The sequence below is a fragment of the Rhodovulum steppense genome (assembly GCF_004339675.1).
Classification (GTDB): Bacteria; Pseudomonadota; Alphaproteobacteria; order Rhodobacterales; family Rhodobacteraceae; genus Rhodovulum; species Rhodovulum steppense.
This window is the reverse complement of the sequence record NZ_SLVM01000004.1, coordinates 113,013-167,646: the sequence shown is the minus strand read 5'-3', so window position 1 is coordinate 167,646 and position 54,634 is coordinate 113,013. Positions and strand designations below refer to the sequence as shown.

The window sequence follows — 54,634 nt, the reverse complement described above, 5'->3', positions numbered from 1 at the left end:
CTGTCATATCCGATCATCGAACTCCCCTTTTCACGGCGAGATCGCCAAGAGCGATGCCACGCCTTCCGTCAAGATCACCGCCACCACGCCGTAGACGGTCAGCCACATTCGTCGTTCCAGCCGCTCGAGCGCCGTCTCGATCCGCACGAGTCGGAATTCGAGCGCCGTCCAGCGCTCCTCCCAGACGCGTTCATTGGCGTCGATCCGCGCATTCGCCACCTCGAAGGGCGCATAGAGAAACCTGGACCCCGACCTCTCGGCCGGGGGCTTCATTTGCCCTCCGGCCGGGCGGGCAGACCCAGAAGGGCACGTTTCTCGTCCTCGGTCAGGAAATCCGCCCCGGCGATCCGCAGCCATTGCGCATCGCGTTCGGCCGCCAGCGCCGGCACCTGATCGAGATCGGGCTTGAGGCTCACTGTCTCGCCTGCAAAGCGCGACAGGAACTCGGCGACGGCACCGGCGACCTTTGCCACCATCGGCAGGATTGTGAGCCGATAGAAGGCGCGGTTAGCCTCCTGGTAGTTCGCGTAGGTCGCATCCCCCGGGATCCCCAGCATCATCGGGGGCACACCGAAGGCCGTCGCGATTTCCCGCGCCGCGGCCTCCTTGGTGCGGTGGAACTCCATGTCCGAGGGTGAAAAACCCATCGGCTTCCAGTCCAGCCCGCCCTCCAGAAGCATCGGCCGCCCTGCATTCGCCGCCCCCTGGTGATGGCTAAGCATCTCGTCCTGAAGCCGCGCGTACTGGTCTTCGCTCAGGGTCGCATTGCCATCCGTCCCACGATAGACGATCGCCCCCGAGGGCCGCGCCGCGTTGTCCAGAAGTGCCTTGGACCAGCGCGAGGCCGAATTGTGCACGTCGATCGCGGTTGCCGCCGCCTGCATCGGCGAAAGTCCATAGTGATCGTCCTGGGGATGGAAGCTCTTGATATGGCAGATCGGCGGCAGGTCGACCATCATGTCGAACCGATGTTTGCGCCCGCCGACGGTGTAATCATAGGCGACCGGCCAGCCATCGCGCCCGGGAACCAGATGCATCCGGTCCGATCGAAGAACATGCAGTTCGAATGGCATCCCCCCTTCGCCACCGACCGCTTCGAGATAGGCATTCCCCGACAGCAGCAACTGGCCGTAAAGCGTCTCGAACAGTTCGGCCCGTCCCTGTGCCGGATTTGGCCGCGCGATCAGTTCGAGCAGCGGGTGGGTCTCGTAGCGCCGCTCGCTATCCTGGCAGACAAGCGGCAGCGCCGCCGCGGCCTCTGCGATCAGCTTGACCGCACGAAACCCCACCGGGTTGCCGACAAAGCCGTTGCGGGTCAGCGAGACGGTATCGCGCGGGCTCCAGGCCACGCGCCCAGACCCCGCCCAGGCGATCACCGGGCCGGTGGCAGACGCTTTCGCCTCCGGCGCCCGCGTTTCGGCACGGCGGAAGATATTCAGTTTCATGGGCAAAGCTCCTCCGGTTTCGCTGTCGCTGCCCGTCAAGGGCCCAAGGAAAAGGCCCGCGTCCCGGGTTTTCCGGGGCCGGGCCTCGCCATTCCGCAAGGGCCGCGCCGCCGCGGCCGTGATTCTCTAGAGACTGCGCACCCTCGGACGCCGCCAATGGGCGGCGGGGGCAATCATCAGCTCGTGGATCGCCCAAACCAGGGCATCCACACGGTCGGGGCTGCCACGCCCCTCATACCCGCGCGAGGTCATGCGACACATCTGGTCCTCCAGTATGGCCAGGCCGGGCAGATGCTTGACCCGCCCCTGTTCGTAAAGGGCAGCCACCGGCTCGGCCCGGGCGGCCTTGCCGCGCGAAGCACGCACTGCCCGGAACGGCACCAGCGGGTCGAGTTGCCGGATCACCGTCTCGACCAGATCGCCACCCTGGTTGACCTCGGCGACCAGCCGGTCGGCGCCGAAGCGTTCCATGGCCTCGATCGCCGCCTGCGCCCAGACCGTCGGCGCCACGCCCGCAAGGCTGGCATCCGCCAGCACCACCGCGCGCCACTCCTGCGGCGGCCCCTTGCTCTGCACCCCCACGACCATGATCCCGCATTCATCCGAACCGCCATGCCCCGTGATCGGCGGATCGACCGCGACCACAACCCGGTCGAGTTCCGGCGCCCTGTCGATCCGGGCCGCCTCGATCGCCGCAAGCGGCCACAGCGCGCCCTCGGCCTCCTCAAGCAACACCCCGTCCAGTTCCTGCCGCCCCAACCGCGTGCCAGCATATCGCGTGCGGACCGCGTCAAGGAACGAGGCCGCAAGATTGGCCCGGTTCGCCTCAGTCGGCGCGTGGGTGACGACAGTCGTCGGTAGCGCCAGGATCGACCGCAAGACGCCGACATTCCGCGGCGTCGTGGTAATGCACTGCCGGGGCGATATCCCCAGCCGCAACCCGAACTGCAGCATGTCCCAGGTTTCTTCGGCCTTCTTCCACTTCGCCAGTTCATCCGCCCAGGCCGCATCGAATTGCGGCCCCCGCAGCCCCTCGGGATCATGCGCCGAAAACACCTGCGCGACCGCCCCGTTCGGCCAGACCAGCCGACGCCGCGTCGCTTCCCAGCGCGGGCGGCGATCAGGCGGCGAACAGGCCATCAGCCCGCTGTCGCCAAAGACCATCACCTCGCGGACCTGATCCACCGTCTCGCCCACCAGCGCCACCCGCCGCGACCGGCCCGGATCCAGCGGCCGCGGCCCCTCGACCTCGGCGCGCACCCATTCGGCGCCCGCCCGTGTCTTGCCCGCGCCCCGGCCGCCCAGCACCACCCAGGCCCGCCAATCGCCCTCGGGCGGCAACTGGTGCGGCAACGCCCAGAACTCGAACAGGAAGGGCAGCGCCATCAGCGTGCCGTCATCAAGGCTGTTCAGAAAGGCCGTCTGTTCGTCGCGTGGCGCGCATGCGATCCAGTCTGCGCCCGACCTCAAGACGTGCCTCATCGAGGTCGAGGGCATAGTCGCAGGCGCCGCCCGCTTCGTCTCGGAGAAGCTTTCCAACTCGTAACCTTTCGTCGAACGCGGTCTGGACCGCCTTGCCGAGATCGGTCAACGCGCCCCGTAATGCGCGGGCGCGCTCTGTCTTGCCGGCCTCGACTTCTTCGATGATCCCATTCAAGGCGCGTATCGTGCGCCTGTAATGCTCTTCGGCTTCCTCAAGCACCGCCCGGGCAGCCGTTTCGCCCACTTGCGGGGCAGTTATCGTTCCCATGCTGTCCTTGCCTGCTTGTCCTGCCGGCCCCCCGTCGCAGGAGAAGACACGAAAAAACGGCCTCGGGGGATACCCCGGGCCGCTAACCCACGTCTTCCAGCTTGCCTGAAGGTATAGATCAGAGCGCGCGCAGAGTCAAGAAGTTTATCTTTAACAAAGGGTTAACAGGAGGCTACTGACGCCCGGCCTCGATCTGGCGCCAGCGCGCCACGTTCTGGTTATGCTCGGCCAGCGTCCGGGCAAAGGCATGCCCCCCCGTTCCATCCGCCACAAAGAACAGGAAATCCGTATCATCCGGGTTCAGCGCCGCCTCGATCGAGGCCCGTCCCGGATTGGCAATCGGCGTTGGCGGCAACCCGTCGATGACATAGGTATTCCAGGGCGTCTCGCGGCGCAGCTCGCTTTGCCGGATGCCCCGGCCCAGCGGTTCCCTGCCTTGGGTCACCCCGTAGATCACCGTGGGATCGGTCTGTAGCCGCATCCCCTGCCGCAGCCGGTTCACGAAGACACTGGCCACCCTGCCCCGTTCGTCGGGTACGCCGGTCTCCTTCTCGACAATCGAGGCCAGGATCAGCGCCTCCTCCGGCGTCGTGATCGGCAAGTCATCGGCCCGCCGCGCCCAGAGATCGTCCAGAATCGCCGCCTGCCGCCGCTGCATTTCAGCGACCAGATCGCTTCGCGCCATGCCCGGCTGCACTTCATAGCTGTCAGGTGCCAGACTACCCTCGGCAGGCAGGTCAGCCACCTCGCCATCGAGGAAATCCGCCGATTTCAGTTCCTCGACGACCTGCCAGCTCGTGACCCCTTCGGCCAGCGTCACCCGGAACCGCAGGTCGGTTGCATTGCGCAATTCGGCATAGTCCTCGGGGATCTCGCCCGCCGCCGGATCGAAGGCAAGCACTTCCACATAGCGCCCCGTGCCGGGATCGACCTCGCGCAGCTGCAATTGTGCGCTGACCACCCCGATCCTGAAATTCAACTCGGTGCCGCAAGTGGACCGCCCGCCGCGCGTTACGATGTCGACGATTTCCTTCATCGAGGAACCGGGCGGAATCAGAAAGCTGCCGGCCTTCAACAGATCGGCTTTCTCCGTGTATTTCGCCCCCAGCCGGAAGATCGCGGCATTCGAGACCGCCCCCTGCCCCTCAAGCTGGCGCGAAAGCCCGGCCATCGTCGCGCCGGACTCGACCCGAAGGCAGATCGCATCGGCCAGAGGCCCGGCGCCCTCGTATTGCCGCTTGCCCCAAAGCAACAGGCCGCCCGCCAACAGAAACAGCGCGATGAACAGCGTCAGCGCGTTCGAGGCGACCGAGCGCCACATCACCGATCACCGCGCCCCATGACCAGCGTCGCATTGGTGCCGCCGAACCCGAACGAGTTTGACAGCGCGACCGCGATCTCGCGCTGGCGCGCCGCCTTGGGCGCCAGGTCGATGCGCACCCCCTCGGGCGGCGTGTCCAGGTTCAGCGTGGGCGGCGCCACCTGATCGCGCAGCGCCAGAACGCAGAAGATCGCTTCCACCGCGCCTGCCGCGCCCAGCAGATGCCCGATGGAGGACTTGGTGGACGACATCGTGGTGGCGGCAGCCGCAGCGCCCAGCAGACGCTCGACCGCGCCCAGCTCGATCGTGTCGGCCATGGTCGAAGTGCCATGCGCGTTGATGTAATCCACGTCCGCAGGCGACAGACCCGCGCGCTTCAGCGCCGCGGCCATCGACCGATAGCCCCCCTCGCCATCCTCGGACGGCGCGGTGATGTGATAGGCGTCGCCCGACATGCCATACCCCAGCACCTCGGCATAGATCTTTGCACCGCGCGCCCTGGCATGCTCGTATTCCTCAAGGATCACGATCCCCGCACCCTCGCCCATCACGAAGCCGTCCCGGTCCGCATCCCAGGGCCGCGAGGCCGATTGCGGATCGTTTCCGCGCTTCGTGGACAGCGCCTTGCAGGCATTGAACCCGGCGATCCCGATCTCGGAGATCGGGCTTTCCGCGCCCCCCGCCACCATCACGTCGGCATCGCCCCACTGGATCAGACGGGCTGCATCGCCGATGGCATGCGCCCCGGTCGAACAGGCCGTGACGACCGCATGGTTCGGCCCCTTGAACCCGAACCGGATCGAGACCTGCCCCGAGACAAGGTTGATCAGCGCAGACGGAATGAAGAAGGGCGATACCCGCCGGGGTCCCTTCTCCTGCAACAGAACCGCCGTATCGGCAATCGCCGACAGCCCGCCGATCCCCGAGCCGATCATCACGCCGGTGCGCTCGCGGTCCTCGTCGGTCTTCGGCTCCCAACCCGAATCCTTCACCGCCTGGGTGGCCGCGGCCATGCCGTACAGGATGAAATCGTCGACCTTGCGCCGCTCCTTGGGATCCATCCAGTCATCGGGGTTGAACGTGCCGTCCGCCCCGTCGCCGAACGGGATCTCGGCGGCATAGGTGGTCGCCACGCGCGATGCGTCGAACCGCGTGATCGGACCCGCGCCAGACTGCCCGGCGATCAGCCGCGACCAGCTTTCCTCGACCCCGCAGGCCAGGGGCGTGACCATCCCCAGCCCCGTGACTACCACTCGACGCATCCGCCTCTCCTCGCTCTCGTCCACGGCCTTTCCGGCGCTCCTGATACCGCGTTTTTTCCACGCTCGGCAAGCCGGGCGCAACAACGGCGCCGAACGGGCACCCGACCTCCCGAAACGAAAGCGGCGCCCCAGGGGGCGCCGCTCCGCAACACGTTCGCTCGAAAGCCTCAGGCGGCTTCCTGGATGAACTTCACCGCATCGCCGAAGGTCTGGATGGTTTCGGCAGCATCATCCGGGATCTCGATGCCGAACTCCTCCTCGAAGGCCATGACCAGTTCGACCGTGTCCAGGGAGTCCGCGCCCAGATCGTCGATGAACGAGGCGCTCTCGATCACCTTGTCCTCTTCGACACCCAGGTGCTCCACGACAATCTTCTTAACGCGATCCGCGATGTCGCTCATGTCTGTTCCTCACATTTGTTCAGGCGATTTGCCCGTCTTTGTTCTGTCGGCCACGAGGGGCCACCACCGATCCCGCAAAGCGGGACTCTCGCAAGCGCGGGGAACGCCCCCCGACGAACTCGCGCCGCCTATAACACATCGCATGTTCTTGGCAAACGCTTTCCCGTCGCAGACCGAAACCCGGGTCCGGGACCGGCTCCCCGCCCTCAGACCATGGCCATCCCGCCATTGACATGCAGCGTGGCGCCCGTGACATATCCGGCCTCGGAACTGGCCAGATAGACCACCGCCGCGGCAATGTCGGCGGGCGTGCCCATGGCGCCCACCGGCACCGCACCCAGGATCCCGGCCTTCTGCTCATCGGTCAGCTTGTCGGTCATCGCCGTCGCGATGAAGCCCGGCGCGACACAGTTCACCGTGATCCCCCGCGCCGCGACCTCCTGGGCCAGCGATTTCGACAGGCCCACCAGCCCGGCCTTGGCCGCACAGTAATTCGCCTGGCCCGGGTTACCCGTGGTCCCCACGACCGAGGTGATGTTGACGATCCGGCCCCAGCGCGCCTTGATCATGCCCCGGACCGCACCGCGGCACAGACGCATCGCCGCGGTCAGGTTCACGTCGATCACTGCCTGCCAGTCCTCGTCCTTCAGCCGCATGAACAGCGTATCGCGCGTGATCCCGGCATTGTTTACCAGAATGTCCAGCGCCCCCATCGCCTCGATGGCCGCCTTGGGCAGCGCCTCGACCGCCTCCGGATCAGACAGGTCGCAGGGCAGGACATGGGCGCGCTCGCCCAGTTCGGCCGCCAACTCGCGCAGCGGCGCCTCGCGCGTCCCCGACAGGCCCACAACCGCGCCCCGCGCATGCAGCGCCCGCGCGATCTCGGCCCCGATGCCACCCGACGCGCCGGTCACCAGCGCGCATTTTCTGCTCAGATCGAACATGTCCCCCTCCTCAGTTCATGCTGTCCACGGCTGCCGTCACCTCGTCGGGCAGTCCGACCTGACGCGTCGCGACGTCGCGCGCGATCCGACGGATCATGCCCGACAGCGCCTTGCCCGCGCCGATCTCCCAGATCTCGGTGACACCTTGTGCCGCCATCCACGCGACCGATTCCCGCCAGCGCACCGCGCCCGTCACCTGCTCGATCAGCAGCGCGCGGATTTCGTCGGGATCGCTCACGCCCTGCGCGCGGACATTCGCCACCACCGGCACCAGCGGCTCCTCGATCGTCACCTCGGCCAGACGCTCGGCCATGACCCGGGCCGCAGGCTCCATCAGCGCGCAGTGGAAGGGCGCGGATACGGGCAGCATCACCGCCCGCTTGGCACCCCGCTCCTGCGCCAGCGCGACCGCCCGCTCGACGCCCGCCTTGTGGCCCGAGATCACGACCTGCGCCGGATCGTTGTCATTCGCGGCCTGCACGACCTGGCCCTCGGCCGCAGCCGCGGCCACCGCCTGCACCGCCTCCAGATCAAGCCCCAGGATCGCCGCCATGGCGCCCTCGCCCACCGCAACCGCCGCCTGCATCGCCTCGCCGCGCAGCCGCAACAGCCGCGCGGTATCGGCCAGGCTGATCGCCCCCGCCGCGCACAGCGCCGAATATTCGCCCAGCGAATGGCCCGCCACGAAAGCCGCCGCATTGACCGTGACGCCCTCGGCACCCAGCGCCGCCATCGTCGCCATCGAGGTCGCCATCAGCGCAGGCTGCGCGTTCCGGGTCAGCGTCAATTCGTCCTGATCGCCCTCCCAGATCAGCGCCGAGAGCTTCTCGCCCAGCGCCTCGTCCACCTCCTCGAACACTTCGCGCGCGAGAGGATAGGCATCGGCCAGCGCCCTGCCCATCCCGATGGTCTGCGCTCCCTGACCCGGAAACACGAATGCGCGCATGTTTTGTCCCCTCGCTCGCCGATTTCGGCGTGGTCTATCGGCTAAGCGGGGGCTTCACAAGTCGGCGGAAAAGTCAGGCGACCTCGCGCCGCGGAGCCGGTCGAGGAAGTCGATGGCACAGCGGTCCTCGATCTCGCTGGCCTCGATATTGGCCACATTGCGCCGCACCCGCGCGGCGTGGCGCGCGGCCGCCACGCTCTGGTTCGATCCCCGCGCGATCTTGGCCGCCAGCTCCGCCTCGGAGCGTGTGTAATAGTGGTTCAACTGCAGATGATCCGCCGAATAGAAGCCGCGCGCGAAACGCCCCTTCAGGCTCGCCCGCTGGCCCCGGTCGTTCCAGGTCACATCCTGCCCATCGATCTCGACGCTATGCACCTTCAGCGCCGTCACCCGGGTCGCATCCACGATCGTCTTGAAATTCGTCACCCCGCGGACCCCGCTCAGAGGATCGGCCGCGCGGCGCGTGTAGTTCGCCACAACCCCACCTTCGGGCGGCGTCGCATGCCCGTTCCGTCCGAAATTGTGCCAGGGCAGCGACACACTGGGAATATCTCCCAGATGCGCCAGCGCGCCCTCCAGGCTCTCCGCGCGCCGGGGCACCAGAAACTCGTCGGCATCGATGCAGGCCATCCAGCGGAACCGCCCGCCGAAATTTCGCAGCGCATGGGCATAGGCCAGAACCTGGTTGTGGATCTCGCGGCCGGTCCCGGCATCCCACAGCTTCTGGTTCCAGGGGATCACCGTCAGACGCGCGCCGAGGACCTCGGCCAGACGTGAAATCGTCGCGTCGGTCGAGCCGTTGTCATAGACGAAGACATGGGCCGCGCCGGCCTCTGCATGAAATCTCGCCCATTCGCCGATATGACGCTCCTCGTTCCGGACGATCAGCACCAGCGCAAGTCCCGATCGCCCCGTGCAGGGGGCGGGCGGCGTCAGGCCCAGCTTGGTGATCGGACGCCCGGAGAACAATCGCAGCATGCACGGCCCCTGATTTTCGGTCGCCGCAAGCCTAGTTCCCTCGTCGCGGACAGACCAGACCGCTCAGGCCGCATGGGTCAAGGGCCGGGCAAGGCCGCGGCGACGCCGCATCCGGCGTCCCGGATTCGCCTTTCGCAGGCTCGATCCCTGAAGATCGCGCGCCATTCGGGCCTGAAGAACCGTCAGAACGGCCTCGCGCCCGCGCGCGACCTCGATCAGGTCGTCGCCCGTCCCCACCCGCACGAACAGCTTGGAGGGCTGCCCCGGCCGTTCGGCGCGCTGTACGAAGACCGAGCCGACCTCGTCGAAGGCCACCTCCCGCCGGATGCGCAACCCGCCGCGCGCATTGCTCAGGGTGCAGCGCAAGGATCGTGCCTCAAGGTCGACCTGCACCTCTTCGAGAAATCCGCGCTCGGCCAGCCAGCACAGCGCCAGCCCCGCCACGGCCAACCCACCGCTCGGTGCCACCAGCACCCCCAGGTCGAAAAACCCCAGCAAAGGCAGGACAAGCCAAAGCGCGCCGACCGCCGACAGAAGTGCCAGACCGCCGATCCAGGCAGCCCGCTCGAACGCGCCAGCGCTGCGAGAGACCGCTCCGCCGGCGATGACCACATAGCCCCAACGGGTCTCGGTCACCCCCGGCAACGCGATCTCCGCGCGTGCGGAAACGCGCTCATCCCGGTTTTCTAGGCCGGCCGTCATGTCGGTCGCATGCTCCCTTGCAACGGATGCCACGACCCTGTCGCGGGAAAACGGCAGCAATGGGCCGGACGGGAGCAGATTTGCGGGCGGTCCCGCGGCAGGCCCATGATCGGCGGCGGCGGGCTTGCATCGCGCGGTTCCATCTGTATAAGGCGCAGGTCTTCCGCAACGAACGTGATCGGTGCGGCCTCTCGTGGGCGGGAGGCGGAAGACCTTCGGACCCGCCCTTTGAAGCGCACCCGTAACAGGACTGGAGACAGCATGCCGCTTTACGAGCATGTGTTCATCGCGCGTCAGGACTTGTCCAACGCGCAGGCCGAGGGCCTTATCGAACATTTCGGTGCCATTCTCGCGGATAACGGCGGCAAGATCGTCGAGCACGAGTATTGGGGCGTCAAGACGATGGCCTTCAAGATCAACAAGAACCGCAAGGGGCATTACGCCTTCCTGCGCACTGACGCGCCCGCGCCCGCGGTCCAGGAGATGGAACGCCTGATGCGGCTGCATGACGACGTGATGCGCGTGCTGACCGTCAAGGTCGAGGCCCATGAAGAAGGTCCCTCGGCGCAGATGCAGAAGCGCGAAGAGCGTGGTGAACGCGGCGACCGCCGCGAGCGTCGCTGATCCAAAGCCTGCCAAGAGGAACCTAACCCATGGCCGCAAAACCGTTTTTCCGCCGCCGCAAGGTCTGTCCCTTCTCGGGCGACAACGCGCCCAAGATCGACTACAAGGACGTGCGCCTGCTGCAGCGCTACATCTCCGAGCGGGGCAAGATCGTGCCCTCGCGCATCACCGCCGTCTCGGCCAAGAAGCAGCGCGAGTTGTCGCGCGCGATCAAGCGCGCCCGCTTCCTCGCATTGCTGCCCTACGCCGTGAAATAAGGAACGAGATCCATGCAAGTGATCCTTCTGGAACGCGTGGCCAAGCTCGGCCAGATGGGCGAGGTCGTGAACGTCAAGGACGGCTACGCCCGCAACTTCCTGCTGCCCCAGGGCAAGGCGCTGCGCGCCAGCGCGGCCAATATCGCCCGCTTCGAGGCCGACAAGGCCCAGCTCGAGGCGCGCAACCTCGAGACGAAGAAAGAGGCCGAGGCGCTGGCAGCCAAGCTCGACGGCCAGCAATTCGTCGTGATTCGTTCGGCCTCCGATTCTGGCGCGCTCTACGGCTCGGTGACCACTCGGGACGTGGCCGACGCGGCCACCGCCGAGGGCTTCACCGTCGATCGCAAACAGGTTGTCCTGACCGGCCCGATCAAGGATCTTGGCCTGCATGACGTGATCGTGACGCTGCACCCCGAAGTCGAGGCCACCGTAAAGGTTAACGTCGCCCGTTCGACCGAAGAAGCGGAACTTCAGGCCTCGGGCAAGTCGATCCGGGAACTCGCTGCCGAGGAAGAGGCCGCCGCAGAGTTCGAGATTTCCGAACTGTTCGACGACATCGGCTCGGCCGCGGACGACGATTTCCTTGCCGACGTCGCCGAGACCCAGGGCTCGGGCGAGGAACAGCCGCGCTAGGGCCAGCTTGGGCGGGCCCACACGCCACCATGGCCACTCTTTCGCCGCAAGGCAATGGCACGGGCCGCACCCCACCGGTGCGGCCCGTCTCGTTTTAATCATGCCCGCTCCGCACCTTCCATCCGCGGACCGCAATGAAAAAGGGCCGCCCCCAAGGGCGGCCCTTTTCCCGTCAGTGCGATTGCGTCGCTCTCATTCCTCGTCCAGCTTCTCGACCGCCTTCTCCAGATCGGCCTTCGAGACCTCTGTTTCGACAATCTCGGCCAGCTCAAAGATGTAATCCACTACCTTGTCCTCGAAGAGGGGCGCCCGGATCTGCTGCTGCATCGCCTGGTTCTCGCGGACGAACTCGAAGAATTGCCGCTCCTGGCCCGGGAACTGGCGCGCCTGTGCCATCACCGCCTGGGTCATCTCGTTGTCCGAGACGCTGATCTCGGCCTTGCGTCCGATCTCGGCCAGCAGAAGACCCAGCTTCACGCGTCGCCCGGCCAGCTTCTGATGTTCGTCGGTCGGGACGATCTCGGCGTGGTCATGGCCCTGAACCTCGGGATGGTCCTCGTGCCAGAGTTGGTGCGCGATCTGCTTGGCCTCTGCCTCGACCAGCGAAGGCGGCAGGTCGAAGCTGATCGTCTCGTCCAGCACATCAAGCAGCGCACGCTTCATCACCGCACGCGCCGCGCCGCCGAACTCCGCTTCCAGCCGCTCGGCAACCTGGCTCTTCAGCGCATCCAGGCTTTCGACCCCGAACTGCTTGGCCAGTTCGTCGTCGATCTCGGCCGCCTTCGGGGCCTTCACGGCCTTCACGGTGACGTCAAAGGTCGCTTCCTGACCCTTCAGCTTCTCGGCACCGTAATTCTCGGGGAAGGTCACGGTGACCGTCACCTCGTCGCCCGCCTTGGCACCGACCAGTTGATCCTCGAAACCGGGGATGAAGCTCTGCGAGCCCAGAACCAGCGGATAACCCTCGGCCGCGCCGCCCTCAAAGGGCTCATCGCCCAGCTTGCCGACGAAGTCGATCACGACCTGGTCGCCCTCCTTCGCCTTCGAGCCCTTGCGCCGGTCCTCGAAAACCTGCGCGGTCTCGGCCAGCTTGCCAAGCGCCTCGCCGATCTCGTCCTCGTCGGCCTTGACCACCAGCTTCTCCAGCTTGATCGCCTTCATGTCGGGCTCGGGGATCTCGGGCAGCGCCTCGTAGGTCATCTCGACCACGATATCGTCGCCCTCCTTCCAGCCCTCGTTGGTCATCTTGACATCGGGCTGCAGCGCGGGGCGGTCGCCGGTCTGCTCGAAATGCGCGCTCATCGCGCCGTCGATCGTCTCCTGCATGACCTCGCCCATGACGCGCTGGCCGAACTGCTTCTTCAGCAGCGGCATCGGCACCTTGCCCTTGCGAAAGCCCTTGATCTCGACCTGGGGCCGGAATTCCTCGAGCTTCGCGTTGACCTTTTCGTCAAGCTCGGCGGCGGTCACGGTGATCGTGTAGCCGCGTTTCAGGCCGTCGTTCAGGGTCTCGGTGACCTGCATCTCGTTGTCCTTTTCATCCCATCCTGGTGCGGGTGGAGGGACTTGAACCCCCACGCCTTTCGGCGCCAGAACCTAAATCTGGTGCGTCTGCCAGTTCCGCCACACCCGCAAAAAGCGCAAGGGCAGCCCGTGACGCAAAGGGCCGCCCCTCAAATCCGCGTCCTTCTAGCAAAGCGCCGCGCGGTATGCGAGCGGAAAAAGCGGGCCGAAACCCCCGCCCGCCCCTGTCTTCTTCTTGGCCCAAATACCCATCCCCGGCCGACAACGTGCAACATCGATGGAACGGGTACCGTCACAGGCCAAGATCGCGGAACACGGTCGGCAGCGCATCTGGCAGATCCTCGGCGATCAGCCCCGGCCCGAAGCGGCGCGCCGCCTTCACATGCAGCCAGGCCCCCGTGCACGCAGCATCGAAGGGCGAAAACCCTCGCGCCAGAAGCCCCACGATGAATCCGGCCAGCACATCGCCCGACCCCGCCGTCGCCAGCCACGGCGCCGCCCGCTCGCGCAGCGCCGCATTCACAGCGCAGCGCCCCGCCTTGTCGGCGATCACCGTGTCGGGCCCCTTGAACAGCACCACGCAGCCCGCCCGCATCGCCGCCTCGCGGGCCGCGTTCACCTTCGAGAAGGCCGGGCCCCGTGTGGCGGGCACCGCCAGCGTCTCGGCGATATCCGGAAAAAGCCGCGCGAACTCGCCCGCATGCGGGGTCAGAACGCAGGCCTCGTGGAGCAGGGCGAACAGCTCGGGATGCCGCGCCACCAGCGTCAGCGCATCGGCATCCAGAACAACCGCCCGCCGCTGCGCATCCCCCAGCGCCGCCGCAACGAGGTCCATCTCGCGCGCGCCCGTCCCCAGCCCCGGCCCCAGACAAACCGCATTGACCCGCGGGTCCACAAGCAGCTCCGCCAGCGCCTCGCCATCCGCAACCGGCCGCAACATCACCGCATCCAGCCGCGCGGCATTCTCCGGCATGGCATCCGGCGGGCAGCCCAGCGTCACCAGCCCCGCCCCGATCCGCAGCGCCCCCCGCGCCGCCAGCCGCCCCGCCCCGCCCCGGCCCGGCGGCCCCGACAGGATCAGGGCATGGCCATGGGTATACTTGTGGCCGCCGGACTTCCGCAGATCACCCGACCAACGGCAGATCAGTTCAGCGGCAGGCGTCGATTCCCGGCACGCCGCGCCGCGCCCCATCCTGTCCGCGATGCCATCCAGCCCGATATCCTTGACAACCAGCCTCCCGACCGACGGTTCCCCGACGAAATGGCCCACGCGCGGACGATGAAAGCTCACGCACAGATCGGCCTGCACACCCGACCACCCCTCATCCTCGCCCAGAAAGCGCCCGCTATCGCTGTCGATGCCGCTGGGCATGTCCACCGCCACGCTGTGCAGACCGCAGAACTGGCCTTGCGCGCGAAACTCGGCCAGCCGCGCCCGCACGCGCGCATCCAGCGGCCGGGCAAGCCCCGTGCCAAACAGCGCATCGACCATGACCCCGTCACCGGAAGGAGCGGCATCGAACAGCCCTTCGGGCATCTCCCCCAGGAAATCTCGGACCTCTCCCAACCCGCACCAGCGCAGATAATTCGCTCGTGCATCGGGCGGCAGGCGCGCCGGATCGCCATACAGGAACAGCGCCACCTCCCAGCCCCATTCCTTCAACAGCCGCGCCACCACGAACCCGTCGCCGCCATTGTTGCCCGGCCCGCACAGCACAACGGCGCGCTGCGGCGCCGCCCGAAACCCGGGCCATTCCTCGAAGATCGCCTCGACCACGCCACGGCCGGCGCGCTCCATCAGCTCCAGTCCCGTGACCAATCCCGAGGCAATCGCTGCGGCCTCGATGGCGCGCATTTGGGCGGAATTTAGAAGATCGGGCATGATCGGCGGATCTCTCCTTCACAAACTGTCTGCAAAAACGGCATCACGCATAAAAAACAGGCAATTCTTGAGGATTCAGGAAAGCGCCCCTCTTGGGGCCAGCCTAGCCAATTGTGCGCCTCCGGGGAAAGTGGTCTGTCGGGCAACGAAAGCCACCGAGAAGGAGTCTCGCGCCGTGAAGAAGATCGAGGCGATCATCAAGCCCTTCAAGCTCGACGAGGTCAAGGAAGCCCTGCAGGAAGCCGGCGTTCAGGGCCTCTCGGTCATCGAGGTCAAGGGCTTCGGCCGCCAGAAGGGCCACACCGAGCTTTATCGCGGCGCCGAATACGTCGTGGACTTCCTGCCCAAGGTGAAGATCGAGGTTGTGCTGCCCGACGACCAGGTGGACGCCGCCATCGAGGCCATCGTGAACGCCGCCAAGACCGAGAAGATCGGCGACGGCAAGATCTTCGTCTCGCCCGTCGAACAGGCGATCCGCATCCGCACCGGCGAGACCGGCGAGGATGCCCTCTGAGCATACCGACTGACCCGCCGGGGTCGCTTCCCGGCGCGTAACGATCAACCCAGGAAGAAGGGAAACACGGTCCAATGAGCAAGGAACAGGTTCTCAAGACCATCAAGGACGAAGATGTCGAATATGTCGACATCCGCTTCACCGACCCGCGCGGCAAGCTTCAGCATGTCACCGTCATGGCCGACCAGGTGGACGAGGACTTCCTCGACGAGGGCTTCATGTTCGATGGCTCCTCGATTGCCGGCTGGAAGTCGATCGAGGCTTCGGACATGAAACTCATGCCCGACACCGAAAGCGCCTATCTCGACCCGTTCTATGCCGAAAAGACGCTCTGCGTGCATTGCTCGGTGGTCGAGCCCGACACCGGCGAACCCTATGACCGCGACCCCCGCGGCACCGCCGAGAAGGCCGAGGCCTACCTGAAATCCTCCGGCATTGGCGATGTTGCCTATTTCGGCCCCGAAGCCGAGTTCTTCATCTTCGACGACGTGCGCTATGCGGTCAGCCCCAACAAGGTGGCCTATTCGCTGGATGTCGAACACGCGGCCTGGAACACCGACACCGAGTATGAAAGCGGCAACCTCGCCCACCGCCCGACCTACAAGGGCGGCTATTTCCCGGTGAACCCCTCGGACGAGGGCCAGGACATCCGCTCGGAAATGCTGTCCACGATGAAGCGGATCGGCATGAAGGTCGACAAGCACCACCACGAGGTCGCGACCTGCCAGCACGAGCTGGGCATGATCTTCGACAGCCTCAAGAAACAGGCCGACAACCTGCAGAAATACAAGTATGTCATCCACAATGTGGCGCTGGCCTATGGCAAGACGGCGACCTTCATGCCGAAGCCGATCGCAGGCGACAACGGCTCGGGGATGCACTGCAACATGTCGATCTGGAAGGACGGCAAGCCGCTCTTCGCGGGCGATAAATATGCCGACCTGTCGCAAGAGGCGCTGTGGTATATCGGCGGGTTGCTGAAGCATGCCAAGACGCTGAACGCCTTCACCAACCCCTCGACCAACTCCTACAAGCGCCTGATCCCCGGCTTCGAGGCCCCCGTGCTGCGCGCCTACTCGGCCCGCAACCGGTCGGGCTGCATCCGTATCCCGTGGACCGAGTCGCCCAAGGCCAAGCGCGTCGAGGCCCGTTTCCCCGACCCGTCCGCGAACCCCTATCTGTGCTTCTCGGCGCTGCTGATGGCAGGTCTTGACGGGATCAAGAACAAGATCGACCCGGGCGAGGCGATGGACAAGAACCTCTACGACCTGCCGCCCGAGGAACTGGAAGGCATCCCCACCGTCTGCGCATCGCTGCGCGAGGCGCTGGACAGCCTTGCCAAGGATCACGACTTCCTGCTCGCGGGCGACGTGTTCACCAAGGACCAGATCGCCGGCTACATGGAACTCAAATGGGAAGAGGTCTACGCCTTCGAGCACACCCCCCACCCGGTCGAGTTCAAGATGTATTACAGCTGCTGATCCTCCCGACCAGGTAACGGAACCAGCCAGGGGGCGCCCGCGGGCGCCCCCGTTTCTTGCTTGTGACCGACAATGGGTAGCCTGCTTGCATCCGGTCGTCCGGCGCAAAGGTCCGGCATGGCTGCGCCGCAGGTCATGCCTCCCGCGCCAAGGCCTCGCCAAGCCGCGCCCATTCCCAGGAACTGCCCGGTAGACCCAGGCGAAGCGCGCGCGGCGACCAGGGGAAGACACGCGACCAGATCCGCGCTCGGCCGAGCTGCGCGCGGGCAGCCGTCGAATCCGGCGTCTCGTACAGCCGGAAAAGTGCCGTGCCGCCGAGACAGTTCCAGCCAGCGTCCCGGGCCAACTTGTCGGCCCGGACGGCATCATTGCCAAGACGGGCGGTGCTGACGGCGCGCCAGTCGGCATCGCACAGCGCCGCCGCACCGATTTCCAGCGCCGGACCCGACACGGACCAAGGCCCGGCCATCGCCGCGATGCGGTCGAGATGCGCCCGCGCGCCCAGTGCAAAGCCCAGACGCAAGCCGGCGAGCCCGTAGAACTTGCCGAACGAACGCAGGACGATCACGTTCTCGGGACAGGCGCCGGTCAGAAGCGAAAGTTCGGGATGCGGGTCGGCAAAGCTTTCATCCACCACAAGAAGCCCGACGCAGGACGCGATCCCGCGCAAATCACTGGCGGAAACGCGCCGCCCGTCGGGATTGTTCGGATTGACCAGAATCGCCATCCCGGCCCCCGCCAGCGCCGCGGCCTCCGGCACACCCTCGACGACCCGCCCCGACAGCGCAAGAACCCCGGCATATTCATTGTAGGTCGGCGTTACGATCCGCACCGCTCCATCGGGCGCCAGCGCGGGCAAGAGCTGGATTGCCGCCTGCGCACCTCCCAGCGGAAGGATCGGCCAGTCCGTGCCATAGGCACAGCGTGCGGCGGCGATCAGCCGGTCACGGGCTTCGCGGCCGGGCAGCGCAGTCCAGGCATGCGGGGAAACCGGCGGCACCGGCCAAGGCACGCGGTTGATGCCAGTAGACAGGTCGATCCAGTCCGCAGGCGCTCCGCCGAACGCGCGGGTCGCCGCCGCGAGATCGCCGCCATGGTCACGTTCCGTTGTCATGTCTCGCTCATGCAATCAGGGCTAGGGTCGCAAGCACCATGGCCAGCGCCGCCATCGCCCGCAGGTAAAGCGTCAGCCCACGGTCCAGTGCCCGCGCGTCCGGATCGGCGGCACCCGCGTTCAGCCAGGGTTCGTCACTGATCTTGTCGCCATAGGCGCGCGGTCCCGAAAGCCGCACGCCGAGCGCGCCAGCCATTGCCGCCTCGGGCCAGCCCGCATTGGGCGAACGGTGCGCACGCGCATCGCGCAGCATCGTCCGGATCGCCGCGTCCCGCTGACCCGAAACCGCGCAGAGGATCAGTCCGGTCAGCCGCGCCGGAACCAGATTCGCCAGATCGTCGAGCCGCGCCGCCACCCGGCCGAAATGCAGGTAACGGGCGTTGCGGTGGCCGATCATGCTGTCCAGCGTGTTGATCGCCTTGTAGCCTGCGATCCCGGGCAGCCCCAGCACCACCCCCCAGAATACCGGCGCCACCACCCCGTCGGAGGCGTTCTCGGCAAGGCTCTCCAGCGCGGCGCGCGCCACCCCTGCCTCGTCCAACTGCGCCGGATCGCGCCCGACGATCATCGCGACCGCGCCGCGCGCGCCCGCCAGATCGCCCACCGTCAGCGGCCGGGCGACGGCAGCCACATGGTCGTACAGGCTGCGCCCGGCGACCAGCGGCGCGGCCAGAAGCCCGGTCAGCGCCACACCCAACCAGCCGCCGGGCAATAGCGCCGCAACCGCAAGCGCGGGAACAACCGCGGCGGTCAGCGTTACCGCCACGGCTGCCACGCCCAGCCACAGTCGCCGCGCCGCCGGATCCCCCGGCCGGTTCCAGCGCCGGTCAAGCAGGGCGATCAGCGCGCCGAGCCAGGCCACCGGGTGACCGATCCGCGCATGCAGCCGACTCGGCCAGCCCGTCGCGCCCTCCAGCACCAGTGCCAGCAGAATCGCGGCCGCGCTCATCCCCGCCCTCCGGCACGGAAGCGCAGCACATGGCGAAGCCCCAATCCGCGCAGCACCGCCGCCGCATCATCGGGCATCGTTCCGGGTGCGAACAGCAACCCCAGTGCGCTTCCGGTATGCGCAGCGACGATGCCGAGCGCGCCCAGACGGCGACCGGCCCGCAACAGCGGTTCGGGATCCGGTCCACCGCGCAGCGCGTGGTTGCGGCGCGCGCTTTCCGTGGCAAGGGCCGCAAAGGCCCCTGGTCCGGTCGCCTGCCGCCATTCGGCCAGGAGGTCGGCAATGTCGGCGAAACCCCGATCGGTCGGATCGGTGCGCCGCCCCGGCCCCTTGAACCCCCCCACCACGTCGAGGCGCGGCAGCGCAGGCAGACGGCCCAGAACGCAGCCAACTCTTGGTGCCCAGAGCAGCCGATCCGGCACTGGATACATCAACGGGTCGCTCGCCCCTTCGATTGCAAGGCACAAGGCGGCCTCGGTCTCGGGGGACAGCCTGCCCGCCGCGAGGCAACGCAGCACAGCAAGCAGCGAAGCGGTCGAGGCCCCTGCCCCGCCACCGGGCGGCATCCCGGCGTAAAGGCGCAGCCGCCCTCGGGGAGTACCGCCCCTCACCGCGGCAAAGAGCGCCCTGACCTGATCGCGCGCAAGCACAGACCGCCCGCCCTGCCACAATCTGAACCCTTGCCCCGGATCCCAGCACGCCCTCGCTGCCAGCGCGTCGCAGGGCAACGTGACAAGCGCCACAGGCCCTTCGGAGCCCAGCCTTCCTTGCAGAAACTCGCCGAAATGTCCGGGAACGCAGGCGCAACGGACGCGCTGGCGGGACGTAACGGCGGCAGGCAAAAAAGGCATGGCATTCCCGGATCGACGGCGCGGGCCTTGAATGGCATCCCTTCCCGGTCTGCGCAACGGGCCTTTGGGCAGACCGATGGATGCGCGGACCGCCCTTGCGACCCGCCGACGAACGTAGCCAAACCCTGCCGCGCGCCCCAAGACGCAGTTACCATCGCCATATCCCCGGGCTGAGACCGAGTTCAGAACTCCACCCCCGGCTGTGCCTTGATGCCCGCCCGGAAAGGGTGCCTGACCAGCGTCATCTCGGTCACAAGGTCGGCGGCCTCGATCAGCGCCTCGGGGGCGTTGCGGCCCGTCAGGACCACATGGGTCAGCGGCGGCTTCTCGTCGCGCAGGAAGGCGATCACCTCGCCCGAATCCAGATAGCCGTAGCGCAGCGCGATGTTGATCTCGTCCAGCAGGACCATCCGAATCTCGGGGTCGCGGATCAGTGCCTGCGCCTTATGCCAGCCGCGTTCGGCCGCGGCGATGTCGCGGGCGCGGTCCTGGGTGTCCCAGGTGAAGCCTTCGCCCATGGCGTGGAACTGGCACAGATCGGCGAAACGCTCGGTCAGAAGCCGCCGCTCGCCGGTGTCCCAGGCACCCTTGACGAACTGAACGACGGCGCAGGGCATCCCATGGGCGATGCAGCGAAGGATCATGCCGAACCCGGCCGAGGACTTGCCCTTGCCCGCGCCGGTATGGACGATGAGCAGCCCCTTGTCGGCGGTCTTTCCATCCAGCGCCCGGTCTTTCGCTTCCTTGCGCCTGGCCATCTTGGCGGCGTGGCGGGCATTGTCGTCGGTAGGTGTCGCGGCCCCGGTCATCGGCATCCCCCTGTCCGTTGTCCGGCGCAGGATGGGCCGCAATGGCGCCCGCGTCAAACCGCCTGGCGGGGACTGTCCGGAGAGATTGACAACCCCGTGTCGCGCTGACATGACGAGGGTGTGATCGGTTGTTCCGTCCGCGCAAGCGGCCGGAACTGAAAAGGGAACGCGGTGCGCCCGGCAACGGGCAATTCCGCGGCTGCCCCCGCAACTGTAAGCGGCGAGCGCGGCTGAGAATGCCACTGGGGCGACCCCCGGGAAGGCCAGCCAAGCGATGACCCGCAAGCCAGGAGACCTGCCGATCCCCCGTGCCGCTTGTCCGGCACGGCTTCCACCGGACGCCGGGGTGCGCGTCTGGCCCGGATCGGCCGTGTCCCGGCCCGTTCGAGCCGTTTATCCCCGTTCGTCCTTTCCGATCGCGGCCCTGCCGCAACCGATGAAAGGAGACGACCCTTGTTCTTCCACGGCAACCTTGTGACGGCAGCGCTTGCGCTGACCCTCGTGCCCGGCCTCGCGTCGGCGCATTTCCAGTTGTCCCATACCGGCGACGCGCTGATCGACCGGCCGGGCGACGTCCCGGTCAAGCTGATCTTCTGGCATCCGTTCGAAAATGGCCATGTCATGGACATGGCCGAACCGCTGGAATTCTACGCCATCCATCGCGGCGAGAGGATCGACCTGAAGGGCAGCCTGATCCGGACCACCTTTGCCGGCGCGGACAACGCAGCAATGGCTTGGGACGGAATCCTGCCGGTCAAACGCGCGGGCGATTACGTTCTGGTGACGGTTCCGGCCCCCTATTACGAGGGGTCCGAGGACGTCTATATCCAGCAGATCACCAAGACCTATCTGAACCGCGGCCAGATGCCCACCGACTGGACCGAGCCGCAGGGGCTGAAGGCCGAGATCGTGCCGATGGTGAAACCCTACAATGTGATCGCGGGCTCGACCTTCACCGGCCGGGTGATGTCCGACGGCACCCCCGTCGCGGGGGCCGAGATCGAGATCGAGTTCATGGCAGCCGAGCCCGACATGGCGACGGGCCGCGCGGGACCGCCCACCGCCCGCCCGATGCCGGGCGGCACGGTGGTCGCGATCTCGGACGGGAACGGCTATTTCACCTTCGGCATTCCGCGCGCGGGCTGGTGGGGCTTTGCCGCGCTCGGCGTCGGGCCGGACACCGAACATGAGGGCAAGGAACTCAGCCAGGACGCGGTGATCTGGATCCGCGCCCACGACCTCGACTAGGGGGCGGGGCCATGCATATCGTGGACGGGGCGCTGGCCAACCCGGTCGTTCTGGGGGGCGCAGCCCTTGCGGCGGGCGGCATCGCGCTGGGGCTGAGATACCTGCCGCTGGAACGGATCCCGGCCGCCGGGGTTCTTTCGGCCGCCTTTTTCGTGGCTTCGCTGATCCATGTGCCGATCGGGCCGTCCTCGGTGCATCTGATCCTGAACGGTCTGGCCGGGCTCGTGCTCGGCTGGGCCGCCTTCCCGGCGCTGTTTGTCGGGTTGCTGTTGCAGGCAGTGTTCTTCGGCTTCGGCGGCCTGACGGTGCTCGGCGTGAACACGCTCGCCATCGCCCTGCCCGCGGTGATCGTGCATTACCTTTGCCGCAGCGGCATGCGTGCCGGGAACCCGGTCATCGCGGCGCTTTGGGGCGGTATCGGCGGGGCGCTGGCCATCGCGTTGACGACTGCCCTCGTCGGGCTGGCGCTGACGCTTTCGGGCGGTGCGTTCTTTCTGGCCGCAAGGCTGGTCTTCTTCGCCCATATCCCGGTCATGGTGGTCGAGGCGCTGCTGTCGGCCGCCGCGGTCTATCTGGCGGCGCGGGTCAAGCCCGATCTCTTTTTCACTCTGAAAGGGGCCTCGTGATGATGCGTGCCGCTCTTCTGATCCTGCTTTTCGTTGCCCATCCGTTGCCCGCGCTGGCGCATAAGGTGGTCTTCTCGGTCTATCCCGCGGGCGATGCCATCGAGGGCGAGCTGGGCTTTTCCAATGGCGACATGGCCGCGCATCAGGTGATCGAGCTGTTCGACACCGCGGGCAACAGGCTGGGCGAGACAACGACCGATGCGGACGGGTTCTTCACCTATGCGCCCACCCGGCCCGTGGCCCATGTCCTGCGCGCCGATCTGGGCGCGGGCCATGTCGCACAGGCCGAACTGTCCGCCGAGGAGGTCGCCGCGATCCTCGGTCAGGGCGAGGCCGTCCCGGACCCCGCGGCGGCACGAACCGCCCCCGCCGGGCTTTCGGAGGCCGACAAGGCCGCCATCGCCGCGATGATGCGCGACGAGATGCGGCCCCTGCGCCGCGAGATCGCGGCGCTCAGGGAACATCACCAGCTTCAGTCCATCCTTGGCGGGATCGGTTACATCGCCGGGCTTTTCGGGCTTGGCTTCTACCTCGCCGCGCGGCGCAGGCTGGCGGGCTGATTAGGATGGGCCATATCCTGACAGCGGGACAGAAGACCCCGGACGCGACCGGCAAGACAGCGACCGGGGCGCCGCTGTCGCGTCTCGATCCCCGCACGCGCATCCTGGCGGCCGTCACCTTTGCCATCGTCACCGTGGGCTGTTCCTGGATACCCGTCCTGCTGGCGGCGCTGGCGGTCGCGGCCGGGCTGGCGGTGCTGTCGGGCCTGCCCGTGGGGCCGACGCTGCGCCGCATGGCGGCGATGGACGGTTTCATCGTCTTCCTGATCGCGCTTCTGCCCTTCACGACACCGGGCGATCCGCTGGTCACGATCTGGGGGGTCACGGCAAGCAGGCAGGGCCTGATGCTGGCCATCGACATCCTGCTGACGGCCAATGCGGTCGTTCTGGCGCTGCTGGCGCTGGTCGGCAGCATGGAGCCGGTCACCCTCGGCCATGCGCTTCACCGGCTGCGCATGCCCGAGGCGCTGGTTCATCTGATGATGTTCACGATCCGCTATGTCGAGGTTCTGCACGCGGAATACCTGCGGCTGCGGCAGGCGATGAAGGCACGCGGGTTCCGCCCCTCGACCGACTGGCACAGCCTGCGCAGCCTCGGCTATCTGGTGGGCATGGTGCTGGTGCGTGCCGTCGACCGGTCCGAGCGCGTGCTGGGCGCGATGAAATGCCGGGGCTTTTCGGGGCGCCTGCCGCTTTTGCACGCCTATGCCTATGGCCCCCGCGATGCAGCCTTCGCGGCCGTTTTAGGCGCGGCCCTTCTGGCCCTCTGTCTTGCCGAGGTATCGCATGGCGCTGCTTGAACTCGACGCCATCCATTTCGCCTATCCCGGCCGGGCGCCGGTCCTGCGCGGGGCGAGCCTGACGCTGCGCGCGGGACAGCGGCTGTCGATCACCGGGGCCAACGGGTCGGGCAAGTCGACGCTGCTGGGCATCGCGGTCGGGTTGTTGCGCCCGTCCGCGGGGCGCATTCTGGCCTTCGGGCAGGCGCGGCGGCGGGAGGCCGATTTCCACGAGGTGCGCCGCCGCGCCGGGCTGGTGTTCCAGGACCCCGACGATCAGCTTTTCTGCCCGACTGTGGCCGAGGATATCGCCTTCGGCCCGCTGAACCTGGGCAAGACCCGCGCCGAGGCGATGGCGATCGTCGACAGGGTTCTGGCGCGCCTTGACCTGACGCATCTGCGCGACCGGGTCACCTATGCGCTGTCGGGCGGGGAAAAGCGGCTGGTGACGCTGGCAACCGTGCTGGCGATGGAGCCCGAGCTGCTGCTGCTGGACGAACCGACCAATGCGCTTGACGAGGAAAATGCGGCGCGGCTGGTGGGCATCCTTCGGGGTCTGCCGCAGGCGATCCTGCTGGTCAGCCATGACGCGGCGCTGCGCGCGCAGGTGGCGCCCGACAGCCTGCGCCTGAGCGAGGGGCGTCTGGTGCCCGCGACCTAGGCGCGCTCAGCCCGCGCGGCGCAGCAGGTAGACATCCATGATCCAGCCATGGCGCGCCCGCGCCGCGGCGCGCAGATCGAGGATGCGCGGTCCGGCCTCGGCCAGCGGACCCGACGCCGTCAGTTCCCCCGCCATGCCCAGATAAGCCCCCCACCAAATCGTGACGCCCTCGGGGTCCAACGTTCGGAAGGCGCAGCCGCCATCCAGCATCACGACCACCGTATCGGCGCAATCGGGCCAGCCGGTCTCGCGCAGTCGCCGTCCCGTGGTGACAAGGAAGGGCGCCCCGATCTCGTTCAGCGGTATGCGATGGGCGGCGCATAGCGCCTGCACCGCCGTGATGCCGGGCGCGACGGCAATGCGCGGCAGCGGCGTCAGCCTTGCGGCGATCCGAAGCGAACTGTCGTAAAGCGAAGGGTCGCCCCAGACCAGCAGGGCGACGCGGTGTGCGGATGGATCGGCCGCGGCGATCCAGGCCTGCGCGATGGCGTCGTGCCAGGCTTCCACGCCACCAAGGTAATCGCCCTCGGCATCGCGTATCGGCAGGTCGAACTCTGCGATCCGGGCGGTTTCCCCGTCCAGCACCCGGGCGCAGATGTCGCGCCGCAGGTCGGCAAGGTCCGCCTTGTCCTTGCCCTTGCGCGGGATGAGGATCAGATCGGCGGCGCGGATCGCGGCGATCCCCTGAAGGGTCAGGTGATCGGGATTGCCGGTGCCGATGCCGATCAGGGTCAACTCACGCATCGGCCGCCTCGCCTGCCAGCGGGCCATAAAGGATCAGCGCGGGGGCGGTTGCGCTGCCTCCGACCGGATTTTCGGCCAAGGCGCCGATCGTCGCGCGCGTCAATCTCTGGTCCGGCGTCGTTACCCCCTCGGCCAGCAGGGCGGGCGTGTCACCGGGCAGACCGCGTGCGATCAGTGCCTCGGCAAGTGCGGGAAATGTGCGCCGCCCCATGTAGACAACGGTGGTGGCCTGCGGGTCGGCCAGCGCATCCAGGTCGATATCGGCAGGCAGATGCCCCGACACGTCATGGCCGGTGACAAACTGCACCCGCCGCGCGGTCAGCCGCCGGGTCAGCGGGATGCCCGCCGCCGCCGCCGCCGCGCAGGCCGCGGTGACGCCCGGGATGATCTCATGGCGGATGCAAGCGGCCCGAAGCGCCGCGATCTCCTCCTCCAGTCGCCCGAACAGCCCCGCATCGCCCGATTTCAGCCGCACCACCCGCGCGCCGGTGGCGGCGTAATCGACCAGCAACCGGCTGACATGATCCTGTTTCGGCGAGGCGCGGCCCGCCCGCTTGCCCACGCCCACCAGATCGGCCCCCGCCCGCGCATGGGCCAGGATCGGCCCCGAGGACAGATCGTCGAACAGCACCGCATCGGCGCGCTTCAGCCGGTCCACGGCCTTCAGCGTCAGAAGCTCGGGATCGCCCGGGCCGGAGCTTACGAAACTGACAAAACCGCTCACGCGAGATCCTCTGCGATCAGGTGAAAGAAACTGCCGGTGACATGCCCCCGGACAGAGCCGGTTTCCGGCACGGGGTTGTCCCCGGCATCGGTGACGCGGGCAAGCGGCGCGTCGGGCTGGTCCAGGATCGTCGAGTAATGGAACTCGTGCCCGCGCAGGCTGGTCCCCGCCCCATGCCCCGGCATCGGCGCAGCCAGCACCGCCCGGCGATAGCCCAGATGCAGCCGCCGGTTCTGATAGCTGGTGACCAGCCCCAGCAGCCCCGCCATCGCGTGCCGCGTGCCGTCGGCGTCGATCAGCGCCTGCCCCAGAACCATGTAGCCGCCACATTCGCCATGAACCGGGCGGGTTTCGGCATGGCTGCGCAGCCCGGCGCGGAAGCGGATCGCGGCGGCCAGCCGCCCGGCGTGAAGCTCGGGGTAGCCGCCCGGCAGCCAGACCAGATCGGCCGACGGGTCGGGCGGCTGGTCGGCCAGCGGCGAAAAGGGCAGGATCTCGGCGCCCTTGCGCCGCCAGCCCTCGATCAGATGCGGATAGGCAAAGGAAAACGCCGCATCGCGGGCCAGCGCGATCCGCTGCGCGGGCGGCGCGGGCCAGCGCCCCGGCGCGCCCGTGGCCCCGCCGCGCGCCGCCGCGCGCAGGGCCGCCAGATCGGCATGGTCGCGCAGAAAGGCGCCCAGCCGGGCCAGCACCGTTTCCAGCCCGTCCTGTTCCTGGGCCTGTACCAGCCCCAGATGCCGTTCGGGCAGTTCCAGATCGCTGCGCCGGGGCAGCGCCGCGAAGACCGCGATCCCGAGCCGGGCCATTTCCTCGCGGATCATCACCTCGTGCCGGGCGCCTGCCACGCGGTTCAGGATCACACCGGCCAGGGGCGGCGCATCGGGATGGCGGGCAAATCCCAGCGCGGTGGCGGCCGCCGATTGCGCCTGTCCCGAGACATCCAGCACCAGCACCACCGGCCAGCCAAAGCGCCGCGCGATGCCTGCGCTTGTGCCGCGCCCCGAGACACCCGCCGCCGTGGTCCCGTCGAACAGGCCCATGGACCCCTCGGCAATCGCCAGATCGGCGCCCGCAGCCTGCTGCGCCAGCGCGTCCAGCAGGCCGGGATCCATCGCCCAGCTGTCCAGGTTGAACGATACTCGCCCCGCCGCCAGCCCGTGAAAGGCAGGGTCGATATAGTCGGGGCCGTTCTTGAAGGGCTGCACAGCCAGCCCCCGATCGCGAAAGGCGCGCAGCAGGCCCAGCGTCACCGTCGTCTTGCCCGTGCCCGAGGCCGGGGCGGCGATCACCAGCCCGGGGGGGATGTCAGCCATGGCCCGGCCCCCCGGCCCGTTGCGGGCGGAACCGGCGGTCGTAATCGGTGGCGTAAAGGCAGCTTTCGTCAAAGCCCTCGGCCGCCAGTGCGGGACCGACAAGGATCAGCGCGGTGCGCTCGATCCCGTCGGGGATTGCGGCCTCGATGGTGGCAAGCGTGGCGCGCAGGATGCGCTGGTCGGGCCAGCTTGCGCGATAGACCACGGCCACCGGACAATCGGCACCATAGGCGGGCGTCAGGTCGGCCACCACGCGGGCAAGGTTGTGGATCGACAGGTGAATGGCCAGCGTCGCGCCGGTGGCGGCGAAATTGGCCAGGCGTTCGCCCTCGGGCATGGACGAGGCGCGGCCGGGCGTGCGGGTCAGCACCAGCGATTGCGCCAGCCCCGGCAGGGTCAGTTCCGCCCCCAGCGCCGCCGCCGCCGCGGCAAAGGAGGGCACACCGGGGGTGACGCTGACGGGGATGCCAAGCGTCTTGAGCCGCCGGATCTGTTCGCCCATCGCCGACCAGACCGACAGATCGCCGGAATGCAGCCGCGCGACATCAAGCCCCGCCTCATGCGCGGCACGGCATTCGGCGATGATCGCGTCCAGATCCAGCGGCGCGGTGTTCACGATCCGCGCGCCGGGCGGGCAATGGGCCAGGATCGCCTCGGGGATCAGCGACCCGGCATACAGGCAGACCGGGCAGGCCGCGATCAGGTCGCGCCCACGCAGCGTCAGCAGGTCGGGCGCGCCGGGGCCGGCGCCGATGAAATGGACGGTCATGGGGTGTCTCCGGTTGCGATGGCGCAGGTGGCCATCCGGTCGGTGGAAATCCGGCGCGGTCCGGTCAGCCGCGCGCCCGGCCCGGCTGCGGCCAGCGCGGCGGCCTCGGCCACCGATCCGGTGCCGCGGGCGGCGTGCACGCGGGGCGCCTGGGTGGGTGTGTCGATGGCGGCAAGACGCTCGGCGGGGATGGCGCGGATCGGCAGGCCCAGCCGGTCGGCCAGCGCGGTCAGGCAGGAGGCGGCGGCCTTGTCGGCGGGGGCGGCAAGCGCGCTCAGCCCCTGTGCCCCGCCTGCGCGGGCCAGCGCATCGGCCAGGCTGTGCGCCCCGGCGGCGGCACGAAACCCGAAGCCCGCCACCTTCATCGCGTCACGCTCCATTGCACGACCGGATAGGCCGCGCGCCAGCCGCGCTTGCGGCCCAGCGGCTGCGCCTCGGCCAGGTCGATGCGCAGGAGGCTGCCGCCCTCTGCGCCATGCCAGCGGGCCAGCAGCGCCTCGGATTCAAGCGTCACGGCATGGGCGACAAGCCGGGTGCCGGGGGCAAGACGCACCCAGAGGTCGGACAACAGCGCCTCGGACAGGCCGCCGCCGATGAACACCGCCTGCGGCGGCGCAAGATCGTCCAGCGCCTCGGGCGCGCGGCCTTCGACCACGCGCAGCCGGTCGGCGCCCAGGGCATCGGCATTGGCGCGGATGCGGGCGACCCGGGCCGGATCGGCCTCAATGGCGGTGGCCTGCATCGCGGGGTGACAGCCCAGCCATTCGATCGAGACCGAGCCCGAGCCGCCGCCGATATCCCAAAGATGCTCGCCCGGCCGGGGCGCCAGCGCGGACAGCGCCAGCGCGCGGACGGGGCGCTTGGTGATCTGGCCGTCATGCGCGAACAGGGCGTCGGGCCAGCCGCTGGCCGCGGGGACCGTCGCGCCCGTCCCGGCGACCTCCAGCCCGACGCAGACCGGATGCGCGATATCGCCCGGATCGAGCGTTCCGGCACTTGCCCGGCGCAGCCGTTCACGCGGGCCGCCCAAAGCCTCCATCACCCAGAGCGTGCTTTCGCCAAAGCCCTGCGCGCTCAGCCATCGGGCCAGATCGCCCACCGCCGCACCGTCGCGCACCAGCACCAGCGCGCGCGCACCGGGCGCCAGATGCGGGCGCAGCCGGGCAAGGGGGGCGGCGTGCAGGCCAAGGCAGGCGGTGGTTTCCAGCGCCCAGCCAAGCCGGGCAGCGGCCAGCGAAAAGGTAGATGGCGCAGGCAGCGCATGCCATTCGCCGGGGGCGAAATGCCGGGCGATCACCGCGCCCGCGCCGAACCAGAACGGATCGCCCGAGGCCAGAACGGCAACCGGGCGACCGCGCAGCGCCTGAAGGATCGGCAAGCCGTCGGCAAAGGGCACGGGCCAGGCGATGCGCTCGGCCGCCAGATCGGGCAGCAAGGCCAGATGCCGCGGCGCGCCCATGACGATTTCGGCCGCTTCCAGCGCGGCGCGGCTTGCAGGCGGCAGGCCGTCCGGGCCATCTTCGCCCAGACCCACGATGCTCAGCCACGGATGTTCAGCCATGCGCCCCAACCTTCTGATCCTTGGCGGCACGACCGAGGCGACCGCGCTGGCCGAGACGGTGGCCGCGCGCGGTATCATGGCCACGCTCTCGCTGGCGGGGCGGGTCGAGCGGCCCAAACCGCAGCCCGTCGCGATGCGCGTGGGCGGCTTTGGCGGGGCCGAGGGGCTGGCGGCCTATCTGCGCGAGACAGGGATTAGCCATGTCGTCGACGCGACCCATCCCTTTGCCGCGCAGATGAGCCGGAATGCGGTCATTGCCTGCGCCGCCGCAGGCGTGCCGCTGGTGGCGCTGACCCGGCCCGCATGGGCGCCCGGCCCCGGCGACGACTGGCAGCGCGTGCCCGATATCGCGGGCGCGGTCGCCGCACTTGCCGGGCCTGCGCGGCGCGTGATGCTGGCGGTGGGCCGGATGCATCTGGACGCCTTTGCCGTCCGGCCGCAGCATTTCTACCTGTTGCGACTGGTCGATCCGCCGGCCAGCCCGCCGCCCCTGCCGCATCATCATGTGATCGTCTCGCGCGGGCCGTTCACAGAGGCGGGCGACAGCGCGTTGATGCAGGAACACCGGATCGAACTGGTCGTGTCCAAGAACGCGGGCGGCAGCGGCGCGCGGGCCAAGATCGACGCGGCGCGCGCGCTGGGGCTGCCGGTCCTGATGATCGACCGGCCCGCGCTGCCCGCGCGGGACGAGGTGGCGACGCCGGGTGCGGTGCTGGACTGGCTGGCTCATTCCGGGGCTGACCTTGGGGTATAGACGATGGGCGCGGCGGCGCGCGGGATGATGCGCGTCAGCGACGAGCCGACGATGACCATTGTGCGCATGTCGGCCATCTCGGGCCGGGCCTCGGGCAGCGGGACGACGCGGATCGTTTCCTCGGGGGTGGTGACGGCGCGGGCAAAGATCACGGGCCGCGCATCGGCGCAGAGCGACTGCAACAGCGTCAGCGCCCGGGCAAACCCCTCGGGCCGGGCCTGCGAGCGGGGGTTGTAGAAGGCCATGGCGAAATCGGCCTCGACAGAAAGGCGCAGGCGTTTTTCCACCAGCGCCCAGGGCTTGAGGTTGTCGCTGAGGTTGATCGCGCAGAAATCATGGCCAAGCGGCGCGCCCGCCCGGGCGGCAGCGGCCAGCATCGCCGTGATGCCGGGCAGCACGCGGATGTCCAGATCGCGCCAGGCCTCTGGCCCCGCCTCGACCGCCTCGAACACGGCCGACGCCATGGCAAAGACCCCCGGATCGCCGGACGAGACGACGACCACCCGCCGCCCCGCCGCCGCCAGCGCCAGCGCATGCGCCGCGCGGTCGAGTTCCACCCGGTTGTCGGACGCATGCAGCGTCAGCCCCGGGCGCGGGGCCACGCGGGCGACATAGGGGATGTAACCGACGATATCGGTCGCCTCGGCCAGCGCCGCCGTCACCTCGGGCGTGACCAGCGCATCCGAACCGGGACCAAGCCCCGCAATGGCAAGCCAGCCGCTCATGGCCGCCGCCCCTGGCCATGGACCAGCGCGATCGAGAAATAGGGCGCCGTATCATCCGGGTAATCGGCCAGCCGCGTCACCCGCTGGCCCGGCATCGCGGCATATTCCACGAGAAAGGCATCCCCCGCCCGCCCCGCCGCCGCCAGCGCGCGGCGCAGCCTGGGCAGGTGGCGGCCCATCTTCATCACCACGATGGCATCGGCGGCGCGGATGCCATCGGTCAAGGCCTGTTCCGGCAGCGTGCCGGGCAGCACGGTCAGGATGTCGTCGCCCCAGGTGATCGGCGCCCCCGTCGCGGTCCAGGCCGCCGACATGCCGGTAATGCCCGGCACCACCTCGACCGGCACGCGGCCCGCAAGGCGGGTATAGAGATGCATGAACGAGCCGTAGAAGAACGGATCGCCCTCGCACAGCACCACGATATCGGCGCCGCCCTCGGCCAGCGCGGCAAGGCGCGCGGTACACTCGGCATAGAAGGCCGACAGCGCCTGGTTGTAGCGCGGGTCGTCAAAGGGAATCTCGGTCGTGACGGGGTAGTCCATCGGGTGTTCGCGGGCGCCCGCGGGGATCAGCCCCTCGACGATCTGGCGGGCCTGCCCGGCGTGACCGGCCTTGCGGAAATAGGCGACATGGGTTGCCGCGCGCAGAATCCGGTCGGCGCGCACGCTCATCAGATCGGCGGCGCCGGGGCCAAGGCCAAGGCCATAGACCTTGCCCGCGCTCATTCCGCGCGGCTCGCGATGGCGTTGATGGCGGCGACGGTGATCGCGCTGCCGCCCAGCCGACCCTCGACGATGCAGCAGGGCACGGGGCGGGCCTCCCACAGCGCTGCCTTGGATTCCGCGGCGCCGACGAACCCCACCGGGCAACCGATGATCGCGGCGGGGCGCGGGCAGGCGGGGTCTTCGAGCATGTTCAGCAGATGGAACAGCGCGGTGGGCGCGTTGCCGATGGCGACCAGCGCGCCCTGAAGCTGCGGGCGCCACAATTCCAGCGCGGCGGCGGACCGGGTGTTGCCCATGGCGGCGGCGCGTTCGGCGATGCCGTCGGCCTGCAAGGTGCAGATCACCGCGTTATCGGCGGGCAGGCGGGCGCGGGTCACGCCCTCGGACACCATGCGCGCATCGCACAGGATCGGCGCGCCCGCCTCCAGCGCGGCGCGGGCGGTGGCGACGAAACCGGGGGAAAAGCGGATATGCGGCGCGAGCCCCACCATCCCGGCGGCGTGGATCATGCGCACCGCGACGGGTTCCTCCTCGGCTTCGAAGCGGGCGAGGTTGGTCTCGGCGCGGATGATGGCAAAGGACTGCCGGTAGATCGCGGCGCCGTCCTGTTCGTAATCATGGGGCATTCTGGGTCTCCGTCATCAGGGCGGCGGCGATGGAATTGCGGCGGGTCTGCCAGAGCCCGGCTTGGGCCAGCGCCTCGAACCGGGCGCGTAGCGCGGCCAGCGCGGCAGGGTTCTCGGCCTGCATGAAGGTGCACAGATCCGCATCGGCCAACGTCGCGTCATAGTAAAGATCGAACAGATGCGGCGGCACGACGCCCGCCAGATGGGCAAAGCCCGCAAGGTGATCGAGCGTTGCCGCGATCTCGGCCGCGCCGCGAAAGCCGTGGCGGCGCATGCCGGCAAGCCAGCCGGGATGGGTGGCGCGGGCGCGCACGACGCGGGCGATTTCCTCGGTCAGGGGGCGGGCGCGCGGGCGGGCGGGGTCGGTGTTGTCAAGGTGATAAAGCGCAGCCGCGCCGCCCGTGACGGCCTGCGCGGCGGCAAACCCGGCCTCATGCGCGGCATAATCGGCTGCCAGAAGCAGGTCGGTTTCGGGCAGATCCTGCGCATGCACGAACGCATCCGCCCCGGCCACGCGCGCGCGCAGCCCCGGCGCGTCGGGTCGCGCGCCCTCGCCATCCAGCGCCCAGGCGCTTGCGGCAAGCCAAGCCTCGCCCGCGGCACGGCGGGCGTCGTCGGTATACTCGTCCAGCGCCGCGCCCATGCCCAGCCCGTAGCTTGCGGGCGCGGGGCCATAGACGCGCGGCGCCGGGGCCTGCCCGGCATAGGGGTTCCAGTCGGGCGCCTCGTCCCGGGCCGCAAGTGCGCGCACCGCCTGCTGGAACAACGCCGACAGCGTGGGAAAGACATCGCGGAACAGCCCCGAGACGCGCAGCGTCACGTCCAGACGGGGCCGGTCGAGCAGCGCGATGGGCAGCACCTCGATCCCCGAAACCCGGTCGGTGCCCTCGTCCCAGAGCGGTTTCACGCCCAGAAGATGCAGCGCCATGGCGAAATCCTCGCCCGCGGTGCGCATCGTGGCCGAGCCCCACAGGTCCACCACCAGCCCGCGCGGCCAGTCGCCATGGTCCTGAAGGTGGCGGCGCACCAGTTCCTCGGCCAGTTTCACGCCCTGCGCATGCGCCGCGCGGGTGGGCACGGCGCGGGGATCGGTGGCAAAGAGGTTGCGCCCCGTGGGCAGCACGTCGCGCCGCCCGCGATGGGGCGAGCCCGCAGGCCCCGGCGCGATCCGCCCGCCCGCCAGCGCAGATAGCAGCGCGGCGCGTTCGGCGGCGACCGAAGGGGCGGGATCGAAGCCGCACCCGCCCGCGGGCAGGCGGCCGAAGACATGCAGCCCGTCGCCGAACTGGCTTTCCTTGATGTCGCACACGAAGCGGTCGATCCGGGTGATCGCCTCGGCCGGGCTGGCGGCGGCATCAAGGCCCAGATCATCCTCGACGCCAAGCGCCTGCGCCTCGGCGCGGATATCGGCCTGCAACCGGTCGCGGCGCCGGGGATCAAGCCCGTCGGCATTGGAAAACTCGTCCAGCAGCGATTCCAGGCGGGCAAGGCGGTCGGGCGTGCCGCTATTGCGTTGCGGCGGGGGGATATGGCCGATGGTGACGGCCCCGATCCGGCGGCGGGCCTGCGCGGCCTCGCCGGGGTCGTTGACGATGAAGGGATAGATCACCGGCAAGGTGGCGATCAGCGCCTCGGGCCAGCAGGCGGGCGACAGCGCCACGGCCTTGCCGGGCAGCCATTCCAGCGTGCCATGCGCGCCCATATGGATCAGCGCATCGGCATGCACGGCCTCGCGCAGCCACAGGTAGAAGGCGACATAGCCATGGCGCGGGGTGCGGGCGAGGTCGTGATAGTCGCTGTCCCGGGTCTGGCCATCGCCGCGTTCGGGTTGCAGCGCGACCAGCACCGAACCGCGCCGCGTGGCGGCAAAGCGAAACGCGTCGTCCCGCACCGCCGGATCGGCCTCGGTCGGCCCCCAAGCCTGGTCCAGCGCGTCGCGCAGGCTGTCGGGCAGGCGGGCCAGCGCCGCGCGATAGGCGTCAAGCGGCCAGTCCAGCGTTTCACGGGCCAGCGCCTCGGCCAGCGGTGCGCCGGGTGCGGTGGGGATGCCCGCCTCGGCCATGTCATCCAGCGCCGCCTCGGCCGAGGCCAGCGCGTCAAGGCCGACTGCATGCGCCATCTGCCAGGGCCGCCCGGGATAGGTCGACAGGATCAGCGCGGGGCGGCGGTCGGCGGCCGGGCTGCGCGACAGCCGCAGCCAGGCCAGCACCCGCCCGGCAATGGCGGCGATGCGCTCGGGGTCGGCGCGGTGGGCGATGCGGGCGAATTGCAGATGCGGATCGCGCGCGCCCGCCTCCTTGAACGAGGCGACACCGGCAAAGATGCGCCCGTCCACCTCGGGCAGGACGACATGCATGGCCAGATCGGCAGGTGACAGCCCCCGCTCGGCCCCGTCCCAGGCGGATCGGGTCGAGGTCGCCAGCGCCACCTGAAACACCGGCACCCCCGCGGCATCCAGCGGCGAGGCACCGCAAGCGCCACGTCCCGAAAAGGCGGTGGCGTTGACGATGGCATCGGGGGCCAGATGCGCCAGTTGCCGCGCCAGCCAGCCCGCTGCCCCGGGCGTCTTGAGCGAGGGCACGAACAGCGCGGTCACATCGCAGCCGCGGGCACGGAAGGCATGGAAAAGCGCCTCGATCGGGTCCAGATCGGCCGCGGTCAGATAGGCGCGGTAAAAGGTCAGGGCGATATGCGGCCGCCCGGGTTCGGGCGTCAACCGCGCGGGGCAGGTGACGCCATGCTCGGGCGTCCAGGCCCCGACCTGCGGCACCGCCTTGGCGCCGATCACCGGCCCGGCATAAAGCCCCGCGGCCAGCGCCATCTGCGCCAGCGCAGCCTGCGCCGCCACCGCGCCGCCGGTATCGCAAAGCTGCGCCAGCCGCCGCAGGGTAGAGACCGGCAGGGTCGAGGCCGCATCGAGCCGCGGATCGGGGCGGCCATCCGCGGGCAGCACGGCCAGCGCGATGCCCCGCGCCTGGGCCAGCGCCTGCACCTGTTGCAGGCCATACTCCCAATAGGCCCGCCCGCCGATCAGCCGGATCAGGATGCCCCTGGCGCCCGCCAGCGTCCGCTCGGCATAGGTATCGACGGATAGCGGATGTTTCAGCGCGGCAAGGTTCGCCAGCCGCAGCGTCGGCATCCGGCCCTCGGCCCCGCCGCCCCGCTGCCAGCCCGCCGCAAATGCCCCCAGATCGCTGTCCGAAAAGGACAACACCACCAGATCCGCGGGCGTCTGCCCCAGATCGGTCGGCGTGCCGGTTTCGTCCAGCCCGTGGCTTTCGCGGAAGACGACATGCATGCCGTCTCAGCCCCCCAGCGCGGCGCGGATCGCGGCCGGGTCGATATCGTCATGCTCGGCGATCACCACCAGCCGCGTGACGCGCGGCTCGTCGGGCGCCCAGGGCCGGTCGTACTGGTGGCGCACCCGCGCGCCCACCGCCTGCACCAGCAGGCGCATCGGCTTGCCCGCGACGGCGGCATGGCCCTTGACGCGCAGGATGTTCTGCTTGCGGGCCAGCGTTTCGATGCGACCGGCCAGGATCGTCGGATCGGCCTGTTCGGGCAGCTCGATCACCACGCTGTCGAAATCCTCGTGGTCGTGGTCGTCTGCGCCGTCATGGTGGCTGGGCCGGGCATTCAGATCGTCCTCGGCCGCGGCGCCCAGCCCAAGGATTACGCGGGGGTCGACCACGCCCTCGGCCACCTCGATCACCGGCAGCGGGCGCGGTGCCTCGGCCGCGATGGCGGCGCGCGCGGTCGCGACGCCTTCGGGGCCGGCAAGATCGGGCTTGGTCAACAGGACGATATCGGCGCAGGCGATCTGGTCCTCGAACACCTCGGACAGCGGCGTTTCGTGGTCCAGGCTGTCATCGGCGGCCCGCTGTGCGTCGATGGCGGCGAGGTCGGGGGCAAAGCGGCCTGCGGCCACCGCCTCGGCATCGGCGACCGCGATCACCCCGTCGACGGTGATGCGCGAGCGGATATCGGGCCAGTCGAACGCCTTGAGCAGCGGCTTGGGCAGGGCCAGCCCCGATGTTTCGATCAGGATGTGATCGGGGCGCGGATCCAGCGCCAGAAGCGCCTCGATCGTGGGGATGAACTCGTCGGCGACGGTGCAGCACAGGCAGCCATTGGCCAGTTCGACGATGTTTTCCTCGGGGCAATCGGGCAGCGCGCAGGATTTCAGGATGTCGCCATCCACGCCCACATCGCCGAATTCGTTGACCACCACGGCCAGCCGCCGCCCGTCCGCGTTCTGCATCAGGTGACGGATCAGCGTCGTCTTGCCCGCGCCCAGAAAGCCGGTGATGACGGTGACGGGCAGCTTGGAAAGGTCGGTCATTCGGGGGCCTCCATGGGGGGAATGCGGGCGATGCAGTTCTTGCGGAAATGTTCCGGCCGGTCGCGCCAGGGCACCAGACCGCCGGGCGCATCGCGGAAAAGCGCAGCACCCTCGGCGATCAGCGGCGCCTGGGCCGGGTCGAGATTGCCGTAGACATAGCTCCAGCGGCCCGGGCCGCGCAGCGCCACGGTGCAGCCGCGGGTGCAGTTCGACAGGCAGTCGGTGGCAATCAGGCGCACGCCTTCGGGCAGGCCATTGGCCGCCAGCGCATCATGCAGCAGCGCGCCCGGGCGGGGGGCGTCGGGGTCGGCGGGATCGGCGCGGCGGCAGGTCGTGCAGACCAGCAGATCGACCGCACCCGGATGCGCGGCGCTCATTCCCGTTCTGCCCCGCAAAAGCGCAAGAATCGTGTCATGTCTGGCCCCTTCGATCAGGGGACAAGGGCAGATGACGGGTAAAGCCGCAGCCGGACCCGACACCGGAACACCCCGTCCGGTTCAACGTCGTATGCTGCTGGCAGGTCTCCCGGCTTGCGGATCCCAGGGGCCACGGGCCTCTGTCGGTTGCCCTGCCTTCCCAGCCTGTCGGCCAGTGGCGGTGGGGCAACCTCTCCGGTCACGGTCGCGGGGGCGGCTGCGCTTCGGACCTTGCGGCCCTTATCGCATTCCCTTTTCACCTACCCAAGGGCAGGCACCAGCGCAGGTGTCATGCCCCCGAGACAGTCGGGTTGTCAAGTCGGAGGATCAGGGTTGCCGGGCGGCATGCGTGCGGCGCGTTCGCCTGCATGCCGCAGAAGCGCCGCAGCGCGATAGGCCCCGTGCGACAGCTTGGCAAAAGGCAAGGTCAGCGCCAGACCCAGCACGCTGCCCAGATGCAGGGCGAGCAACAGGCCCATGGCAGCCGTCTCGCGTAGCGCGAGCAGCGCCAGACCGGTTGCCGCCGCCAGCGCAAGGCTTGCCCGGGTGAACCGGTCGGCGGCCTCCATCTCCGGCGTGGTGGGGCGCCGGTTAGCGCGGTGGCGCCTGAAGTCCAGCCCGGCCAATCCCGCCAGCATGGCAACGCCGCCAAGGGTGCCAAGGGCCACCGGAAGGCTGAACAGCGGATAGGGCGCGATCCGGTCCAGCAGGTGATGCTGCACCGCCCCCGCCAGCGTGGCCAGAAAGGTCAGGCCGAAGCCGTAGGCGACGAGGTGATGCGCCCAGCGGCGGCCGGGTCCGGTGGGGCCGTCGCGTGTTTCGCAGCCCGGGCCGCCACCGCCGAGATTGCGCAGGCTCAGAATATCGGACAGCGCCCGTGCAACGCTGCGCGCCGAATGGCGTGTGGCCGGTCCGCGCCCGGCCCGCCAGAACAGCAAGACCCGCAGCCCAAGCACAAGGCCCGCCGCCCCGAAGGCCAGCCCGGCCCCGGCCGCCATCACCCCGTGCGGGATCACCGCGTAGAAACTGCCCGGCCCGGCCTGCGCCGCGAACAGCGCCACACCCGGCACCATCAGCAGCGCCGCAAGCGGAAGGCCGAACAGGCAGAGCGCGTAGAGCCCTGCAAGCCATCGGGTTGACGTGCCGCGCGGCAGCAGCCCGCCGCGATACTCCTCGGCCCGCATCTCGGCCAGGGCGGCGGGCAGGTTCACGGCGAACTCATGGGGCGGGGCATATTGGCAATCGTCATGACAGGATCGGCAGTCGTGGCACAGATGCGCAAGGTGGCCCAGGTCGCCCCGGGTCAGGGACGCGCGCAGTTGCGCGGCCGGAAAGACATCGCAAAGCCCCGTGCAGAAGCCGCAGGTATTGCAGATGTTCAGCGCCCGGCGGGCCTCGGCCTCCGGATCGGCGGCGGGTCGGGACGGGGGCGTGAGGGGCGCGGCCCTGCGGGCAAAGGGGCGCGGGGCGGCGGCCCAACCGGCAAGCTCGGCCGCCTGTTGCCCGGCAATCCGGCCGAAGACGCCGCCAATGGCCAGTGCGCAGCCCGACAGATAGCCCTGCCCCAGAACGGCGCCGCACATCGCCGCCCCCGCTGCGAACAGGCGCGGCGCCGTGCCGCCCGCGGCCAGACGCAGGCGCGCCGTTTCGTCCACGCCGACCCCATGGCGGGTAAAGGCAAGCCCCGGCCGCAGCGGGATGGCCGCGAGCGGGACGTGGTCGAGCGTGGCCAGCGTTGCCTCCAGCTCATCGGGGTCGATACCGCAGAGCCGGGCCAGTGCTGCGGGGCTGTCGGCGCGCAGCGGTGGGTACAGCATCGGCGGCAGCCGCGCTGCACCCTCGGCGCCCAGAACCAGCCAGGCGCGGGGGGCGGCACGCGCAGCAAGCAACTGGCCCCAATGCGAATAGCGCGCGGGGCCTGTCACCGCGTCCGCGTCGCAAATCCGCCGCCCGTCCGCGTCCACCACGATGCCCAGATGCATGCCGTCCACCCGGCTGACAATGCCCGCATCCTCCATCGGCGCACGGGCATCGACCGCCACCAGATGCCCATCGCCGGGTAGGCCAGCGGGCGCGGCGCCATTGTCGAGCAGCCACAAGAGCGGTTCGCCCCGCTGGAAGGGTGTGCCGCGATTGGCGATCCCTTCCGCCACCTGCCCCAGATGCGCCGCCAGCCGCGCCCGGTCGGCGCCGTAACCGCCCGATGCCAGCACCAGCGCCGCGGCCTCGATCATCCCGGTTCCCTCCGGTGTATCGACCGAGAACCGCAAGGGCATGTTGGAGTCAGGACAAAGTGCCTCTGGACAAACCGCGCCGACGCGACAGCCATGGCGGATATCCACCCCCAGCCGCTGCGCGCGCCGATAAAGCGCATTCACAAGCGCCTGCCCGCCACCCCGGAAGAACGCCGTTCGGCGCGACCATGGCAGGTTGCCATCGGCCCAGGGCTCGAAGGCGACGCCCTGCGCGGCAAGCCATCCTGCCAGGTCAGCCGAGCCCCGGGCCATAACCTCTGCCAGCATCGGATCGGGCGCCCCGATCCGGCCAAGATCGTCCATGAAATCCGCGACCGGATAGCTCCCGCGCTGCCATGGCGTTTCGGTATCATGGGCCAGCCGGATATTGCGCGAATGGCGCGCATTGCCGCCCCGAAGATGAATCGGCGCGGCGTCGATCAGGGTGACCGACGCCCCGGCCAGCCGCGCCTCGATCGCGGCGCAAAGGCCCGCGAAACCGCCGCCGACGACCAGCACACCAGCGGTCATCCGGCAGCCCCGTCGCGCGACCGTGCCTTGTGCAGGACACCTGTCACGACGGCTGCCGTCGCGCGCGGGCCCCGCCCCGGCGGCGTGGCACAGGCAGGCTCAGGCCGAGCGGTCGAGGCGGCATGGCGAGCGAGGCGGCAAGCAGGCCGCGGAAACTGGCCAGCGTCGGCGAGTCGGGTACGCCAGCGTCCAGGCGCAGCAATGCGGCCCGCGCCGCAGCCGCATAGTCGCACCCACCCGGCAGGCCGCCCAGCCATTGCATGAAGCCAAGCTGCCCAATCTCGTCGGCGCGCGCGGGATCGCGGCCTCTTGCCTGCATCTGCAGCAGGACCAATTCCAGCATCATCGGCCGTTCCGTCGCCCCTTGCACAGCAGGATCGCTCGGAATCGGGCGCCGCCCGGCAGGTCGATCGGTCATCGGGCTCTCCTTTCCGGGGCACCCCGCCCGGGTTGAACAGGTCGTGACGATGGCAGGTCTCCTGACTTGCGGGTCTCGGCGTCTCCCGATCCTTCCCGGGCCGATGGCCCAGTGGTCGCTTCGGAAGACGCTCGCCGCCTACAGTTGCGGGGGCAGTCGCGGACTTGCCGAAGACCCGGCGCACCGCATTCCCTTTTCACCCGCGACACATGTCGCCGCGGGAACCATCGCCGGACCGATAGCGGATGCGGTCGGCAGTCGTCAACGCGTCAGAGATCCGCTTTCACCCGATGGCCCTTGTCCCGCCGACCGAACCGCCGACCTCCGGCAACGCGACCCGTCACAAGGATTCGCCATGCGCGCAAGGGCGCAACAGGCCCGCATCAGGGTGGCGGTTGATCCCGAGGGTCATCCCCTGCACGACATTCGGGACCGACACCCCACCGGACATGAGGAAGACCGCAAATGGGTGAAGGCCGTATCCGCCCAGCCAGTGGAACTTGCGCCCCTCGCGGTTCATTACGCCATACCCCACCGGCTTGGCGAAGCGTCCGTTCGGAGAGTGGCATTGCCGGACAAAGAGGCGCACGGCATCCAACCAAATTCGAAAGCCCCCGTCCGGCGTGTACAAGTACCACGGGAATCGGTGACCGCCATCTGGCACGATGACGCCGCCCCTGCGCACCCCAAGGCAAGTCGTATCCAAGCACGCAGGTGGCGGGCCGCAACACCCGACGAGGACGATGACCCGATCAGTCCGCCCATTCCCAGGGTGTGGTGAAATTCCCCAGGACAGAGCGCATGGCCGCCTCGTCACGGGTGGCGCCAGGCCTGAGCCGAGCGACAAGGCCACGCTTGCGGTCCTCGATCACCTCATGCACGCGGACATCCAGTCCCGCCTCGGCAAGCGCCGCTTCATAAACCCTCCGGATAGCCCGCTTGCGCAGTTCGGGCTTGAATACCTTGCCGACTGCGGTCTTGGGCAACTCGTCCAGAATCTCGACATGCTTCGGGATAGCGGCGCGTTCATGGATATGGATCCTGGCATGGGCCAGCAATTCCTCGGGCGTCACGGTGGCGTCCTTGACGAGTTCCACATAGGCGCAGGGCAATTCGCCCGCGAAGGCATCGGGCTGGCCGATCGCGCCGACAAGGGCCACGGCGCGATGCCCCGCCAGCGCCTCCTCGATCTCGGCGGGGTCGATATTGTGGCCGCCGCGGATGATGATGTCCTTGGCCCGGCCGGTGATGTACAGATAGCCATCCGCGTCGATCCGGCCCAGATCGCCCGTCCGCAGGAACCGCCCGCCCGCGAAAAGCCCGTGGTTCTTGGCGACATCGGTATAGGTCGACCCCTCGACCACGCCGGGATTGGCGACGCAGATCTCGCCCACCTCATCCACCTCGCATTCGCCCAGCACGTTGCCCTCGGCATCGCATTTCAGGATATGCACCTGCGTATAGGGAAACGGAATGCCGACCGAGCCGATCTTCTTGGCCCCGTCTGGCGGGTTGATCGAGACGAGGCAGGTCGCCTCGGTCAGCCCGTAACCCTCGCAGATGGTGACGCCAGTGGCCTTCTCGAAGCGGCGGTAAAGCTCGACCGGCAGCGGCGCCGAGCCGGAAAACGCATAGCGCAGCGTCGAGACATCGGCATCCACCTTGCGCTGCATCAGCGCGGCGATGGCGGTGGGCACGGTGATGACGAAGGTCACGCCCCAGCGTTCGATCAGCTTCCAGAAATTGTCGAACACCCCATCGCCGCGATAGCCCGCGGGCGTCGGCAGCACCACATGCGCCCCGGCCGAGATCACCGACATCAACACCGGATAGGCGGCAAAGACATGGAACAGCGGCAAGGGACAGATCAGCGTGTCCTGCTCGCTGAACAAGAGCCGATGGCCCAGCCAGCCATTGTAGATCATCCCCGAAACCCGGTGCTGCGCGACCTTGGGCAGACCGGTCGTGCCGCCGGTATGGAACAGCGCCGCGATCCGGTCCTCGGAATGGTCGGAAAAATCCAGCCGGTCGGCGCGTTCCCTGGCCAGTTCCTTGTGGAAATCCAGCAGGTCGGCATGGTGGTTGTCGGGGTTCTTCGGCCGGATCAGCGGCACGATCAGCTTCTTGGCACCGGTCAGGTAGCGCAAGAGGTCCACCTCCAGCACCGTGCGCACATTCGGCGCGTGGCGCACCGCCTCGGCGACCTTCTGGCCGACATCGGTCTTGGGGAAGGTGCGCAGCGTGACCACCACCCTGGCATTGGTCTCGCGCAGGATCGCGGAGATGGTCTCGGCCTCCAGCAGCGGGTTGATCGGGTTCACGATCCCCGCCACGGCCCCGCCCAGCAACGTCACCGCGGTTTCGGTGCAGTTCGGCAGGACATAGGCGATGACGTCCTTCTCGCCGATGCCGAGCCGACGGAACAGGTTCGCGGCCTGGGTCACGCGGCCGTGCAGCTCGGCCCAGCTCAGCGTCTCGGCTGGCGCCCTGGGGTCCGAGAACATCTGGAAACTCAGCGCCGGGCGGTCGGGATGCGCGCGGGCCGTCGTGCTCAGGAACTCATGGATGCTGCGCGCCACGGGACGCGCATGCCAGTCGGATTCCGCCTCGATCGCGTCGCGATCGGCGCGTGAGGCATAGGCTGCCATCGTCTTTCCTCCCCGGGCCCGTTCTCTGCGGCGCCGCTCTCCCTTATGGAAGATCAGGATGGCCGGATTTCCCGCCCGCCGCAAGATCCCCTGCCATGGCCGCAACGCCACGTCAGGCCGGGCGCTGCGGCGGGCAGGACGGGATCAGCCCTGCGGAATGCGCAGCACCTGGCCGGGATAGATCTTGTCGGGATCGCTCAGCATCGGCTTGTTGGCCTCGAAGATCTCGGTATAGCGCGCGCCATTGCCCAGCGTCTTTTCCGCGATCTTCCACAGGCTGTCGCCCTTGACGACGGTGTGGAACACCGGATCCGCGCCGCCCGCCGCATCCTCGACCGCGGCCACGCCTTCGATATTTCCGACCGCCAGCATCACCTTTTCCTTGGCTTCCTGGCTGGCCGCGGTGCCGGTCACCTTGACCTTGTCGCCCTCGACCGAGATCTCCAGCCCCCCGGCATCAAGCCCCAGATCGGCAATTTCCTTGTGCAACTCCTCGACGCTGGGCGCCTCGGCCGCCTCGGCCCTGCCGCCCAGCTTCTTCCCCGCATTCTTGACGAATGACCACAATCCCATTTTCCGTCCTCCTCGGCAAAAATCGTGAACGATGCGCCAGAGTAGGCAGGGATTTGCGACAAGCAAACGAAAACGCCGCGGCTCAGGCGGCGCTTTCGATCCCGTCGGTGAATTGCAGCCGGGCCAGGCGCGCATACAGCCCACCCTGCGCCACCAGCGCCTCGTGGCTGCCCTCGGCGACGATCCGCCCGCCATCGAAGACCAGGATACGGTCGGCCTTCTTCACGGTGGCCAGCCGATGCGCCACGATCAGCGTGGTGCGCGTGGCGGCCATCTCGTCCACCGCATGCTGCACCGCGCGTTCCGATTCCGCATCCAGCGCCGAGGTCGCCTCGTCCAGCAGCAGCACGGGCGCGTCGCGCAGGATGGCGCGGGCAATCGCGACCCGCTGTTTCTGCCCGCCCGACAGCATCATGCCCCGTTCGCCCACCTGGGTATCATAGCCCTGCGGCAACGCGGCCAGGAAGTCATGCGCGGCCGCCGCGCGGGCGGCCTGTTCGACCTCGGCATCGGTCGCCTCGGGCCGGCCGAAACGGATATTCTCGCGCGCCGACGCGGCAAAGATCACCGGATCCTGCGGCACCAGCGCGATATGGTGGCGGAAGGTGGCGCGCGTGGTCGCGCGCAGATCCACCCCGTCCATCAGGATGCGCCCCTCCTGCGGATCGTAGAAGCGCAGCAGAAGCTGGATGATCGTCGTCTTGCCCGCCCCCGAGGGACCGACCAGCGCCACGGTCTCGCCCGGCCGCACATGCAGGTTCACCCCGTCCAGCGCCGAAACGCCGGGCCGCGAGGGATAGGAAAAGCGCACATCCTCGAAGCGGATATCCCCGCGCGCCCGGGCGGGCAGCGGCAGGGGACGCGCGGGGTCCGTCACGCTGTCCTCGGCGGTCAGAAGTTCCACCAGCCGCTCGGTCGCGCCCGCGGCGCGCTGCAACTCGCCCCAGATCTCGGTCATCGCGCCCACGGCAGCGGCCACCATCACCGAATAGATCACGAACTGGACCAGTTCGCCCACGCTCATCGCATCGGCGCGCACGTCGCGGGCGCCGACCCACAACACGCCCACGATCCCCGCGAAGACCAGGAAGATCACGATCACCGTCATCACCGCCCGCGTGCCGACCCGCTGGCGCGCGGCGACATAGCTTTTCTCGGTCACGTCATGGAAGGTGCCCCGGCTCGCCGCCTCATGGGTGAAGGCCTGCACCGTCTGCACCGCCAGCAGCGCCTCGGAGGCATTGCCCGACGAGGCCGCGATCCAGTCCTGGTTCTCGCGGCTCAGGCGGCGCAACCGACGCCCCAGCAGCACGATCGGCACGATCACCGCCGGAACCAGCACCAGAACGGCCGAGGTCAGCTTGGCCGAGGTCGCCAGCATCAGCGCCAGCCCGCCGAAGAAGATCAGCACATTGCGCAGCGCGACCGACACCGACGAGCCGATCACCGACAGGATCAGCGTGGTATCGGTGGTGATCCGGCTCAGAACCTCGCCGGTCATCGTCTTTTCGTAGAAGGCCGGGCTCATCCCGATCATCCGGTCGAAGACGGCGGTGCGGATATCGGCTACCACCCGCTCGCCCAGCAGGGTCACAAGGTAATAGCGCAGCGCGGTGCCCAGCGCGAACAGCGCCGCGATACCCAGCGCCGCGGCGAAATAGCTGTCCAGAAGTGCGGCCGCCTCGGTCTCGAACGCATCGACCACGCGCCGCACCGCCATCGGCAGGATCAGCGAGACCGCCGCGGTCAGCACCAGAACGGCAAGCGCCGCGCCCAGCAGCGCCTTGTAGGGCAGCACATAGGGCCAAAGCGCGCGCAGCGCCCCGATCCGCTTCGATTTCTCGCGGTCTTCCTCGACCCTGGCCCTGGGGGGCATGGCATGCTCCTGCTTGTCCGTCGCCGTTGTAGGGCCGAGCGGCGCGGACAACAAGTCGCAGCGGGCGATTTCACGGCACAGGACGGGGGCGTGGAGCGGGTAGACGGAATCGAACCGACATAGCCTGCTTGGAAGGCAGGGGCTTTACCATTAAGCTATACCCGCACGCCCCCGTGACTAGGCCACGACCGGGCGGCGGTCAAGCCGCAACTGGTCCGATCAGGTCGCGACAGGCGCGATCAGCCCCGGCCCCGCGGCGCGGTTCGAGTTCACCGCCACCCCGACCCGGTGCACCGCCAGCACGCCCTCGGCGGCCGGCCGCATCAGCACCGCCGCCCCATGCCCCGCCTCCCCCAGCCAGAGCGGCCAGTCGGCCCGCTCGACGATCACCGGCATCCGGTGGTGGATCGCGGCCATCGCGGGATTGGCCTCGGTGGTGACGATGGCGCAGGTACTCAGCCGCTGGCCCTCGCGCTCCCAGTCCTTCCAGATACCGGCCATCGCCATCGGCGCGCCATCGGCGCGGCGGACATACCAGGGCAGCCTGGCGCCATCCGCCGCCTTGCTCCATTCGTAGAACCCGCTCGCCGGAATCAGGCAGCGGCGGCGCCGCGCGGCCTCGGCAAAGGCGGGCTTCGTCGCGATCGTGTCGGCGCGCGCATTGATCAGCAGCGGTCCATCGGTCGGGGTCTTGTACCAATGCGGCACGAACCCCCAGCGCAGCGCCCGCAGCCGCCGCATGCCCCCCTCGCCGGTCACCGCGGCAACCGGATTGGTCGGGCAGACATTGTAATTCGGCCCCTCGGGCAGATCGTTCGCGGGCATGGCCTCGAAAAGCTTCGCCATGGCCTCGACCGGCAGGGTGATCGCGAACCGTCCGCACATGGGCGGCAAAGTTAGGGAAGTGACCCAGAGTTTTCAAAAGCCTTTGCGGAATCCGTCAACCGGGTTCCGCGCCCTGCCCCACAGGCCCGTTCAAATCCAGTCGTCCCGGCCCGTGCCGACCGCCTCGGCCACATTGGCGAACCCGTCGCGCGCCAGAAGCCCCTCCAGCCCCCGCACGATCTGGGCCACCAGCCCCAGCCCGCCATAGACCAGCGCGGTATATAGCTGCACGGCACGCGCGCCCGCGCGGATCTTGGCATAGGCCTCCTCGGCCGAACCGACGCCCCCCACCCCGATCAGCGGCAATTGCCCGCCCGTCGCCACCGACAGCCGCGCCAGCACCCGGGTCGAGCGTGCGAAAAGCGGCGCGCCCGACAGCCCCCCCGCCTCGCCCGCATGGCGGCTTGTCAGCTCGCCGCGCGCCAGCGTGGTGTTGGTCGCGACGATCCCCGAGATCCCGGCCTCCAGCGCGACCCCGGCGATCTCGTCGATCTCGGCATCCGACAGATCCGGCGCGATCTTGAGAAAGACCGGGATCGGCCGCGCCAGCCCCGCCCGCGCCGCCATCACGCCAGACAGAAGTGCGGACAGCGCCGCCCGCCCCTGCAAGTCGCGCAGCCGTTCGGTATTGGGCGAGGACACGTTGACCGTGGCGAAATCCACATGCGCCCCGCAATGGGCCAGCACGGCGGCGAAATCCGCCGCCCGGTCGCCGCTGTCCTTGTTCGCGCCCAGGTTCAGCCCGACCACCGCCCCCTCGGGCCGCGCCGCCAGCCGCGCACCGATCGCCACCATGCCCTCGTTGTTGAAGCCGAAGCGGTTGATCGCCGCGCGGTCCTCGCTCAGCCGGAACAGCCGCGGGCGCGGGTTGCCGGGCTGCGGCCTCGGCGTCGCCGCCCCCACCTCGACAAAACCGAAGCCTGCGCGCGCCAGCGGCCCCAAAGCCACGGCATTCTTGTCATAGCCCGCGGCCAGCCCGACCGGATTGGGCAATGCCAGCCCCGCCAGATCGGTCGCCAGCCTGTCCGAGGTGATCGCCCCCGGCAGCGGCACCAGCCCCGCGCGCAATGCCGCCAGCGACAGCCCATGCGCCCGCTCGGGGTCCATCCGGTGCAGAAGCGCCAGCCCCGCGCGTTCCAGCGGCGTCATACCATGCCCTCGGGAAAGATGTGCCCCGTCACGCCCAGCGGCAGGGACTTGTCCCAGACCACATCAGCCACGCTCAACTCACGATAGAGATGGGGAAACAGCGCCCCGCCCCGCGACAGTTCCCAGCGCAACGCCTCGCCCAGACGGTCGGCCGCCACCGCGACCAGCACCAGATCGCTTTCCCCCGCAAAATGCTTCTCGGCGGTGCCGGTCACCTGTTCGGCGGTGGACAGGTGGATGAACCCGTCGGCCAGATCGACCGGCGCGCCCGCAGTCAGGCCCGCCGCGCGAAAGGCGTCCCACTCGGCCCGGCGGAATATCTTGTAGATCAGCATCCCGCTCCCATGCCCGCTGATGCGGCCCCGGTCAAGCGTCAGAGGCTTTGTGGCCTGCTGCCGGTTTCGTGGACATCAGGTTAGGTTCGCATAGCTCGGTCCTCGAACGCCACGGGGCTTAGGGTCAGGACCCATTGATCTGCTGAGGCTGCCCGTTCTGCGTGATTCAAGCTCTCGCACTGATGGGGGTGAGGCTGAGCAACCTTTTCTGGCGGACCGAGGAGCAGATGGAGCGGCTGCGACCGTTCTTTCCGAAGAGCCATGGCAAGCCGCGGGTCGATGATCGGCGCGTGCTGAGCGGCATAACCTTCATCAATCGCAACGGGTTGAGATGGTGTGACGCGCCCCGGGAGTATGGCCCGCCCAAGACCCTCTACAATCGCTGGAAGCGCTGGGGCGACATGGGGGTTTTCGCCCGGATGATGGAGGGGCTGGTTCCGACCGGTCCACTGTAAGTCGGTCCCGGCCCAGGAGGTCCGTGCGGTGCTTGGCGCCCGCAAGGCAGTGCAACAGGGCTTCATCACTCTGGAGATGTCCCTGCGCGGGCTCTTGCGGAACTTCGGTCTGAAGGTCGGCTCCATATCGCGGGGCCGGTTCGAGCCGCGCATTCGCGAACTGACGGCGGGCAATCCGATGCTGGAGACGGCGACCGAACCGATGCTGCGGGCGCGACAGTCGCTCCGACAGGAACTGGCCGGGCTGGAACGCCGTGTCCGCCAGCTTGCCCAGGAGGATCCGGCCTGCCGCCGCATGATGTCCACCCGGAAGGCCCGCCGCGAGAACTGGCTGTGCCTTCCGGTCAAGCGGCAGGACAGGCGGAGCGTGGCCTATCATGTGTCCGCCCTGCCATCCCGCGCCTTCGATGCGCTGATCTCGCGCATCCTCGATCTGCCCGCGCTGGACGCGGGCTCCTTCGCAATCGCGGACCTGCCGAAGCCGCAGGGGGGGCGCGGAGCCGGTCCCCGACAATACCGCGCCCTCGTGGGTGCTGCCCCTGATGCGCATCCTGCGCAACGAGGCCCATGGCGATCTCAGCCTCGCATGGCGCGCGCCGCCCGATCACCTGGCGCCCGGAACCGTCTTGCCTGACGTCCACGAGGCGGCAAGGATACTCCTCAGGCTGGGCCTGGCCTGAGGGGGCGCGATGGACGACGATTCCGCCGAATGGTTCACCACCGCCGAGGTGGCGGCGGTTGTCCTGGCCGCGGGCGCGACGGATGAACTGCCCGGCACGGCGAGCGGCCTGAAACGCTGGATCAAGCGTCAGGCCGCGGCACACCCTGACAGTTGGCTCATCCTGGGCTTGGTAGACCTTCTTGATGGGCGCCATTCGAGCGGCCAGAGATTCCATCTCTGGCCGCTGACCCTCGCGGTCAAATTTCCGTGCAGAAGCTGCGGCCAATCCGTGCAAAAGCTGCCGCCGCACTACAGATGGACTGCGACACGCGGTCACGTTTCCGTGGTAGTTCAGCGGGGCTTTCAGGGCCGATTTAAGGGTTGTTCAGTCATAGGCAATTCTTAGGCGGAGGAACTTGCCGCAAAATCTTCCCAATAATTTCAATATTTTATAAGATGAAATGGTAGCGGAGGAGGGACTCGAACCCCCGACACAAGGATTATGATTCCTCTGCTCTAACCAACTGAGCTACTCCGCCAAGAGCGAGGCGCTAGGTAAGGGAGGTGGGGGCGGCCGTCAAGGGGAAAACCGGGGCGGGCAGCCAACGTACCGCCTTGGCTCAAGCACACGGCCTCCTGAGCCGAGATCAGTCAGGGTTGCCCTTTGCCGCCCACTTGGTCCGGGTTTGGCCACGCCGCTTCCTCTGCTAGGATATACCTCGCGCAAACCACTCTTGCGCGGGGCTTTTTCTGGTGTCCTGCCGCCGAGAATTGAACAGAGGGCTGTCAAAACAGGGCCAAGTGGCGCGGTTTTTCATCAGGATTCGTCGATCAAGACCGCCCACGAAAGACTTGGCTTTGCGCATATTGCTTGTCCGTGAAGAAGAGCACCTGGACATGTCCCGCCTCTGGAACGCAGTCCCCGACCTGTCGCGCGAGGGATTCGGCCTTTTCCCGACTCCACGCATGGCGAAGATACACCGAGCACTGGACCATCTCGAAGCCAAGCCGATGGAAAATATCCACCATGGGTAAAGAGACAGGGTCTATCCCCGCGGGTGCGGGGGAGCCCTCGTCGGTCGGCCGCGGCAGCCGCAGGAAACGGGTCTATCCCCGCGGGTGCGGGGGAGCCCAGGAAAACCGAACCGGGACGCCCATGTCCCAGGGTCTATCCCCGCGGGTGCGGGGGAGCCGTGCCGGGCGCGGCCAGCGGAGCGGTGGGGCGGGGTCTATCCCCGCGGGTGCGGGGGAGCCGAGGCGGTGCCGGATGAGTGGATCGACCGGGTGGGTCTATCCCCGCGGGTGCGGGGGAGCCCCATACACCATGTCCATTTCGGTGCAGGAGGACGGTCTATCCCCGCGGGTGCGGGGGAGCCAGGATGCTGCTTGACGTGGCCGTGACGGACCCGGGTCTATCCCCGCGGGTGCGGGGGAGCCGAGGGCGTCGCGGGGATGAACCACGCGCCGCACGGTCTATCCCCGCGGGTGCGGGGGAGCCAAACGGCAGGAAGTGACCCGATACATCTTGGCGGGTCTATCCCCGCGGGTGCGGGGGAGCCACCGGGAAACGCGGACGATGCGGTCCTTCGCCGGGTCTATCCCCGCGGGTGCGGGGGAGCCGCAATCGGCGGGAGCATCGGGGTCTATCCCCGCGGGTGCGGGGGAGCCTGCTTTCCGCGTGCTGGAGGCGGTGCATCGCGGGGTCTATCCCCGCGGGTGCGGGGGAGCCCAACATGGCCGAGCTTGCGGCGGAGCAGTCGGGGGTCTATCCCCGCGGGTGCGGGGGAGCCGGTCGAAACGCTGGTCAGCGCGATGCAAAACAGGGTCTATCCCCGCGGGTGCGGGGGAGCCGCGCTGGCGGCAAGGAATCAGCCGATCAACGAGGGTCTATCCCCGCGGGTGCGGGGGAGCCTGCAGCAGGACCGTCGCGCCGGCGCGATCGAGGGGTCTATCCCCGCGGGTGCGGGGGAGCCCAGCGCCCGCAGGCGCAGACCCCGTCCAGATGGGGTCTATCCCCGCGGGTGCGGGGGAGCCTCTTGTGTCCAATACCTTGAAATACCAGCAATGTCAAAGAGCGGTCGGGCGAGTGGATTGCGCGTTTACTTTCGTTTTACGAGCAGAAGGCCGTCCGCGTCGACGATCAGCTTGGACGGCTCGCCCAGGGTCTCGATCCTGAGATTTCCGACGGCCTTGCTGTCTCGCCATACCATGACCAGAGAGCCTCTGTGAAGCTGCGACCACCAATCCGTCATCACCGACCAGACCCGTTGCCTGACACCGGCCGACATGTCGGGCGAGACGTAGACACCCGGTGCAATCTCCAGCATGATCGAGGTCAGAAAACCCCGGTAGCGCATCTCGACGTCGCGGGTCACGATCATGGTCAGCGGCATCAGGTCTCGCGTCCTTCGATCAGCGCCTTGATCCTCTCGATCATGGCGGGGATGATCCCCTCCCGGCTGAGCGCGGTGCCGGTCAGGCGACGGGTCACGCGCTCGATGTTCTCGGACGGGCGCTCGGAAACCTGTCTGGCCGCCTTGAAGGCGCAGGGCACCGTCACGCTGTCGCGGTAGAGGTCGGCCACGTCGAGGACGAAGCTCTGCCCGGGATCCTCGTGGATAAAGCCCAGCTGGGGGATGGTCGCGGTCGCGCAGACGGCGATCGCTGCGGCGGCCTCGACGGCGCTCGCGGCGTGGTTCAGCCCCTGGTTCGGCAGATCGGCAGCCATGGGATTGGCACGGTCATAGCGGCGCCCGCGCCAGGGGATGCCGATCCGCTGGGCCTGCAGCGCATAGGTCTCCTTCATCCGCGCGCCCTCGATGCCGCGCAACACATCGAGATCCTTGTGCGGAAGGACCTCGCCGAGGCGCATCGCATACATCCGCCGCGCCGTCATCACGCGCAGATCGTCATCGGCCCAGATCCGGGCCTGGAGCCGCGCAAGGCCGGAGCGGTCGGGGATCATCGGCGGCGCGGTGTACAGGCGGACGCCATCCTCGCCGACCGCGGCCAGCGCCGTGCGGGCATGGGCGAGCAGGCGCAGCGCGTCGTGGCTGACCGTCGATCCCGGGCCGAGCAGGACGATCGACACGCCCTGCAACGGGATGGCGTAGTCGCCCTCGGCAAGCGCATCCGCCTCGGTCTGCGGTCCCTGCAGGAAGGCGAGCGTTCCATCGCGTGCGGTCAAGGCCCCCCGTGCGAGGTAGAGGCACCCCGCCCGGTCGGCATGGGGCACCTTGGCACTGTCGAGGCCGAGCCGCCCCTTCAGCATGCCCGTTTCCGCTGCAGCGGACGCAGCAGGAGCATGCCGTACCCATAGGCGCGATGGCGCCCCACGCCCCTTGCCAGCAACCCGGCAAAGGCGTCGGGGTCGGTGATGGTGAGGGTGCCGTGAACGGTGGCGTCGGGCCCTTCGATCCGCCGGCCGCTGCGCTGAACAGTGCTCCGGCGGAAAGAGGCGAGACGGCTCATGTCGCGCTCGAGTTCCGCCGCCGGGGCCAGTCGGTCGGCCAGCCAATCGAGATAGACGGCCTCGCGCTCCGCCGCGCCACCCCGCAGGGCGGCGGCGAGAAAGGCGTCGATCTCGGCCCCCTTGCGAAAGTTGACTTGCGTGCCGGTTTCAGTCTGTCCCTTGAACGCAGAAGCGAGCCGGACGACCGGCCGCATCCGCAGATCGAAGCCGAGCCTCAGACCGGCCGTCCAGCTTTCCGCCGGGCGGGCGAGGGATCGCAGGCGATCGAGTCGGACCACATCTGCCAGGCCAGGGGTAAGACCGCGGCTGCCAGCATCGCGAAGCTCATCGGCGGAGTGCCGGGAATAGGCGTAAAGCGACCCGGCCCGGGCGCGTGGCGCCACCATCAGGCGAAAGGGTTGCAACATGGCCGGGCCAAACGCCTCGCCCAGCACATGGTGCAGCGCCAGCCCCTCGTCGAAGCTTCCGCCAAGCCCCCGCCTGCCGGCCCATAGATGAAGGCTGCGCAACTCAACCGGGAGTTCGACCAGATGGATAGTCATGAAGCACCTCCCGCGATCTCGGCCTCGATCACACGTCGGCTTCCGCCGTGCAGGCCGGAGCGCCAGTTGCGGAGATCCTGCAGGTCGCGAACCGTTCCGTCGGCCTCGCCGTCCGTCGACGGCCAGAGCGCACGGCCCGCGAGGCCCAAGGTTTCGATCGCTGCTCTTGCCGTAGAGGCGTTGAGCCAACCCTGAAGCAGTGGCGCCGCGGGCAAGCAGGGCTTCCGCCCGATGAAAAGCGGACGAGCTGGGCGCTCAAGAGCGCGAGCAAGGGCGTCTAGTTCCGGTCCCTCGCCTGGTTCGAGGCGAAGAACAACGCGGCAATCGTGATCGACCAGGTAGTCGCGGCGTCGGCGGTGCGTCATCCACTTCCGACCTGCCTGGTTGCCGACCTGATTTCGGACCGGTGGGTTCGAGTAGCTCGGTCCACTGTTGCGCGTTTCAGGTACCCCCGACGTCGTCCAGCCGGGTTCGGCTTCGTACAGCCGCGCGTTCTGGCCATCCGTGAGAACGCGCCCCTGTCGCGCAATCAGTGCCGCGAAAACCAGACGGTCCTGCAGCGCCTGATGCCTCTCGGCCTCTTCGCGCCGCCAGCCGAGCGCATTGGCTAAAAGCCCCGTCAGCATCGAGGCCGAGGGAAAATCGCGCGTGTGCCCGACATGGTCGATGGCGACCCCGCCAAAGGCCATGAGCGGCGCCGACAGGCGCAGATGCAGCCAGCGATGCGTCATGCCGCACGGTCCGCGATCCGTGCGGGCAGTCCTTGCGCGAAACCGGCCAGATCGGCCAGCGTCCCGCGTTCCGCTCCCGGAACCTCGGCATTGGCCAGCGACATGACATGCCGGCTCTCGCCCGTCGCATAGGCCGCATCGAGCGCTGCGAGGTGCTCGGACAGCGCCGCCACAGCCTGCCCGGTTTCCGCCGAACAGGGGCTGCGGAATGCCTCGGCCAGAGACCGCGGCTGGCGGTCACCTGCCTCGAGCATGAGAAAGGACGCACGGGAATAGGGTGCGGTCGAGCCCAGCTTGGCCCCTGGCGAGACCTCGGCGATCAGGTAGACGAGATTGTGCAGCGCCTCGCCCGCCAGCCGCGCATCGCCGCCGAGATTGGACAGAAGGCCGGGGATGTCCACAACCACATAGCCGTAGAACAGGCCGGAGGTCAGTTCGGTTTCCTGGATCGTATCCGCGCCGGTATCCTCTCCGCGGGCCAGATCGTCGGCGGCAATGAAATAGTCGCTTTCGGCCTCTTCGGCATGCACGGTGAAGGCATGGGCGACATGGACGGGGGCCTCGATATTGGCCTTGGGGTCCGAGGTGACCATCCGCCCGAACAGCGCGCCGGTCAGGCCGGCGGGAACTTCCCCTGCCTGACGCAGCGCCTCAAGGTTCGCCTCGCGATTTTTCTGGAACTCGCTTCGCCCTTTCTTCGGCAAACCGACCCAGCTTTCGCCAAGGCTGAATGCCGTGTCCGGCTCTCCGTCTGCCTCTTTAGCCAAACGCACAAACTCGCTCTTCAGCCAGCGGATTTCCGGCTCTCCGAACAGAAGTGTGGGACGCCCCTCTTTTTCATCAGCCTTTGCGGCCACTCCTCTCTTCTTCGGTTTCTCGTCACCTTTTCCGCTATAGACAGCGAAGTTGAACCATTGAGCCAAGGCACTGACAACCTCATCGGAGAAACCGTCTCGGCATTCCTCTACTATGAGACTGTCGACAATGCTGCGCGAACGGTATGATTTCGCCCATCCCGCGATCTCGCTCAGCGCATGGAGATCGTCAGCCCACCGCCAATGGTATTTCAAACATTGAGAACTCACGCGGGTGCGAAGGTGCCCGCCATAGGGCAAGCGCTTCGCCAGGCCCGCGTCGTCGCGGTTCAGGAGCGCCGCGGTATAG

Annotated in this window: 57 protein-coding genes, 3 tRNA genes, 2 pseudogenes, 1 CRISPR repeat array and 3 riboswitches (2 of these 66 only partly in view); of the genes and pseudogenes, 14 read left to right on the top strand and 48 right to left on the bottom strand. The window is 68.5% G+C overall.

Annotation, left to right across the window (positions count from 1 at the left end):
• From EV216_RS04220 to EV216_RS04165, 12 genes are all read right to left on the bottom strand, one after another.
• On the bottom strand, positions 1-17 hold the start of the coding sequence (locus EV216_RS04220) for an HK97 family phage prohead protease (RefSeq protein WP_132693813.1). 547 nt of this gene lie to the left of the window's left edge; the window shows 17 of its 564 coding nt (coding positions 1-17); its start codon is at positions 15-17; the stop codon falls past the left edge of the window.
• A gap of 13 nt (positions 18-30) precedes the next feature.
• Positions 31-273: a GTA head formation protein, RCAP_rcc01685 family gene (locus EV216_RS04215; RefSeq protein ID WP_132693812.1), complete on the bottom strand. Its 243-nt coding sequence runs from the start codon at positions 271-273 to the stop codon at positions 31-33.
• Complete coding sequence (locus EV216_RS04210) at positions 270-1,445, bottom strand: phage portal protein (RefSeq protein ID WP_132693811.1); 1,176 nt, start codon at positions 1,443-1,445, stop codon at positions 270-272. The genes EV216_RS04215 and EV216_RS04210 overlap by 4 nt, the downstream gene beginning before the upstream one ends.
• A gap of 126 nt (positions 1,446-1,571) precedes the next feature.
• Positions 1,572-2,942: a terminase large subunit domain-containing protein gene (locus EV216_RS04205; RefSeq protein ID WP_165899141.1), complete on the bottom strand. Its 1,371-nt coding sequence runs from the start codon at positions 2,940-2,942 to the stop codon at positions 1,572-1,574.
• The gene (locus EV216_RS04200) at positions 2,845-3,147 is read right to left on the bottom strand and encodes a hypothetical protein (RefSeq protein WP_165899140.1); all 303 of its coding nucleotides are present in this window, start codon (positions 3,145-3,147) and stop codon (positions 2,845-2,847) included. Before EV216_RS04200 ends, EV216_RS04205 begins: the two co-directional genes overlap by 98 nt.
• Before the next feature lie 220 nt (positions 3,148-3,367).
• Positions 3,368-4,516 (bottom strand): endolytic transglycosylase MltG, encoded by a 1,149-nt coding sequence (gene mltG, locus EV216_RS04195; protein ID WP_132693808.1) that lies wholly within the window; start codon positions 4,514-4,516, stop codon positions 3,368-3,370.
• Complete coding sequence (fabF, locus tag EV216_RS04190; protein WP_132693807.1) at positions 4,516-5,778, bottom strand: beta-ketoacyl-ACP synthase II; 1,263 nt, start codon at positions 5,776-5,778, stop codon at positions 4,516-4,518. Before fabF ends, mltG begins: the two co-directional genes overlap by 1 nt.
• A 167-nt stretch (positions 5,779-5,945) precedes the next feature.
• Positions 5,946-6,179, bottom strand: coding sequence for an acyl carrier protein (locus EV216_RS04185; RefSeq protein WP_132693806.1), 234 nt, complete (start codon positions 6,177-6,179; stop codon positions 5,946-5,948).
• A 206-nt stretch (positions 6,180-6,385) separates the two neighbouring features.
• Positions 6,386-7,123: a 3-oxoacyl-[acyl-carrier-protein] reductase gene (gene fabG / locus EV216_RS04180; RefSeq protein ID WP_132693805.1), complete on the bottom strand. Its 738-nt coding sequence runs from the start codon at positions 7,121-7,123 to the stop codon at positions 6,386-6,388.
• Between the two features lie 10 nt (positions 7,124-7,133).
• A complete protein-coding gene (gene fabD, locus EV216_RS04175) occupies positions 7,134-8,069 on the bottom strand; it encodes an ACP S-malonyltransferase (protein WP_132693804.1) in 936 nt (311 codons plus the stop codon).
• 54 nt (positions 8,070-8,123) lie between these two features.
• On the bottom strand, positions 8,124-9,047 hold the full coding sequence (locus tag EV216_RS04170; protein ID WP_132693803.1) for a glycosyltransferase family 92 protein: 924 nt from the start codon (positions 9,045-9,047) through the stop codon (positions 8,124-8,126).
• 63 nt (positions 9,048-9,110) lie between these two features.
• Positions 9,111-9,749, bottom strand: a complete 639-nt coding sequence (locus tag EV216_RS04165) for a hypothetical protein (protein WP_165899139.1) — start codon at positions 9,747-9,749, stop codon at positions 9,111-9,113.
• Positions 9,750-10,010: 261 nt separating this feature from the next.
• Here EV216_RS04165 and rpsF point away from each other — a divergent pair, with 261 nt between their 5' ends.
• From rpsF to rplI, 3 genes are read left to right on the top strand one after another with little or no spacing between them, the layout of a single operon-like run.
• A complete protein-coding gene (gene rpsF / locus EV216_RS04160) occupies positions 10,011-10,373 on the top strand; it encodes a 30S ribosomal protein S6 (RefSeq protein ID WP_132693801.1) in 363 nt (120 codons plus the stop codon).
• A gap of 29 nt (positions 10,374-10,402) precedes the next feature.
• A complete protein-coding gene (rpsR, locus tag EV216_RS04155; RefSeq protein WP_132693800.1) occupies positions 10,403-10,630 on the top strand; it encodes a 30S ribosomal protein S18 in 228 nt (75 codons plus the stop codon).
• Positions 10,631-10,642: 12 nt separating this feature from the next.
• Positions 10,643-11,263, top strand: a complete 621-nt coding sequence (rplI, locus tag EV216_RS04150; protein WP_132693799.1) for a 50S ribosomal protein L9 — start codon at positions 10,643-10,645, stop codon at positions 11,261-11,263.
• 192 nt (positions 11,264-11,455) lie between these two features.
• Here the strand turns inward: rplI and tig are convergent, their stop codons facing one another.
• From tig to EV216_RS04135, 3 genes are all read right to left on the bottom strand, one after another.
• Positions 11,456-12,787: a trigger factor gene (gene tig / locus EV216_RS04145; protein ID WP_132693798.1), complete on the bottom strand. Its 1,332-nt coding sequence runs from the start codon at positions 12,785-12,787 to the stop codon at positions 11,456-11,458.
• A 24-nt stretch (positions 12,788-12,811) separates the two neighbouring features.
• Positions 12,812-12,896: transfer RNA gene (locus EV216_RS04140), tRNA-Leu, on the bottom strand.
• Positions 12,897-13,079: 183 nt separating this feature from the next.
• Positions 13,080-14,669: an NAD(P)H-hydrate dehydratase gene (locus EV216_RS04135; RefSeq protein WP_132693797.1), complete on the bottom strand. Its 1,590-nt coding sequence runs from the start codon at positions 14,667-14,669 to the stop codon at positions 13,080-13,082.
• Positions 14,670-14,844: 175 nt separating this feature from the next.
• Here EV216_RS04135 and EV216_RS04130 point away from each other — a divergent pair, with 175 nt between their 5' ends.
• Both EV216_RS04130 and glnA read left to right on the top strand, forming a co-directional pair.
• Positions 14,845-15,183 (top strand): P-II family nitrogen regulator, encoded by a 339-nt coding sequence (locus tag EV216_RS04130; protein ID WP_132544949.1) that lies wholly within the window; start codon positions 14,845-14,847, stop codon positions 15,181-15,183.
• Between the two features lie 74 nt (positions 15,184-15,257).
• Positions 15,258-16,664 (top strand): type I glutamate--ammonia ligase, encoded by a 1,407-nt coding sequence (gene glnA, locus EV216_RS04125; protein WP_132693796.1) that lies wholly within the window; start codon positions 15,258-15,260, stop codon positions 16,662-16,664.
• Between the two features lie 133 nt (positions 16,665-16,797).
• On the opposite strand, the gene EV216_RS04120 is transcribed toward glnA, so the two are convergent.
• From EV216_RS04120 to cobO, 4 genes are all read right to left on the bottom strand, one after another.
• Entirely contained in the window at positions 16,798-17,778 is a 981-nt protein-coding gene (locus EV216_RS04120) for an aminotransferase class I/II-fold pyridoxal phosphate-dependent enzyme (RefSeq protein ID WP_132693795.1), read from the bottom strand.
• A 7-nt stretch (positions 17,779-17,785) separates the two neighbouring features.
• Positions 17,786-18,727, bottom strand: coding sequence for an adenosylcobinamide-phosphate synthase CbiB (cbiB, locus tag EV216_RS04115; RefSeq protein WP_132693794.1), 942 nt, complete (start codon positions 18,725-18,727; stop codon positions 17,786-17,788).
• On the bottom strand, positions 18,724-19,377 hold the full coding sequence (locus EV216_RS04110; RefSeq protein WP_243641960.1) for a propanediol utilization protein: 654 nt from the start codon (positions 19,375-19,377) through the stop codon (positions 18,724-18,726). Before EV216_RS04110 ends, cbiB begins: the two co-directional genes overlap by 4 nt.
• 383 nt (positions 19,378-19,760) lie before the next feature.
• Positions 19,761-20,387, bottom strand: a complete 627-nt coding sequence (gene cobO, locus EV216_RS04105; protein WP_132693792.1) for a cob(I)yrinic acid a,c-diamide adenosyltransferase — start codon at positions 20,385-20,387, stop codon at positions 19,761-19,763.
• Between the two features lie 108 nt (positions 20,388-20,495).
• A riboswitch (cobalamin riboswitch) is annotated at positions 20,496-20,704 on the top strand.
• A 136-nt stretch (positions 20,705-20,840) separates the two neighbouring features.
• Between cobO and EV216_RS04100 the strand changes: the two genes are divergently transcribed.
• The 5 genes from EV216_RS04100 to EV216_RS04080 are packed head-to-tail and all read left to right on the top strand — an operon-like array spanning position 20,841 to position 24,261.
• Positions 20,841-21,635, top strand: coding sequence for a DUF4198 domain-containing protein (locus EV216_RS04100; protein WP_243641959.1), 795 nt, complete (start codon positions 20,841-20,843; stop codon positions 21,633-21,635).
• Positions 21,636-21,646: 11 nt separating this feature from the next.
• Complete coding sequence (gene cbiM / locus EV216_RS04095; protein WP_132693791.1) at positions 21,647-22,261, top strand: cobalt transporter CbiM; 615 nt, start codon at positions 21,647-21,649, stop codon at positions 22,259-22,261.
• A 2-nt stretch (positions 22,262-22,263) separates the two neighbouring features.
• A complete protein-coding gene (locus tag EV216_RS04090) occupies positions 22,264-22,821 on the top strand; it encodes a cobalt ABC transporter permease (protein ID WP_132693790.1) in 558 nt (185 codons plus the stop codon).
• 5 nt (positions 22,822-22,826) lie between these two features.
• The gene (cbiQ, locus tag EV216_RS04085) at positions 22,827-23,621 is read left to right on the top strand and encodes a cobalt ECF transporter T component CbiQ (protein ID WP_132693789.1); all 795 of its coding nucleotides are present in this window, start codon (positions 22,827-22,829) and stop codon (positions 23,619-23,621) included.
• Positions 23,608-24,261 carry an energy-coupling factor ABC transporter ATP-binding protein gene (locus tag EV216_RS04080; protein ID WP_132693788.1) on the top strand — a complete coding sequence of 218 codons (654 nt, stop codon included), beginning with the start codon at positions 23,608-23,610 and terminating at the stop codon, positions 24,259-24,261. The genes cbiQ and EV216_RS04080 overlap by 14 nt, the downstream gene beginning before the upstream one ends.
• Before the next feature lie 6 nt (positions 24,262-24,267).
• Here the strand turns inward: EV216_RS04080 and cobF are convergent, their stop codons facing one another.
• The 6 genes from cobF to cbiE are packed head-to-tail and all read right to left on the bottom strand — an operon-like array spanning position 24,268 to position 29,372.
• The gene (cobF, locus tag EV216_RS04075; protein WP_132693787.1) at positions 24,268-25,005 is read right to left on the bottom strand and encodes a precorrin-6A synthase (deacetylating); all 738 of its coding nucleotides are present in this window, start codon (positions 25,003-25,005) and stop codon (positions 24,268-24,270) included.
• Positions 24,998-25,729 (bottom strand): uroporphyrinogen-III C-methyltransferase, encoded by a 732-nt coding sequence (gene cobA, locus EV216_RS04070; protein WP_132693786.1) that lies wholly within the window; start codon positions 25,727-25,729, stop codon positions 24,998-25,000. Before cobA ends, cobF begins: the two co-directional genes overlap by 8 nt.
• A complete protein-coding gene (locus EV216_RS04065; protein WP_132693785.1) occupies positions 25,726-27,042 on the bottom strand; it encodes a cobyrinic acid a,c-diamide synthase CobB in 1,317 nt (438 codons plus the stop codon). Before EV216_RS04065 ends, cobA begins: the two co-directional genes overlap by 4 nt.
• The gene (gene cobM, locus EV216_RS04060) at positions 27,035-27,811 is read right to left on the bottom strand and encodes a precorrin-4 C(11)-methyltransferase (protein ID WP_132693784.1); all 777 of its coding nucleotides are present in this window, start codon (positions 27,809-27,811) and stop codon (positions 27,035-27,037) included. The genes EV216_RS04065 and cobM overlap by 8 nt, the downstream gene beginning before the upstream one ends.
• Positions 27,808-28,176 carry a cobalamin biosynthesis protein gene (locus EV216_RS04055; protein ID WP_132693833.1) on the bottom strand — a complete coding sequence of 123 codons (369 nt, stop codon included), beginning with the start codon at positions 28,174-28,176 and terminating at the stop codon, positions 27,808-27,810. The genes cobM and EV216_RS04055 overlap by 4 nt, the downstream gene beginning before the upstream one ends.
• Positions 28,173-29,372: a precorrin-6y C5,15-methyltransferase (decarboxylating) subunit CbiE gene (cbiE, locus tag EV216_RS04050; RefSeq protein WP_132693783.1), complete on the bottom strand. Its 1,200-nt coding sequence runs from the start codon at positions 29,370-29,372 to the stop codon at positions 28,173-28,175. The genes EV216_RS04055 and cbiE overlap by 4 nt, the downstream gene beginning before the upstream one ends.
• On the opposite strand from cbiE, the gene EV216_RS04045 reads away from it, so the two are divergent.
• Entirely contained in the window at positions 29,371-30,126 is a 756-nt protein-coding gene (locus tag EV216_RS04045; RefSeq protein ID WP_132693782.1) for a cobalt-precorrin-6A reductase, read from the top strand. The two genes, cbiE and EV216_RS04045, sit on opposite strands and share 2 nt — an antisense overlap.
• Here the strand turns inward: EV216_RS04045 and cobJ are convergent.
• The 16 genes from cobJ to EV216_RS03965 all read right to left on the bottom strand — a co-directional run bounded on the left by cobJ (position 30,099) and on the right by EV216_RS03965 (position 47,609).
• Entirely contained in the window at positions 30,099-30,851 is a 753-nt protein-coding gene (cobJ, locus tag EV216_RS04040) for a precorrin-3B C(17)-methyltransferase (protein ID WP_132693781.1), read from the bottom strand. The genes EV216_RS04045 and cobJ overlap by 28 nt on opposite strands.
• Positions 30,848-31,576 carry a precorrin-2 C(20)-methyltransferase gene (gene cobI / locus EV216_RS04035; RefSeq protein ID WP_132693780.1) on the bottom strand — a complete coding sequence of 243 codons (729 nt, stop codon included), beginning with the start codon at positions 31,574-31,576 and terminating at the stop codon, positions 30,848-30,850. Before cobI ends, cobJ begins: the two co-directional genes overlap by 4 nt.
• Positions 31,573-32,202, bottom strand: coding sequence for a precorrin-8X methylmutase (locus tag EV216_RS04030; RefSeq protein ID WP_132693779.1), 630 nt, complete (start codon positions 32,200-32,202; stop codon positions 31,573-31,575). The genes cobI and EV216_RS04030 overlap by 4 nt, the downstream gene beginning before the upstream one ends.
• A complete protein-coding gene (gene cobN / locus EV216_RS04025) occupies positions 32,192-35,500 on the bottom strand; it encodes a cobaltochelatase subunit CobN (RefSeq protein WP_132693778.1) in 3,309 nt (1,102 codons plus the stop codon). Before cobN ends, EV216_RS04030 begins: the two co-directional genes overlap by 11 nt.
• Before the next feature lie 6 nt (positions 35,501-35,506).
• Positions 35,507-36,544 (bottom strand): cobalamin biosynthesis protein CobW, encoded by a 1,038-nt coding sequence (gene cobW / locus EV216_RS04020; RefSeq protein ID WP_132693777.1) that lies wholly within the window; start codon positions 36,542-36,544, stop codon positions 35,507-35,509.
• On the bottom strand, positions 36,541-36,921 hold the full coding sequence (locus EV216_RS04015) for a DUF1636 family protein (RefSeq protein WP_132693776.1): 381 nt from the start codon (positions 36,919-36,921) through the stop codon (positions 36,541-36,543). The genes cobW and EV216_RS04015 overlap by 4 nt, the downstream gene beginning before the upstream one ends.
• A gap of 121 nt (positions 36,922-37,042) precedes the next feature.
• A riboswitch (cobalamin riboswitch) is annotated at positions 37,043-37,252 on the bottom strand.
• 22 nt (positions 37,253-37,274) lie between these two features.
• Positions 37,275-39,725, bottom strand: a complete 2,451-nt coding sequence (gene tcuA / locus EV216_RS04010) for an FAD-dependent tricarballylate dehydrogenase TcuA (RefSeq protein WP_132693775.1) — start codon at positions 39,723-39,725, stop codon at positions 37,275-37,277.
• 43 nt (positions 39,726-39,768) lie between these two features.
• Positions 39,769-40,143, bottom strand: a complete 375-nt coding sequence (locus EV216_RS04005; RefSeq protein WP_132693774.1) for a hypothetical protein — start codon at positions 40,141-40,143, stop codon at positions 39,769-39,771.
• 33 nt (positions 40,144-40,176) lie between these two features.
• Positions 40,177-40,387: riboswitch (cobalamin riboswitch) on the bottom strand.
• 96 nt (positions 40,388-40,483) lie between these two features.
• Positions 40,484-40,741, bottom strand: a complete 258-nt coding sequence (locus EV216_RS04000; RefSeq protein ID WP_132693773.1) for a hypothetical protein — start codon at positions 40,739-40,741, stop codon at positions 40,484-40,486.
• Between the two features lie 154 nt (positions 40,742-40,895).
• The gene (locus tag EV216_RS03995; RefSeq protein ID WP_132693772.1) at positions 40,896-42,791 is read right to left on the bottom strand and encodes an acyl-CoA synthetase; all 1,896 of its coding nucleotides are present in this window, start codon (positions 42,789-42,791) and stop codon (positions 40,896-40,898) included.
• 144 nt (positions 42,792-42,935) lie between these two features.
• On the bottom strand, positions 42,936-43,364 hold the full coding sequence (gene lysM, locus EV216_RS03990) for a peptidoglycan-binding protein LysM (RefSeq protein ID WP_132693771.1): 429 nt from the start codon (positions 43,362-43,364) through the stop codon (positions 42,936-42,938).
• A gap of 82 nt (positions 43,365-43,446) precedes the next feature.
• Positions 43,447-45,240 (bottom strand): ABC transporter transmembrane domain-containing protein, encoded by a 1,794-nt coding sequence (locus EV216_RS03985; RefSeq protein ID WP_132693770.1) that lies wholly within the window; start codon positions 45,238-45,240, stop codon positions 43,447-43,449.
• A 91-nt stretch (positions 45,241-45,331) separates the two neighbouring features.
• Positions 45,332-45,405 (bottom strand) — tRNA-Gly (locus EV216_RS03980).
• 54 nt (positions 45,406-45,459) lie between these two features.
• Positions 45,460-46,125: an SOS response-associated peptidase gene (locus tag EV216_RS03975; protein ID WP_132693769.1), complete on the bottom strand. Its 666-nt coding sequence runs from the start codon at positions 46,123-46,125 to the stop codon at positions 45,460-45,462.
• Positions 46,126-46,215: 90 nt separating this feature from the next.
• Positions 46,216-47,274, bottom strand: coding sequence for a quinone-dependent dihydroorotate dehydrogenase (locus EV216_RS03970; RefSeq protein WP_132693768.1), 1,059 nt, complete (start codon positions 47,272-47,274; stop codon positions 46,216-46,218).
• A complete protein-coding gene (locus tag EV216_RS03965; RefSeq protein WP_132693767.1) occupies positions 47,271-47,609 on the bottom strand; it encodes a DUF952 domain-containing protein in 339 nt (112 codons plus the stop codon). Before EV216_RS03965 ends, EV216_RS03970 begins: the two co-directional genes overlap by 4 nt.
• A 194-nt stretch (positions 47,610-47,803) precedes the next feature.
• On the opposite strand from EV216_RS03965, the pseudogene EV216_RS03960 reads away from it, so the two are divergent.
• The 3 genes and pseudogenes from EV216_RS03960 to EV216_RS03950 form a co-directional block, all read left to right on the top strand.
• A pseudogene (locus EV216_RS03960) lies at positions 47,804-48,043 on the top strand (transposase); the annotation flags it as partial.
• Positions 48,039-48,368 (top strand): annotated as a pseudogene (locus EV216_RS18865) (IS110 family transposase); the annotation flags it as partial. The pseudogenes EV216_RS03960 and EV216_RS18865, both read left to right, overlap by 5 nt.
• 385 nt (positions 48,369-48,753) lie before the next feature.
• Positions 48,754-49,131: a hypothetical protein gene (locus tag EV216_RS03950; RefSeq protein WP_132693766.1), complete on the top strand. Its 378-nt coding sequence runs from the start codon at positions 48,754-48,756 to the stop codon at positions 49,129-49,131.
• 56 nt (positions 49,132-49,187) lie between these two features.
• Here the strand turns inward: EV216_RS03950 and EV216_RS03945 are convergent.
• From EV216_RS03945 to cas7e, 7 genes are all read right to left on the bottom strand, one after another.
• Positions 49,188-49,264: transfer RNA gene (locus EV216_RS03945), tRNA-Met, on the bottom strand.
• Positions 49,265-49,556: 292 nt separating this feature from the next.
• The gene (gene cas2 / locus EV216_RS18860) at positions 49,557-49,754 is read right to left on the bottom strand and encodes a CRISPR-associated endonuclease Cas2 (protein ID WP_132693765.1); all 198 of its coding nucleotides are present in this window, start codon (positions 49,752-49,754) and stop codon (positions 49,557-49,559) included.
• Between the two features lie 14 nt (positions 49,755-49,768).
• Positions 49,769-50,759: a CRISPR direct-repeat array (repeat unit 28 nt; unit sequence GGTCTATCCCCGCGGGTGCGGGGGAGCC).
• A 65-nt stretch (positions 50,760-50,824) separates the two neighbouring features.
• Positions 50,825-51,118 carry a type I-E CRISPR-associated endoribonuclease Cas2e gene (cas2e, locus tag EV216_RS03935; RefSeq protein WP_132693764.1) on the bottom strand — a complete coding sequence of 98 codons (294 nt, stop codon included), beginning with the start codon at positions 51,116-51,118 and terminating at the stop codon, positions 50,825-50,827.
• A complete protein-coding gene (gene cas1e, locus EV216_RS03930) occupies positions 51,118-51,996 on the bottom strand; it encodes a type I-E CRISPR-associated endonuclease Cas1e (RefSeq protein ID WP_132693763.1) in 879 nt (292 codons plus the stop codon). The genes cas2e and cas1e overlap by 1 nt, the downstream gene beginning before the upstream one ends.
• Complete coding sequence (locus EV216_RS03925; protein WP_132693762.1) at positions 51,990-52,739, bottom strand: type I-E CRISPR-associated protein Cas6/Cse3/CasE; 750 nt, start codon at positions 52,737-52,739, stop codon at positions 51,990-51,992. Before EV216_RS03925 ends, cas1e begins: the two co-directional genes overlap by 7 nt.
• Positions 52,736-53,470: a type I-E CRISPR-associated protein Cas5/CasD gene (gene cas5e / locus EV216_RS03920; RefSeq protein ID WP_132693761.1), complete on the bottom strand. Its 735-nt coding sequence runs from the start codon at positions 53,468-53,470 to the stop codon at positions 52,736-52,738. The genes EV216_RS03925 and cas5e overlap by 4 nt, the downstream gene beginning before the upstream one ends.
• Positions 53,467-54,634, bottom strand: partial view of a type I-E CRISPR-associated protein Cas7/Cse4/CasC gene (gene cas7e / locus EV216_RS03915; protein WP_243641957.1) — the 3' portion only. Its footprint extends 95 nt past the window's final position; 1,168 of the gene's 1,263 nt are visible here — the last part of the coding sequence; the start codon falls outside the window, past its right edge; its stop codon occupies positions 53,467-53,469. Before cas7e ends, cas5e begins: the two co-directional genes overlap by 4 nt.

Coding starts and splice junctions, on each gene's coding strand:
- EV216_RS04215 (WP_132693812.1), bottom strand. CDS start 273: ATGAAGCCCCCGGCCGAGAGGTCGGGGTCCAGGTTTCTCTATGCGCCC.
- EV216_RS04210 (WP_132693811.1), bottom strand. CDS start 1,445: ATGAAACTGAATATCTTCCGCCGTGCCGAAACGCGGGCGCCGGAGGCG.
- EV216_RS04205 (WP_165899141.1), bottom strand. CDS start 2,942: ATGCCCTCGACCTCGATGAGGCACGTCTTGAGGTCGGGCGCAGACTGG.
- mltG (WP_132693808.1), bottom strand. CDS start 4,516: ATGTGGCGCTCGGTCGCCTCGAACGCGCTGACGCTGTTCATCGCGCTG.
- fabF (WP_132693807.1), bottom strand. CDS start 5,778: ATGCGTCGAGTGGTAGTCACGGGGCTGGGGATGGTCACGCCCCTGGCC.
- EV216_RS04185 (WP_132693806.1), bottom strand. CDS start 6,179: ATGAGCGACATCGCGGATCGCGTTAAGAAGATTGTCGTGGAGCACCTG.
- fabG (WP_132693805.1), bottom strand. CDS start 7,123: ATGTTCGATCTGAGCAGAAAATGCGCGCTGGTGACCGGCGCGTCGGGT.
- fabD (WP_132693804.1), bottom strand. CDS start 8,069: ATGCGCGCATTCGTGTTTCCGGGTCAGGGAGCGCAGACCATCGGGATG.
- EV216_RS04170 (WP_132693803.1), bottom strand. CDS start 9,047: ATGCTGCGATTGTTCTCCGGGCGTCCGATCACCAAGCTGGGCCTGACG.
- EV216_RS04165 (WP_165899139.1), bottom strand. CDS start 9,749: ATGACGGCCGGCCTAGAAAACCGGGATGAGCGCGTTTCCGCACGCGCG.
- rpsF (WP_132693801.1), top strand. CDS start 10,011: ATGCCGCTTTACGAGCATGTGTTCATCGCGCGTCAGGACTTGTCCAAC.
- rpsR (WP_132693800.1), top strand. CDS start 10,403: ATGGCCGCAAAACCGTTTTTCCGCCGCCGCAAGGTCTGTCCCTTCTCG.
- rplI (WP_132693799.1), top strand. CDS start 10,643: ATGCAAGTGATCCTTCTGGAACGCGTGGCCAAGCTCGGCCAGATGGGC.
- tig (WP_132693798.1), bottom strand. CDS start 12,787: ATGCAGGTCACCGAGACCCTGAACGACGGCCTGAAACGCGGCTACACG.
- EV216_RS04135 (WP_132693797.1), bottom strand. CDS start 14,669: ATGCCCGATCTTCTAAATTCCGCCCAAATGCGCGCCATCGAGGCCGCA.
- glnA (WP_132693796.1), top strand. CDS start 15,258: ATGAGCAAGGAACAGGTTCTCAAGACCATCAAGGACGAAGATGTCGAA.
- EV216_RS04120 (WP_132693795.1), bottom strand. CDS start 17,778: ATGACAACGGAACGTGACCATGGCGGCGATCTCGCGGCGGCGACCCGC.
- cbiB (WP_132693794.1), bottom strand. CDS start 18,727: ATGAGCGCGGCCGCGATTCTGCTGGCACTGGTGCTGGAGGGCGCGACG.
- cobO (WP_132693792.1), bottom strand. CDS start 20,387: ATGACCGGGGCCGCGACACCTACCGACGACAATGCCCGCCACGCCGCC.
- cbiM (WP_132693791.1), top strand. CDS start 21,647: ATGCATATCGTGGACGGGGCGCTGGCCAACCCGGTCGTTCTGGGGGGC.
- EV216_RS04090 (WP_132693790.1), top strand. CDS start 22,264: ATGCGTGCCGCTCTTCTGATCCTGCTTTTCGTTGCCCATCCGTTGCCC.
- cbiQ (WP_132693789.1), top strand. CDS start 22,827: ATGGGCCATATCCTGACAGCGGGACAGAAGACCCCGGACGCGACCGGC.
- EV216_RS04080 (WP_132693788.1), top strand. CDS start 23,608: ATGGCGCTGCTTGAACTCGACGCCATCCATTTCGCCTATCCCGGCCGG.
- cobF (WP_132693787.1), bottom strand. CDS start 25,005: ATGCGTGAGTTGACCCTGATCGGCATCGGCACCGGCAATCCCGATCAC.
- EV216_RS04065 (WP_132693785.1), bottom strand. CDS start 27,042: ATGGCTGACATCCCCCCCGGGCTGGTGATCGCCGCCCCGGCCTCGGGC.
- cobM (WP_132693784.1), bottom strand. CDS start 27,811: ATGACCGTCCATTTCATCGGCGCCGGCCCCGGCGCGCCCGACCTGCTG.
- EV216_RS04055 (WP_132693833.1), bottom strand. CDS start 28,176: ATGAAGGTGGCGGGCTTCGGGTTTCGTGCCGCCGCCGGGGCGCACAGC.
- EV216_RS04045 (WP_132693782.1), top strand. CDS start 29,371: ATGCGCCCCAACCTTCTGATCCTTGGCGGCACGACCGAGGCGACCGCG.
- cbiE (WP_132693783.1), bottom strand. CDS start 29,372: ATGGCTGAACATCCGTGGCTGAGCATCGTGGGTCTGGGCGAAGATGGC.
- cobJ (WP_132693781.1), bottom strand. CDS start 30,851: ATGAGCGGCTGGCTTGCCATTGCGGGGCTTGGTCCCGGTTCGGATGCG.
- cobI (WP_132693780.1), bottom strand. CDS start 31,576: ATGAGCGCGGGCAAGGTCTATGGCCTTGGCCTTGGCCCCGGCGCCGCC.
- EV216_RS04030 (WP_132693779.1), bottom strand. CDS start 32,202: ATGCCCCATGATTACGAACAGGACGGCGCCGCGATCTACCGGCAGTCC.
- cobN (WP_132693778.1), bottom strand. CDS start 35,500: ATGCATGTCGTCTTCCGCGAAAGCCACGGGCTGGACGAAACCGGCACG.
- cobW (WP_132693777.1), bottom strand. CDS start 36,544: ATGACCGACCTTTCCAAGCTGCCCGTCACCGTCATCACCGGCTTTCTG.
- EV216_RS04015 (WP_132693776.1), bottom strand. CDS start 36,921: ATGAGCGCCGCGCATCCGGGTGCGGTCGATCTGCTGGTCTGCACGACC.
- tcuA (WP_132693775.1), bottom strand. CDS start 39,725: ATGACCGCTGGTGTGCTGGTCGTCGGCGGCGGTTTCGCGGGCCTTTGC.
- EV216_RS04005 (WP_132693774.1), bottom strand. CDS start 40,143: ATGACCGATCGACCTGCCGGGCGGCGCCCGATTCCGAGCGATCCTGCT.
- EV216_RS03995 (WP_132693772.1), bottom strand. CDS start 42,791: ATGGCAGCCTATGCCTCACGCGCCGATCGCGACGCGATCGAGGCGGAA.
- lysM (WP_132693771.1), bottom strand. CDS start 43,364: ATGGGATTGTGGTCATTCGTCAAGAATGCGGGGAAGAAGCTGGGCGGC.
- EV216_RS03985 (WP_132693770.1), bottom strand. CDS start 45,240: ATGCCCCCCAGGGCCAGGGTCGAGGAAGACCGCGAGAAATCGAAGCGG.
- EV216_RS03975 (WP_132693769.1), bottom strand. CDS start 46,125: ATGTGCGGACGGTTCGCGATCACCCTGCCGGTCGAGGCCATGGCGAAG.
- EV216_RS03970 (WP_132693768.1), bottom strand. CDS start 47,274: ATGACGCCGCTGGAACGCGCGGGGCTGGCGCTTCTGCACCGGATGGAC.
- EV216_RS03965 (WP_132693767.1), bottom strand. CDS start 47,609: ATGCTGATCTACAAGATATTCCGCCGGGCCGAGTGGGACGCCTTTCGC.
- EV216_RS03950 (WP_132693766.1), top strand. CDS start 48,754: ATGGACGACGATTCCGCCGAATGGTTCACCACCGCCGAGGTGGCGGCG.
- cas2 (WP_132693765.1), bottom strand. CDS start 49,754: ATGGTGGATATTTTCCATCGGCTTGGCTTCGAGATGGTCCAGTGCTCG.
- cas2e (WP_132693764.1), bottom strand. CDS start 51,118: ATGCCGCTGACCATGATCGTGACCCGCGACGTCGAGATGCGCTACCGG.
- cas1e (WP_132693763.1), bottom strand. CDS start 51,996: ATGCTGAAGGGGCGGCTCGGCCTCGACAGTGCCAAGGTGCCCCATGCC.
- EV216_RS03925 (WP_132693762.1), bottom strand. CDS start 52,739: ATGACTATCCATCTGGTCGAACTCCCGGTTGAGTTGCGCAGCCTTCAT.
- cas5e (WP_132693761.1), bottom strand. CDS start 53,470: ATGACGCATCGCTGGCTGCATCTGCGCCTGTCGGCGCCGCTCATGGCC.